We start from the raw sequence: 57671 nt of genomic DNA on the forward strand, positions 1-57671 counted from the left end.
CAGCAGCCCGGCCACCCGCGACCAGTCCAACGCCCGGAACGACGGCCACTCGGTGAGCAGCACCAACCCGTCCGCGCCTTTCGCCGCCTGGTAGGGGTCGTCGGTGACCGCCACCGCGCCACCGGGGATCTCCCGGGTCACCGCGACCGCCGGGTCGTGGGCGACGAGCTCGGCACCCCGCCGGGCCAGCAGTTCCGCGATCGCCAGCGCGGGCGAGTCCCGCAGGTCGTCCGTTCCGGCCTTGAAGGTGAGGCCCAACAGCCCGAGCCGGAGCCCGTCGAGGGACCCACCGCAGGCGGCCTCGACCCTGTCCACCACCCGCTCCCGCTGCCGCTCGTTGGTGCGGACGGCCTCGGCGAGGAGGGGGAAGTCGAAACCCACCGACTCCGAGACCCGCAGCAGCGCCATCGTGTCCTTCGGCAGGCAGGACCCGCCCCACCCCGGCCCCGGCCGCAGGTAGGACTGGCCGATCCGCTGGTCGTAGCCCATGCCGGTGAGGATGTCGGCGATGTTCCCGCCGAGGCGTTCGGACAGCTCGGCGATGGAGTTGACGTAGGACAGCTTCGTGGCGAGGAAGCAGTTCGCCGCGTACTTGACCAGTTCGGCGCTGGTGGCGTCGGTGAGCACGGCCGGCGCCCCGAGCCGCGCGTAGAGGGCGAGGACCCGTTCGGCCGCGCGGCGGCTGTCGGAACCGACGACGATCCGGTCGGGTGAGAGGAAGTCCGCCACCGCGCTGCCCTCGCGGAGGAACTCGGGGTTGCTGACGACGTGGACGTCGTCGCGGCCCAGGATCTCCGCCATCCCACGCGCCGTCCCCACCGGGACGGTGGACTTGTTCACCAGGACGCAGCCCGGGGCCAGCAGTGCTCCGGTCTCCGCCAGGACCGCCGACACCGCCGTGAGGTCGGCCGTCCCGTCCGGCCCCATCGGGGTGGGCAGGCAGAGGATGACCACCTCGGCGTCGCGGACCGCCCCGGCCGCCCCGACCTCGAAGGCGAGCAGCCCGGAGGCCTGGCCCTGCCGGATCAGCTCGGGCAGCCCCGGTTCGAGGATGTCGACCTCGCCCCGGCGGAGGCGGTCGACCTTGGCGGAGTCGATGTCGGCGCACCGCACGCGATGTCCCAGCGAGGCCAGGCACGCTCCGGTGGTGAGTCCGACGTAGCCGCTCCCGATGACGGCGACGGTGTAGCGGTACACGGGGCTTCTCCTTGCCTCGGAACTGCCTGCTGGAGGGCCCGGCGGCGGGTGGCGCGGACACCGGCCCAGCCCGTGGGCGCCGCGCGGTCCGCGAGCACGGCGGCGGCCGCGAGCACGGCGGCGGCGGGCAGCGGGAGGCGCGGGACGGTACGCGCGGTCACCGCCCGCGGAGGCTCGCTGGCGTAGGTGAGCGGGGTGAGCGCGCACACCGCCTGCCCGACGGGGAGGTCACCGGACGGCGGCGGGGGGACCTGGGGCGGACCGGTGGAGGTCATCGGCACCACGGCCACCGCGAACGCGACGTCGTGACCTCACCGGCGGTGCGCAGCACCCGGGTGGTGCCCACGCCGACGCTCGTGGTGCCACCCGATCCGAGCAGGCCGAGGACCTCGTCACGACGTACGCAGGTGGAGGGCCCCTCCCCGGCGGGACGTCGCGCACCCGGGTGACAGGTGAGCGGTCCGCGAACCTGGACCGGGAGGTCCGGCGCTGGGGGAAGCGCGCGCATCGGGTTCCCTCCCTCGGCCGTGAACTCCGCGAGGACCGAACGGCGGGCGCCGGTCACGTCGTGGGCCATGGTCACCGCGCCCGACCACGCCGGAAAATGGCGGGCGGCTACCGGACACCCACTCGCGGGTAAACGCGGAGGACGGCGGACGAACACCCTGCCGTGGGAGGGACGACGGCTGCCCTGGTCCCGGAACTCGACGTGATCCAGCACGATCATCAGCAGCGGTGTCAGCCGGCCCACCAACTCCCGCCCCCCTTCCGTGAGCTGGTGCCGGCGTGGCACGGGCGCCCCGGGCGCGGGGCTGGCGGGGACCACGCCCCGCAGCAGCAGGTGACGGCACTGGAGTTGCGCGCGCACCGTCTCCCACGCCGGGTGCGACAGCCCCACCTGGTGGCGGACCGCGCTGGCCGTGGTGGGACCGTCGGCGACGACTTCGAGCACGGCCGCGCCCGACACGGTCAGGTCGTGCACCCGGCAGGCGGTGGCGGTGAGCACCGCGACCGGGGCCGACGGGTCGAGGTGTCCCGCGCGTAGCGCGTGGGTGAGCCGGGTGGCGGGGGCGTGGGGGTTCACCACGGTCCCGCCTCCTCGTGGCGGGGCAGCCAGCAGGCCAGGCGGAGCTCCAGGCCGGGGGTGAGCAGGCTGAGCGGTTCGGTGTCGGCCGCCGGTGCCCGGATCCCGCAGGCGGTCCACACGTCCACGTCGGTGCGGTCCCGGGTGAGGTGGGCGGCGGTGTGGCCGGGGAAGACGAGGGCGGCGAGGGCGGCGAACAGGTCGGGTTCCATGATCTGGGCGCAGTGCCCTCGGGGTCGGTAGGGGATCTCGGGTGGGCGGTCGTCGGCGCCCACGACGACCGGGTCCCGCGGAGGGTGGACTCGGGGCGGCTGCGGGCCAGGGAGAGTCGCCGGCTGCGGCAGGCCTCCTGACGGGAGGCGCGCACGTCCTCCGGCGACGGATCAGCCAGCCGGCGGGTAGGGCAGGGTGGTGCTGCTGTTCTCGTCCACCCGCAGCGGCCGGCCCAGCAACGGGAACGCCCGCTGCGGGCAGGCGGGGCGTTCGCACACCCGACATCCCATACCGATCGGCGTGACCCGGGCCTCCTCCCCCAGCGCCAACCCGTCGGAGTAGACGAGTCGCCGGGCGTGCGGGAGTTCGCAGCCCAGGCCCACGACGAAGGTCTTCCCCGGGTCGCCGTGGCCGCCGGTGGTCCTGGACACCGTGCGGGCGATCCAGAAGTACTTCTTGCCGTCGGGCAGTTCGGCGATCTGCGTGAGCACCCGACCGGGGGAGCCGAAGGCCTCGTAGATGACCCACAACGGGCAGGAACCCCCGACGCGGGAGAAGTGGAACCCGGTCGCCGACTGCCGTTTGGAGATGTTGCCCGCCCGGTCGACCCGCACGAACGAGAACGGCACGCCACGCGCGTTGCGCCGTTGGAGGGTCGACAGCCGGTGGCACACCGTCTCAAAGCCGACCCCGAAGTGGTCGCAGATCCTGGCGATGTCGTACCGGTACCGTTCCGCGACCCCGAGGAAGGTGCGGTAGGGCAGCACCAGGGCGCCGGCGAAGTAGTTGGCCAGTCCGATCCGGGCCAGGCGGCGGGCGGTGCCGCTGCCGAAGGCCCAGGACGCGACGAGCCGGTCGATGACCTCCCCCACCTCCAGGAGCGCCAGTTGGGAGGCGAGCCGGAAAGCGGCCTGACCCGGCCGCAGCGTCGGCGCGAGGTGCAGGACCCGCCGGTCGGGCTCGTAGCGGTGCTGGTCCGATCCGGGTTCGATACCCCGCGTGGTCACCTCGACCCCGTGGCGGTCGGCGAGGGCGGCGACGAGGGCGGGGCGCACCTCCCCTGGCCGCAGGCGGAGCTCCACCGCCAGGCGTTCGGCGGGTTCGTCGAGCTCGGCGACGTAGTTCTGGCGTTGGTAGAAGTAGTCGCGGATCTCCTCGTGCGGCATGGGGCCGGCGACCCGCTCCGGATCGCGGCCGCCCGTGATCGCCGCGAGGTTCTCGGTGGCCTCCCGGTAGCGGCGGTGCAGGCCGACGAGCGCGCGGGCGACCCCGGGGAGGTTGGCGGTGAGCTCGTCGAGTTCGCCGGCGGAGAGGGTGTCGGCCACCGCCGCGTCGGCGAAGACCTCCCGGACGTCGGCGACCAGGCGCACCGTGTCCTGGGGGGCGAAGAACTCGGCGTCCAGCCCGAACGTCTCGGTCAGCCGGAGCAGGACCGGGACGGTCAGCGGTCGGGTGTCGTGTTCCAGCTGGCTGACGTAGCTCGGCGAGACGTCGAGCGACCTGGCCAGGGCGACCTGGCTGAGGCCCCGGTCCCGCCGCAGTTGCCGGAGCCGGGCTCCCGCGTAGATCTTCTCCACCCGAGGACGTTAACAAGCTTCACAGATCAGGGCGAAGTTTTCACAACACTTGGCAGCCAGGAGAGGTAGCAGCGGCCGGTTCGCGGTGCCACGATTTCGGTGAGGGCGTCACAAGCTTCACAGGAAGGGACGGGAACCAGCCGAGGAGCGGGCCCCCACCGGAAGCCCCGGCCGGGGAACTCGTCCTCCTCGGAGGCGTTCCGCCACCGGCCGGCGAGGTGGTGGCCGCGCCGAACCGCCCGGCGCCCGCCGCCCACTCGAGGGACCTCAGGGAGAGTGATGATCGACCACGTGGTGCGCACCTACCCGTCAGCCGAGCCCCTGCCCAGGGAGGAACAGCTGGCCTGGAAGCTGGCGGCCGTGGCCACCGACCCGGTGGCCGTCGAGCCCGAGGTCACCGAGATGGTGATCAACCGGGTCATCGACAACGCGGCGGTGGCCGCGGCGTCCCTGGCGCGTCGCCCCGTGCTCGCGGCCCGGGACCAGGCCACCCGGCACCCCGCCTCGCCGGGGGCGGTGGTGTTCGGCACGGCCGGCCGGTACTCGCCGGAGTGGGTGGCCTGGGCGAACGGGGTGGCGGTCCGGGAGCTGGACTTCCACGACACGTTCCTCGCCGCCGACTACTCCCACCCGGGGGACAACATCCCGCCCGTGCTCGCGGTCGCCCAGCACACCGGGGCCACCGGGGCGGACCTCGTCCGGGGGATCGCCGCCGGCTACGAACTCCAGGTCAACCTGGTGCGCGGCATCTGCCTGCACGAGCACAAGATCGACCACATCGCCCACCTGGGCCCCTCCGCCGCCGGCGGGATCGGCGCCCTGCTCGGCCTGGACACCGCCACCGCGCACCAGGCCATCGGGCAGGCCCTGCACACGACCACGACCACCCGGCAGTCCCGCAAGGGGGAGATCTCCTCGTGGAAGGCCTACGCGCCCGCCTTCGCCGGCAAGGTCGCCGTGGAGGCGGTGGACCGGGCGATGCGCGGTGAGGGCGCGCCCAGCCCGGTCTACGAGGGTGAGGACGGGGTCATCGCCTGGCTGCTCGGCGGTCCCGAGGCCCGGTACACGGTCCCGCTGCCCGCCCCCGGCGAACCGAAGCGGGCCATCCTCGCCACCTACACCAAGGAGCACTCCGCCGAGTACCAGAGCCAGGCGTTGATCGACCTCGCCCGCCGGCTGGGTCCGAGGATCGGCGACACCGACAAGGTGGTCCGGGTGCTGATCCGCACCAGCCACCACACCCACCACGTCATCGGTTCCGGCTCCGGAGACCCGCAGAAGTACGACCCGAACGCCAGCCGGGAAACCCTCGACCACTCGATCCCCTACATCTTCGCCGTCGCCCTGCAGGACGGCAGCTGGCACCACCAGCGCTCCTACGAACGCTCCCGCGCCACCCGCCCGGACACCGTCGAGTTGTGGCGTCGGGTGAGCACCGTGGAGGACCCGGAGTGGACCCGGCGCTACCACGCGCCGGAACCCGCGTTCGGGGGTCGGGTCGAGGTCGAACTCGCCGACGGCACGGTGCTCGCCGACGAGATCGCGGTGGCCGACGCGCACCCGGCGGGCGCCCGCCCCTTCGCCAGGGAGCAGTACGTGGCGAAGTTCCGGGAGCTCGCCGACGGGGTGGTGCCCTCGGAGGACCAGGACCGCTTCCTCGACGCGGTCACCCGGTTGCCGGAGCTCGACGCGGCGGAGGTGGCGGCCCTCGCGCTCCCCTCGCTCTCCGACCCGGCGCCCGCGACGAAGGGGATCTTCTGATGCTGTACTCGACGACCTCGGCGGCCGAGAAGCGGTCGGCGTTCCGCGCCGACCTGGCGTCGGGGCGGCTGCTCCGGTACCCCGGCGCCTTCAACCCGTTGTCCGCGCGGCTGATCCAGCGGGCCGGTTTCGAGGGGGTGTACGTCTCGGGCGCGGTCCTGGCCGCCGACCTCGGGTTGCCCGACATCGGTCTGACGACGCTGACGGAGGTCGCCGGCCGGTCCCAGCAGATCGCGCGGATGACGGACCTGCCCGCGCTGGTGGACGCCGACACCGGGTTCGGGGAGCCGATGAACGTGGCCCGCACGGTGCAGGCGTTGGAGGACGCCGGGGTGGCCGGGTTGCACCTGGAGGACCAGGTCAACCCGAAACGCTGCGGGCACCTCGACGGCAAGGAGGTCGTGGACCGGGACACCGCGGTGCGGCGGATCTCGGCGGCGGTGACCGCCCGGCGCGATCCGAACTTCGTCATCGCCGCGCGGACCGACGCGCGGGGGGTGCTCGGGATGACCGAGGCCGTGGAACGGGCCCGGGCCTACCAGGACGCCGGGGCGGACCTGATCTTCCCGGAGGCGATGGCCGGCGCATCCGAGTTCGAGCGCATCCGCTCGGCCGTGGACGTCCCGATCCTGGCGAACATGACCGAGTTCGGCAAGAGCGAGCTGCTGAGCACCAGCACCCTGGAATCGCTCGGGGTGAACCTGGTCATCTACCCGGTGACGCTGCTGCGGCTGGCGATGCGCGCGGCGGAGGACGGCCTGACGACCATCGCCGACCAGGGCGGTCAGGCGGAACTGCTCGACCGGATGCAGCACCGCCGGGAGCTGTACGACCTCGTGGACTACGCGGGGTACGGGACCTTCGACTCCTCCGTGCACGACTTCCGCGTCTGAGCCCTCGTCGCGGCTGCCCGCCGGGCGCCGCGCCCCAGCCGAAGGGGGACACCGATGTCCACTCCCACCGTCCACCGGGGACTCGCCGGCGTCGTGGCCGACACGACGGGCATCTCCTCGGTGAACCCCGACACCAACTCGCTCACCTACCGCGGCTACGCCGTGCAGGACCTCGCCGAGCACTGTCGGTTCGAGGAGGTCGCCCACCTGCTCTGGCACGGCGAGCTGCCCACCGCCGAGCAGCTCGCGGCGCAGGACGCGGAGGAACGCGGGCTGCGCGCGCTGCCGCCGGACCTCGTCGGGCTCCTGCTCGCGCTGCCCCCGACCGCCCATCCGATGGACTCGTTGCGGACCGCCGTGAGCGTGCTCGGCGCGAACGACCCCGGGGAGGACGACAACTCCCCGGCGGCCAACCACGCCAAGTCCCTCCGGTTGTTCGCCGCGCTCCCCGCCGCCGTCGCGCTCACCCAGCGGCGGCGCCGGGGCCTGCTGCCGCTGGAGCCGAGGGCTGACCTGGGCTACGCGGAGAACTTCCTGTACATGACCTTCGGGGAGGTGCCGGAACCGGCGATCGTCCGTGCCTTCGAGATCTCCCTCGTGCTCTACGCCGAGCACAGCTTCAACGCCTCCACCTTCACCTCGCGGGTGGTCACCTCCACGCTCTCCGACCTCTACAGCGCGGTGACCGCGGCGGTGGGGGCGCTCAAGGGCCCGTTGCACGGCGGGGCGAACGAGGCGGTGATGGCGACCCTCGCCGAGATCGGGAGCGCCGACCGGGTGGAGGGCTGGTTGTCGCGGGCGTTGGCGGAGAAGCGGCGGATCATGGGGTTCGGCCACCGCGTCTACAAGCACGGCGACTCCCGGGTGCCGACGATGCGGGCGGCGCTGGGCGAGGTCGTCGAGGCGCGGGGTGGGGAGGACCTGCTGGCGATGTACGAGGCACTGGCCTCGGCGATGCTGCGGGAGAAGGGGTTGCACCCCAACCTCGACTACCCGGCGGGGCCGGCCTACCACCTGATGGGGTTCGACACCCCGACGTTCACGCCGATCTTCGTGGCCGCCCGGATCACCGGGTGGACGGCGCACATCGCCGAGCAGTTGGCCCGCAACAGCCTGATCCGCCCGACGAGCCTCTACACCGGGCCGGCCGAGCGGCGGGTGGGCCGAGGTGCGCCGCCCGCGCCGAGGGCGGCCGAGGAGGACGGCTCCCCCGCCCGTCGCGTTCGCTGAGCCGGCCCGCCGCACCCGCCCGGGTCCCCCGGGTGCGGCGACGTCGGGGCGGCACCTCCGCCGGGTAGTCGCCGCCGACCGCGACCCGCCCCGGTCCTGGCCCCGCCGGGACCGGGGCCTTCCGCTGCCCGGGGAGTCCGGGCCCGCCGGCGACGGGTCCGAAGCACCGTTCCCGGGTCCGCGCCACCGGGACCGCCACGGGCCGGACCGGCGCAGGGCCTTCGACCGCGTGCTGGGCCGCCCGCGCGGCGCGGTTGTCGTCGGTGTCCTCCCCCATCGCTGGTGGCGCGGCTCCTGATGCGGGTCACGCCGTCGCCGGCCGGCCCTCCCCCACCGAATTCCTCCTCAAGGTGGCGGCCCTTCAGGGGAACCACCGGGCTATGTCACCCGGGTTTCCCCATTCTTTCCCACTGTCGAGTGATTGTTGACGCGTTACCTCGTCGCTATCTTGTCGGGTGCCCGCCGGGACGGTGGCGCGCACCATCCACGATTTCCGTTCTCCGCCGCCCACCCCGCCGTCACACGACAGAAACGGCCGCATTGCCTGTTCCTCCCCGCGCTCCGGACCAACGAACCGGGGGACGGTTCTCGCTCTTCGGGACCCCCCGTCTCCCCTGGTCAGCCGCGTGGTGATCGGCCACCGGCCGGCATGCGCGAGCGCGGGTCCCGTTCTCACACCGCACCCGGGTGGCGCGCGGCGAGATTTCCTCCACCACGAAGAACCGTGATGCGTCCGGACGGGTGACACGCACACGGCCGAGCAGTACCTCAGTTCCGAATTCCCCACGGAAAGGGAAACAGTGCCCGATTCAACGACCAGTACCGAGTCCACGGAAACGACGGTCCCCGCACCCAGGAACGTTCCCCTCGCGCGCCCGGTTCCCCCCGGTGACGTCCTCGGCGGCAACGAGGTGTGGCGCCACGTCCAGCGCGGTCTGGTCTACCCGTCCCCGCACGCCCTCTTCGCGACGTTCTGGCGAGCTCCGGAGGGCACCAAGATCACCCTGGCGCTGCTGCGGCGGGTCATGTCCTCGCTCCGGGACATCATCCACTCCCGCTTCGGTGACGCCAACACCACCGCCGTGGTCGGCGTGGGGTTCGGCCTGTGGAACGAGATCTGCGCCGCGGAGGGCATGGAACCCCCGACCGGGATGCGCTTCGACCTGCCCGCGAAACGGAAGGACGGGTCGCCCACGTCCACGGTGTTCGAGCGGTCCGGCGGGACCCTCGTCGACTCCGACGCCGACCTGTGGTTCCACCTCAAGTCCGACGAGGAGGGGCACTGCGACGGGGTCTACCAGGAGTTGGAGCGTCTCCTCGACGAGGAGGGGTGCGTCGCCCGGCACCGGGAGCAGCAGCGGGCCGACACCAAGGCGACGGGTGAGAAGAAGCTGGGCGGCAAGGTCCTGGGCTGCCGGTTCTCCGAGAACCTCAACAACCCGACCGATCCGGTGACCCTGGAGACCCACACGATCGTCGGCAACGAGGACCCGGCCTACGCCGGGTCCTCGTTCGTACTGGCCCAGCGGTTCGCGTTCAACTGGGAACACATCCTCAACATGGGCCCCGACCAGATCGAGGACCTCGTCGGGCGCACCGCGGAGGACATCATCGTCCCCACCAGGGACGAACGCAGCCACATCAAGTGCGCCCGGGCGCAGGACGCCCAGGGCGACACGATGCGGATACTCCGGCTCGGGCTCCCCTACGGGCGCAGCGACGCCACCACCAACAACGACCTCCGGTTCAAGGGCGCCAGCCTCCGCGACGAGCAGGGCGTCTACTTCGCCGGCTACGCGCGGCGCGCCGGCATCCTGGAGACCATCATGGACCGGCAGGTGGGCTCGCACGAGGGTCACATGGCGGACCGGTTGCTCTCCACCGTCCACTCCAACCTCGGCGGCGTCTACTTCGTGCCCAGCGCCACCGTGCTGGGGCTGGACCTGCCCGACCTGGACGACCTCGACGAGGTCGGGTGGGACGACTTCCCCGGCATGGACTGGAGTCGACTCGACCGGCACTTCACCGAGCGGTCCACCAACGGCCTGATGTTCTACAACCACCGCGACTGGCTCTACCAGATGAGCACCGCCGCCGGTGAGGACCGCGACCACTACCTGCCCCCCACCAAGCGGGTGCTCCGGCTGGTCGCGGCGGCGTTCTCCCGCTGGCAGGACAACTGGTACTTCGACCGCGTCCAGCAGGAACCCGAGCACCTGTCGTACTACCTCACCCGCGAACTCGGCGCGGAGGCGGCCGAGGAGATCATGGCGCGGCCGGTGATGGAACGCATGGGGTGGACGGTGCGCCTCGGCCTCGGCAGCGTCTTCGCCAGCGAGGAGTACGGGTTCCGGGGGCGGCGGCGCGACGCCGAGGGCAACTGGGTCAACGGCGCCGACACCTACCACATCGAACCGCTCGAACTGATCGTCGGCGGCATGCCCACCCTCGGGTTGGGCCAGGGCAAGTACGTCATCGACTACACCCGGGACGACGAGAAGCTCGCCAACTTCTTCCAGAACCTCGGCCCGGCCTCGGGGGTGGGCCACGTGGTCCCCGGCTACGAGAAGCTGCTGAGGCGGGGCCTCGGCGGGCTCGCCGAGGACGTCGCCGCCCTGCGGGACGCCGCCGAGGACGAGGACACCCGGCTGTTCTACACCGCCGTGCACCTGGCCCTGGAGGGGGTCCGCGCCCACTGCCTGGCCTTCGCGGAGCTCGCGGCGGCCACGGCGGACGCCCTGCCGGCCACGCGGGAGGTCGAGCGCGCCAACCTCGCCGAGGTCGAGTCACGGATGCGGCGGTTGTCCACCGACGTCCCGGAGACGCTGCTGGAGGCGGCCCAGCTGATCTTCACCATGCACTCCTGCCTGCACCTCATCGGGGAGCCGACGGCGATCGGGCGGCTGGACCAGCTGTTGCAGCCCTTCTACGAGTCCGACATCGCCTCGGGCGTGCTCAGCCCCGCCAACGAGGACGAGCAGGCCCAGGAGATCCTCGACTGCCTGTGGGTCAAGCTGGGCGGGAACGTGCTGTGGAACCGCATGTTCGTCGACGACCACCAGCCCGACGGGAACATGGCGATGGGCGGGATGGCCGGCAACTACCCCCAGGGCGCGGCCAACAACCAGTGGGTGCAGCAGATCACCGTGGGTGGCACGGTGGCCAACGACTCCCCGGGCAGCGGTGACCCGGCCTACAACCGCATGACCATGCTGTGCCTGCGCGCCGCCCGCCGGCTGCCGCTGAACGCGCCCTGCCTGTCCCTGCGGGTGCGCCGGGACATGCCGGCGGAGTACGCGGAGGAGGCGGCCAAGGCCCTGCTCAGCGGTGGCGCGCACCCGATCCTGATCAACGACGAGAAGGTCATCCCCGGTCTGGTCCGCAGCGGCGAGGAGATCGGCGACGGGCCGGACACCGGCGAGTACACCCCGGTGCGGGAGAGGGCCGGCGACTCCTGGAGCAGCGAGGTGCCCCTCGAGGTCGCCCGCGACTACGCCTGCGACGGGTGCTACGAACCCCAGTTCGTCGGCAAGAACTGGTTCACCCTCGGCGGGCTCAACACCCTCCAGCTGCTGGAGGCCACCCTCAACCGGGGCAAGTCGTGGTTGACCGCCGGACCGATGTGGTTCCGGGGGCAGCGGGTCTCGTTCACCTCGCCGAAGCCGAACGACATCGGCTCCTTCGAGGAGGTGCTGGACATCTTCTTCAGGCACCTGTCCTGGTCGTACGCCAAGCAGGTGGACGGCCAGCTCGGCGTCTACGGGAAGATGAGCGCGGTCTGCCCGTCCCCGCTGCTGTCGGTCTTCGTCGACGACTGCCTGGAGAAGGGCATGGACTACTACGCCGGCGGGGCCCGCTACAACGTGATCGGGCCGTGCTTCACGGCGTTGCCGAACACGATCAACTCGTTGTGGGCGGTGCGGAAGCTGGTCTTCGACGAGACGACCGCCGTGACCTCGCTGCCCGAGCTCGTCGAGGCGCTGATGTGCGACTGGGGCGAGTCGATGGTCGAACCCTTCGTGAGCACGCTGGCCGGGGAGGGCCGCATCGCCGCGCGGGCGGAGCGGTTCCGCGACCTGCGGGCCGCCGCGCTGGCCCTGCCCCGGTACGGCCGGGGGGACCAGGAGGTCGACGCCTTCGGCGACGAGTTCCTCCAGCGGGTGTCCGCCACCGTGATGAGCACCCTCACCGACCCGGCCCAGCCGACCGCGCGGACGCTGGTCGAGCTGGCGGAGCGGTACGGGAGCCCGGAGCACCCGTTCGGGATCCAGCTCCAGCCGGGGGTGGGGACCTTCGAGAACTACCTGGAGTTCGGTGCGATGTGCGGTGCCTCCGCCGAGGGGCGGCGGGCCGGCGAACCGTTGGCCACCGACCTGAGCCCGACCCCCAGTCCCGCCGACCGGCCGGTGGACCACCAGGAGGCCGACTTCCTGACCACGCTGCGCGGGATGACCGGGGCGGGCAGCGAGTCGTTCTGGGACATCGCCCCGACCGACTACAACATCCGGGAGGACTTCGGGCTGGACGCGCTGACCCGCGTCATCCGCGAGTTCGCCTCGGGTGAGGGGTCCAACCTGCTGACGGTGACGTGCGCCAACCCGGAGACCTTCGAGGGCGCGTGCCGCGACCCCGAGAAGTACGACGTGGTGCGCGTGCGGATGGGCGGCTGGTCGGAGTTCTTCATCTCGATGTTCCCGGCCCACCAGCGCACCCACCAGCGCCGTCCGATCAGCGTGATGACGGAGGGCTGAGGAAGGGACAGCGGGCCGCCGACTGCGGCACCGGATCGAGCGTGCCGGCTGGCTCCACCACTCCGGTGGTGGGCTGGCCGGTCGCCGGCCGGTCGCCGGCTGTGCGGCGGTCAGCCGCGACCGGTGATGCCCGGCGTCCCGTCGCCCCACCGGGCGGGGCGACCGCGAGGAACGGGGCGGTCGCGGGTTCGCGGCCGCCCGGACGATCGCTGGCTGGTGGGCGAGCCCCGCGCGCCGGTGCCCCGGCCACCTCGCCCTGGTCGTTGCAGGGCGGGCTGGGCCGCGAACGCCGGCGGGCCTGGTGCCGGCCTGGGTCTCCCCTGGCCGTCGCCCGGGGTCCGGCGGCGGGATTGGCTGGCGTGGAGTGCGTCGCGCCGGGTGGGATGTCGTCCACTCCGGCCCGGCGAGGACGGGCGCGGTGCGAGGGTGGAACCGCGGCGGACTCGGTCCCTGACTCGGGACGCCGGCACCTCCGTCGCGGCCACCCGCCGCCCGTGGACCAGGTTCGCTCGACCGCGCTCGGGGTGCTCCCGCGTCACCACCAGCTCGGCGGCGCCCCTCACCGAGCCATCGCGGGATGGGGCGCCGCTGGCGAGTGGGGACGCGGTCGTGGGCCGGGCCGACATGAGGCGCGGGCCTCCCCGGGCCGCTCCTCCCGGGGAAGGCACCGGGTCGCGTGCGGCGGAGGCGGTGCGGCCTCCGCCGCCGGAGCGGCCTTTCACGGACCGGGAGTTCCCGCCCCCGGGGCGCGGTTCACGCCTGGCGGGCCTTGTTGCGGGGATCCCGCTTGTTGATCACGTACACCTTGCCCCGGCGCCGCACGACCTGGGCCCCGGGCTTCTTCTTCAGCGATCGCAGTGACCTGCGGACCTTCATGAGCTTCTCCTTCGTGTCGACGGCCCTCGTGGCGGTGCCCCGGCACCGGGACCCGGTGGGGCGGAGCCCTCGTCCGCCCTGCGGGGCGGAGGGAGGCGTCCCCGTGCGGTGCCCCCGGGTGGTGCCCCTGGGCGGGGCACCACCGTCGTGGATGGGAGGGCATCCCCGGACACCGTACACGACAACGATTTTCATTTTCATCCATGCTCATCATTCCCGGCCGACGACAGCCAGGGTCGGGCGCGAGACGGGGCGAACACCCGGCGCCGGACCGCCGGAGGAGGCCGGGAACCCTGGCCCACTGGAGCCACACCCGCCTTCGGGATGAAATGATTATCATTCTCGACATGACCGCGCATCGACTTCCGGTGGACCGCCCCTCCTTCGACACGGCGACGGCCCACTTCGACGAACTCGGACGTCACCTGTGGGAACCGATCGGGGCGGCCACGGTGGCCGCCCTGGCGCTCCGCCCCGGGGAACGGGTCCTGGACGCCTGCTGCGGGACCGGGGCCTCGGCACTACCCAGCGCCCGACTGGTGGGACCGGACGGCACCGTGGACGCCGTCGACATCTCGGATCCGATGATCGACCGCCTGCGGCGGCATGCCTCCGACCTGCCCCAGCTCCGCGCCTCCTCGGCCGACGTCACCACCTGGGAGCCCTCGGGGTACGACGTCGTCCAGGCCGTGCTCGGCATCTTCTTCTTCCCCGACATGGCTGCCGGCACCGATCACCTCGTCAGCCGGGCACGGGTCGGGGGCCGCGTGGGGTTGACCGTCTGGCGGCGCGGGGCGATGGAGGCCGCGGGCGCGCGCCTGGGCAGGGCCGTGTCCGAGGTGCTCGGGACCCCGCCCTCCGGGCCGCCCCCGTCCCCGCCGCCGGCCCGGGACATCCGGACGGTCGAGGGCTTCACGGACTGGCTGCGGGACCGGGGCCTGCACGACGTCGTGGTGCGGGTCCACGAACACCGGCTGCCCATGACGCCCGACATCGCCTGGCTCGTGGTACTCGGCTCCGGCTTCCGCGCGGCCCTCGACCCCCTCGACGAGGAGGGGATCGAGGCAGTCCGCGGCCGCTACCTGGAGCTCCTCGCCGAGGACGACGTGACCGAGCTGGACGCGACAACCCTGGTGGGCACCGGGAGTCGGCGCTGAGGCCGGATGCCGGTCGCCACCCGAGGAAGTCGGTGGACTCGGCCGGGTGCGAAAACCATTTCCAGGAATCACCATTCCCGCACCGAGAGTCATGAGCCGGAAACGGGATGCGACATCCTATTCGCCCGCGCCCGCCGCGAAGCCGGTTTCGGGGCTGTCGCCGCGCGGCTCGCGCGGAACTCCCCTTCCCCACCGCGACCGACAATGTTCCCGCCGCATTTCCCGGGAGAGGCCGACACCACCGGCGCCGGGAGCGTCCGCCCGCTCCATCCCGGCGCCGGGGGCGGCGGGGGCGGACCTGAGCCGACCGCCGCCCCCGAGGTAGCTCAGCCGCCCGCCGTGGTTCCGCCGGACACGTGCCGCCTCGTCCAGGAGAGCGCGACGGCGGCACCGGCGAGCGTGACCAGGACGGAGCTGGCGATCATGACCGGGTACCCGGTGACTCCCGCCAGCCCCAGCCCGACGGAGCTGAGGACGATCCGGCACATCCCGATCATGGACATCGGGATCGTGTAGTCGGTCGCGGCCGAACTCTTCCTGGCCAGCTCCATCGAGATGGTCGACACCCACGTCATCTTGGCCCCGTAGGCGACGGCCATGACCACCAACGCCCCGGCCGTCAGCCCGTACCCGCCGCCGCCGAACGCCAGGGGCAGCAGGCAGGCCGTCGCGACCGCCCCCACCACCCCGGTCACCACGACGGGAGCGGAACGGCCGAACCGGGTGATCAGGGCGCCCGCCACCAGGGCGACGGCGGCCTGCGCCGCGACCGCCAGCGTGTACTGGACCAGCGCGATCTCGTCGAGCGACCAGTCGACCGCCAGCAGCATCGCGGACTGCGGAGCGGACGCGAGCCAGTCACCGAGCAGGAAGACGGGGATCACCAGCAGCGTCCAGACGGCGGTCCGCCGCTGGCGGAAGAAGCTGAGCAGCGCCCGCCAGGGCTCCGACCGGTTGGCGGGCCGCACGACCGGCTCGACGAGCCGCGCCAGCACGGCGAGGGGGATGAGGAAGACCGCCGCCAGGGCCAGCAGGGTCGTCGTCCAACCCGCGTGGGAGTAGAGGAACAGGGCGCCGCCGGAGCCGATGAGGATGGACAGGCTCGCCGCCGCGACCTGGATGCCGTTGGCGACGCCGTAGTCGCTCGGCGGCAGCAGGCGGACCGCCATGCCGTTGATCGCGGTGTCGTGGAAGGCCGAGATGACCAGGAGCAGCGTCATCAGCACCAGGGTGGGCCCCAGGTTGTCCACGGGATCGAGTCCGGCGAGGACGACGAGTAAGAGGACGAGCACGACCTGCGTCGACAGCAGCCACGTGCGGTAGTGGCCGAACCGGACCGAGCCGAACCGGTCGATCACCGGACCGATGAGGAAGCGGCTGAAGTAGACGACACCGAGCAGGTTGATCAGCGCCACCGTGCCCAGGGAGACCCCCCGGCCGAGCAGGATCGTGCCGAGCGCTCCGAAGAAGAACGAGTAGCCGATGTCGGCGACCAGGAACAGCGCGGTGATGACGCCGAGCCGGTGCGCTCGACCCAGCTGGCCGGGTTCCGATCGACCGGCCCGCCCGGGTGGGCCGGTCGTGGTCTCCGGTACGACACCGTGTTCAGTGCCCCGCATCGTCTCTCCCTACAATTGGCATGACTGACCGGCAGTCACGGTGAATACAACAGTTCGCGCAAACAGCGCTGTGTGCGGCACGGGATCGCGTTGTATACGCTGTTCCGGACCGAAAGGGGATGAGGTGGCACGCACGAAACCGGGCGAGCAGCGTCGCAGTGAATTGCTCGACGCCGCCGAATCACGCGTGCTTCAGGACGGCATCGACTCCCTCACGGTCGATGACATCACCGTTGGTGCCGGCGTCGCGAAGGGGACCTTCTACCTCCATTTCACGAACAAGGACGATCTTCTCGGTGCCCTGCGGGACCGGTACGTCCAGCGGTTCGTGAGCAACCAGCGGCAGGCTGCCGAGCCCAGCGGGGGTGTCGACAAGATCGAACGGTGGATCCTCAGCGGGATCGACGAGTACCGGCGTGACGTCCGGCTGCACGACCTGCTGTTCCACCACCCGTCCCGGCCAGAGGGCCCCGAGGACAACCCGGCGGTGGACGCGCTGCGCGACCTGCTGGTCGAGATCGGGGCGACGATCCCCGACCCCACGGCGACCGCGGTGATCCTCTACCACGCGATGCACGGGACGGCCGACCACATCCTGCACACACCGGCGGACGAGGACCGCATGCTCGCCGAGGTGACCCGGCTCTGCCGGATCCTGCTCGCGCCCGCGACGTGAGCACCCGGGCCCCGGGGGCCTGACCCGCCCGCCCCGGCCGGGCCTCGGGGTGTCCACGGGGGCTCGCGCGCGCCCCCACCCGTCGTCGGGCACCCGGCACCACGCCGTCTCGCAACGCCCTCACCGCCTCGCTCCGGAAGTCACCTCCCGGCTCCCGTGGTTCGCCCGTTGGTGTGCACGGCCTCCGCCGGGGTACCCAACGCCCGGTCCGGCGGACGACCCTGGTTCAACCTTTCCGATTAGGTTAGCCTAGCCTTGAGTGGTGACTGACTGCCAGTCATTCCGTCGCCCCGGGGCCGGTCCCGGCGCCACACAGGCAGCCGACCAGGCACGCCGACCGCGCCCTGACCACGCGGCGACGCGACATGACCTCCACGACGAGGAAGGCTCATGACAACGACGGACACGACCACGGCGGAGCGCACCGCCCCACTCGACAACCCCCCACGCGGCCCCGCCGAGGAGGACAACCCCACCCTGGTCCGGGTCGGCGCGGCGGCTCGCCTCCTCCGGCCGGTCCGTCGCCACTTCATCACCTGCGGGGTGCTGTCCGCGCTCGCCGCCGCGGCGGGATTCCTCCCCTACCTGGCCATCGCCGAGATCGCCCGTGCGGTGCTCACCGCACCCAGCGCTGCTGCCGCCGCCCCCACGGTCTGGACCTGGGTCGCGATCGGTGGCCTGGGGGCGATGCTGCGCCTGGTGCTGCTGGGCTTCTCCTCCCACGTGGGCCACTACGCGGACGCCGAGATGCTCAGGGACATCCGGGTCCGGCTGGTGCGGCGGCTGGGGGTGATCCCCCTCGGCTGGTTCCGCTCGGCCGGCTCCGGCCAGGTGAAGAAGACCATGACCGACGACCTGGAGGAGATGCACCAGCTGATCGCGCACGCCCTCGGTGAGATCACCGCCGGGGCGACGGCGATCCTCGTCGGGTTCGGGTACCTGCTGTTCGTGGACTGGCGGATGGCGCTGATCACGCTGGCCGTCCCGGCGATGATGCTGCTCGCCTACCGCGTCTCGATGCGTTCGATGCCCGCCCACATGGCTCGGCTGCTCGCGGCCGAGGGGCGGATCAGCGCGGCCAGCGTCGAGTACGCCGACGGGATCAGCGTCGTGAAGGCCTTCGGCACCAACGGCCGACTGCTCGACCGGTTCGGCGCCGCCGTGCGGGAGCACACCGCGGCGATGCGCACCTGGGTCTCCGAGGTCCGGTACAGCTCGGCGTTGTGCCAGCTCTTCAACTCCGAGGTCACGGTCCTCGCGGTCGTCTTCGCGGCGGGGCTCGGTTTCGTCACGGCCGGGGAGCTCACCTTCGTCGACATCCTGCCGTTCCTGGTGGTGGGCGTGGGTCTGCCGACCTCCCTCACCCCGTTGATCCAGGGCAACCAGGGTCTGCGCAAGGCACGGATGGCGGCGGGGCGCATCGACGCCCTGCTCAACCGGGAGGCCCTGCCGGAGCCCGCCGAGCCCAGGACCCCGACCGGGCACGACATCGAGCTCGACCGGGTCACCTTCTCCTACGACGGGGCCACCAACGCGGTGGAGGACGTCAGCGTGCGCTGCCAGCCGGGCACCGTGACCGCGCTGGTCGGGCCGTCCGGCGCGGGCAAGACCACGCTGGCCAGCCTGCTCCCCCGGTTCTACGACGTGACCGGCGGAGCGATCCGCATCGGCGGGGTCGACGTCCGGGACATGTCCTCCGAGACCCTGCTGTCCTCGATGACGCTGGTCTTCCAGGACGTGGCGCTGCTGCGGGACACGGTGACGGAGAACATCAGGATCGGTCGTCCGGGCGCCTCCGACGAGCAGGTGCGCGAGGCGGCGCGGGCGGCCCAGATCCACGACGTGATCGAACGCCTCCCGCAGGGCTACGACACCGTGCTCGACGCGGTGGGTGGCGGGCTGTCCGGAGGTGAACGGCAGCGGCTGACCATCGCGCGCGCGATCCTGGCCGCCGCTCCGGTGGTGGTGTTGGACGAGGCCACCGCCGCCCTCGACCCGGACGGGGAGGCCGCCGTCCAGGACGCGCTGGCCACCCTGATCGCCGGTAAGACGGTGATCGTGATCGCCCACCGGCTGCACACCATCGCCAGCGCCGACCAGATCCTGGTCCTGGAGGGTGGTCGGGTCGCCGAGGTCGGGTCGCACCCCGTCCTCCTCGCCCGCAACGGCCTGTACGCGCGGATGTGGCGGGCCCAGCAGAACGGAGACACGGCATGATCCGCCACCTGTACCGCCTGTACCCGCATCCCGGGGTGCTGGTGCGGATGGGACTGCTGCACCTGGTCCTGGCGATCCTCCAGGGCGTGCTGCTCGGCATGTTGGTGCCGATCCTGCGGGCGCTGCTGCGTCCGGAACCGGATCTCGCCGCCGCCACGCCGTGGCTGGTCGCCGGGGCGGTGGGCGCCGCCGTGTACGGGGTGTTGAAGATGATCGCCACCCCGGTGGGCTTCGCCGCGAGCATGAGCCTGGCAGCCCAGCTGCGGCACCGCCTGATGCGGCACGCCGCGACCCTGCCGCTGGGCTGGTTCACCGGGGGGAACAAGGCGAAGCTGTCCCGCACGGTGACCACGTCGGCCGGCAACGTGGCCCAGCTGGCCTCCACGTTCGGACCACCGGCGATCACCGGCACCGTCGTGCCGGCGACGGTCGTGGTGGTGACCTTCTTCGTCGACTGGCGGTTGGCGCTGCTGTTCCTGGCGATCCTGCCGGTGGCCTTCCTCGCCCTGCGGCGCGCCGGGCGGATCACCGCCGAGGCGGACCGCGAGCTCGACGAGGCGGCCACGGAGATCGCGGGCCGGGCGATCGAGATGGGGCAGGCCCAGCCGGTGCTGCGGGCGGCCGGTCACGGCACCACCGGCACCGCCCGGATGCGGCACGCGCTGGACGAACACCGCACGCGGTACCGCAAGGGCCTGCGTCGTTCGCTGGTCCCCGACCTGACCTACACCGCCGTGGTGATGGTGGGGTTCGTCGCGGTGATGGTGCTGGGTGCGCAGTTCCTGCTCAGCGGCACCCTCCAGGTCGCCGACGCGGTCGCGTTGCTGGTGCTGGCGGTGCGGTTCCTGGAGCCGCTCGGCACCCTGACGGAGCTGCTGGGCACCCTGCACGCGATGGACAACTCCGTGACCCGGGTCGAGAACATCCTGTACACCCCGGCGTTGAAGCACCACCCGAAGCCGGTGCGCGAGTTGAAGGACGCGACGATCGAGTTCTCCGACGTCACCTACTCCTACGGAGGGACGCCGGCGTTGTCCGGGGTGTCCTTCCGGTGCCGGCCCGGCACGACCACCGCGCTGGTCGGGCCGTCCGGGTCGGGCAAGACCACGGTCACCCGGCTGATCGCCCGGTTCTTCGACGTCGACTCCGGCAGCGTGCGGGTCGGCGGCGTGGACGTCCGGGAACTCGACCACCAGGTGCTGCTCAGCGACGTGGCCATCGTGTTCCAGGACGTGTACCTGTTCGACACGACGATCGAGGAGAACCTGCGGATCGCCCAGCCGGACGCGACCCACGAGGAGCTGATGGCGGCGGCGCGGGCGGCCCGGCTCAACGAGGTCGTGGCCCGGTTGCCGCAGGGTTGGCAGACGAAGGTCGGGGAGGGGGGCGCCCAGCTGTCGGGAGGCGAGCGGCAGCGGGTGTCCATCGCCCGCGCGTTCCTCAAGAAGGCGCGGGTGGTGCTGCTCGACGAGGCCGGGTCGGCGCTGGACCCGGAGAACGAGGGCGCGATCAGCGAGGCGATCGCGAACCTGTCGCAGGACCCGAACCGGACGGTGATCGTGATCGCGCACCGGCCGGCGACGCTGGCCACCGCCGACCACGTGATCGCGCTGGACGGCGGCCGGGTCTCCGAGGCGGGGACCCCCAGCGAGCTGCGGGCGACCGGGGGCACCTTCGCCCGGTTGTACAACCAGTACGAGCACGCGCGGAGCTGGCACATCGGGGCGGCACCGGCCCCCTGATCCGCCACCGCCGACGTCCCGGCCGGGGAGGTCAGCCCGGCCGGGACGGGTCCGTCCCGTGCCCGCGCGATGCGCACCGGGTGGTACGCGGCGGATCTCCCCTCGGGTGTCCGGCGGATCGGTGCGCTCCGGCTCGCCCGGTGTGCCGGCTGGCGCGCGCCTGCGGGATGGGGCGGCTGGTGTTCGGGAAGGGCGACGCGTGAGCGCCATCCCCTTTCTCGGGCACTCCCGGGCCCGTGTGCGGGAAAGCGCGTCGCCGGGGCGAGTCGGTGGGCCAACAGGAAATGGCGGTCCTCGCCCCCGGCGGCGGGGTTCGACGGGCACCCATTCCGGATTTCGCGCGGATCTCACCCGAACTCTCGCGGAATACTCGATCCCGGGTCGTCACCGTGGGCGGGATGCGACGCGGAGGGCTCGCCTTTTCGGGTGCCGCCGCCCCCACTGTCGGCGGGCCGTGTCATGTTCGGGCCGGGGTCGGGTCAAGGGACCGCGCCCTCCTCCAAGGGGGGCGTGTCGGGGGATCACCGGGCACACCCGTGCCGGGCGAGGTGCCCACGGCCGGGCTGGCGACGTCCGGCGCCCGCAGGGCTTGGAGCGGGGGTAATCCCAGGTCAACGAATGACGATGGGGGGTGACCGGGATGGCTCCACTCGGACCGAGCGGATGCGGCCGTTCCGACCAGTGGTCGGGCCCGCTCGGGGGACGGCCGGCCGTCGAGGGGCCGGGCAGCCGATGGTGGTCTCCTCGCGCTGCCGATCGCTCCGCTGGCTGGCGGCACCGGTTCTACACCGAAGAGACGAGGTGTACACCTCCCGCACGTCTTGACAATTCGTTCCCATGATAAGTGAATAAGTAATCATGGATGAGGCTTACACTTACGAGCGCGGCGCCGACGTGATCTGGCCGGAGATTGACCACCTGATCCCGAAGTCCGTTTTCGCGGAACTGTCGGAGGAGGCGGAGGAAAACGACAGGAACGGACGGTTGTCGGATCGCAGTGTGGACATCCTGCGGTCCGCCGGGTATTTCGGCCTGCCGATTCCGACCGAGTTCGGTGGGAGTGGGGCCTCGTTGGCGGAGTGCTGTGCCGTGCAGCGGGCGGTGGGCGCGGCCGATCCGGCGCTGGCGGTCGGCGCGAACATGCACCTGTTCTCGCTGGGTTTCATGGTGGAGCACTGGCGTCGACACCAGGACGAGTCGGCCCAACTGCTCCGGGACGTGGCCCGGGACAACCTGGTGATCGGTTCGGCGTTCGCCGAACCGGGGCTGGGCGGCGCGCTCACCCGGTCCAACTGCCCGGCCCGCAGGGTGGGTGACAGCTGGATCGCCAACGGCGTGAAGGTGCCCTGCTCGCTGGCCGAGCGGAGCGACGTCCTGTGCCTCCAGGTGGTCGACGAGGCAGGCGGGCCGGAGAGCCTGGTCGTGGCGCTGTTGCCCACCAACAGCCCGGGGGTGTCGATCGACCGGACCTGGGACACCCTGGGGATGCGGGCGTCCGAGTCGGACGCGGTCCGGCTGACCGAGTGCGAGATCACCTCGGACATGGTGATCCACCGCAGCGAGCCGGGGTCGATGGGTGACGAGGTGTTCGCCGCGGGGCTCGGCTGGTTCTGCACCACGGCGACCGCGCTGTACCTGGGTGCGGTGTCCGCGTCGATCGACCAGGCCCGGGCCGCCCTGGCCAAGTCGCCGATCAGCCACCTGAGCGCGTCGAGGTCGGCGTTGCCGTCGTTCCAGGCCGCGCTCGGTGACATCTACGCGGAGGTGTTGCCGTTGGAGGCGGCCTGCGTGGGCCTGGCCCGCCAGCTGGACGAGGACAGGGTGGACCCTCGTACCCTGGCGCCGGCCCTGATGGCGCTCAAGCACCAGTCGGTGGAGATCGCCATCCGCGCGGTCGAGATGGCCTCCGAGCTGGTGGGGGTGGCCTCCTACTCGTCGAGCGGGACGGCGTCGCGCCTCATCCGGGACGTGCACGCGGTGCGCTTCCACCCACCGACGCGGTTCGTCACCCGGCAGGCGCTCGGGAGGTGGGCGCTGAACCTGCCGTGGAGCTTCGAACTGGCCGAGCGTCCGACCGACTAGTGGACCAGGCGGGTTTCCCCCGCCCCGTACGGGGCGGACGGTGATCGGGTCGCCGGCCGAGCCCGTGCCCCGGTGGCCGGGCCCGGGCACGCTCGCCCCGGCGGTGTGGTGGTCGAGCCGGTGCCGTGCGCCGGTGTGGCCCTCGCGCCAGGAACCCGCTCCCCCGGTCGTCCCCCCTCCGCCGTCCCGCTCGGGTGGGAGGCCGGCGCGTGGTGCGGCAGCACCCACCCGCCGGCGGTCACCCAGGCTGCCCTCGTCCCGTCCCTCCTACCGCACGGTCCTGCTCCCCCTGGCCCGGCCCGAGAACGCGGCGCGGGTCAGCGGGGAGCCGGAGGGCCGGCCGGCCGGTACGACCTCCGGAGCGCCCCGGTGTTCCCGGCGTTCGCGGCGGCTCGGATCCGGCCGTTGACGCGTTCCGGCTTTGCTCACCCCAACCGCTGAGAGAGGACACCATGTCGGAAATGACCGCCGCGGAGGTAGCGGCTCGTCGCAAGGTGATGCAGTGGCTGTTCGGCACGATGGCGACGCAGGTCGTGGGCGTGTCCGCCAGGTTGAACCTGGCCGAGGCCATCGGTGACGAGGAGGCACACGTCGACGACCTGGCCAAGGCCTACGACATCCCGGCGGAGCGGTTGAACAGGCTGCTGCGCGCGCTGGCCGCCCTGGGGCTCTGCGAGGAGCGGAGCCCGGGGAGTTTCGCGCTCAACGACGCCGGCTCCCTGCTGCGCCGGGACACGCCCCGGTCGCTGCACTACCTGGTGCTGCTGCTCACCGAGCCGGTCATGCAGGAGGCGTGGCTGAACCTGGGAACGAGCGTGCGAACCGGTCGGACGGCGTTCGAGGACCTCTTCGACGAGCCGGTGTTCCAGTACATGGCCAACAAGCCGGAGTTGTCGCAGTTGTTCAACGCGGCGATGAGCCAGCGCACCAGGTCCGACGGGGTGGCGGGGTCGCTGCCCGAGCACTACGACTTCGCCCGGTTCACCTCGCTGACCGACATCGGTGGCGGGGACGGCACCCTGCTCGCCGCGGTGCTCGCCGAGTTCCCCACGTTGAAGGGTGTCCTGTTCGACACCCCGCAGGGGGTGGCCGAGGCCAAGGCCACCCTCGACGGCGCCGGGTTGAGTGACCGCTGTGGCGTGGTGGGCGGTGACTTCTTCGACTCGGTCCCCTCGGGCTCCGACCTGTACATGATCAAGAGCGTGCTGCACAACTGGGATGACGAGCGGTGCGTCGAGATCCTCCGGCGTGTCAGGGCCGGCATCCCGCCGGAGGGCCGGTTGTTGATCATCGAGCCGGTTCTCCCCGAGGTCGTCAGCTCGGACACGGCCCGGATCGAGGCGGCCGAGGACCCGTACATGAGTGATCTGAACATGATGGTCCTCATCGGCGGCCGGGAACGGACCCGCACGGACTTCGAGAAGTTGTGCGGCGACTCCGGTTTCGCCGTCGAACGCGTCATCGACCTGCCGGCCGACGTGGACTTCAGCCTGGTGGAGGCCCGCCCGGTCTGACCGGTTCGCGACCCACCGCCGAGTACCGAGCACGCGGGGAGGTCGCACCGACACTCGGGCGGGGTTCACCGCCGTCCGGGGGCGGCACCGCGCACGGCGCCGCCCCCGGACGGGGTGGTCACGACAGCACCAGTCGGTCCCCGTCCTGGTCGCGCAGGGCGGTGAACAGCGAACGCAACGCCGTCTCCGTGCGGTCGATCTCCTCGTCGGTGATGTACAGGGAAGGCGAGAAGCGGAGGAAGCCGCTGCGCGGGCCGGCCGGCAACACCCGGATGTGGTGCTCGCGGAGCAGGAAGCCGGCGAGGACGTAGCCGAGGAACCCGTGGGCCGCCTTCTCCCGGATCGCCTGGGAGGTGGCGTTCGACTGGTCCCGCAGTTCCAGGGCCAGCATGAGCCCGGTCCCCCAGACCGCGCTGACCACGTCGGAGTGGTCGGCGCGCACCGACTCCAGCATGGCCTCCAACCGCTGCCCGCGCTCCCGCACCCGCTGGTAGACGCGCCCGCCGTCGGCTTCGACCATCTCCAGCACCTTGAGCGCGATGGAGGCGGAGAGACCGTCCTTGGCGAAGGTCGAGCTGTGGATGACCTCCATCGCCGGCAGGAAGCGGTCCTGGCGGATCAGGGCCACCGAGTTCTTGACGATCCCGCCCCCGATGGCCTTGGCCAGCGTGTAGTAGTCGCCTCGGATGCCCAGGAGCGCGCTGCCGAAGAACGCCCCGGTGCGACCGATGCCGGTCTGCACCTCGTCGACGACCAGCGGGCAGCCGAGGGTGTCGCGGAGCCGGTGGAGTTCCTCGGCCAGTTCCGGTGTCACCGTCTTCATCCCGGATCCCCCGCGCACGGGTTCGACGAAGATGGCGGCGACGACGGGGAAGTCCCGTTCGACGACCCGGACGGTGTCCTTGTCGAGGGACAGGGTGAGCACGCTCCGACGCTCGTCCTCGACGATCTTGCCGATGAGCTCCGGCTCGTCGGCGGGCAGGAAACGCGCCGGTGACGACAACGCGGTGAACGGGGTCCGCCAGGGTTCGTTCTGGGTGAGCTGGATGCTGCCGACGAGTTTGCCGTGGAAGGAGCCGTCCAGGGTGAGGAACAGCGGCCGTTCGGCGCGGCGTTCGTCGTTGTGGCGGTGGATCTCGGCGATGACGCCGTCGACGTCGCCCGCCCCGCCACCGACGAGGGGGAGGGAGGCGGTGTCCAGGGTGGCCGTTCCGGTGGTGAGGGCTTCCCTGGCGGTGTCGAGTTCGGCGTCGATCTCGGCGAACAGCGCGGTGATCCGCTCCTGCCGTTCGAGCTCCGCGTGCTTCATGCAGATCTCGTTGGCCTCGGCTCCGCTGTTGGCGAAGATGGCGTTGTAGCGGTCGTCACGGCCGGTCTCGCGCCGCATGATGTCGTTGAGGATGCGGCTGATCTGGTTGGCGCGGGGCTGTCGGGAGAGCTGGGCGTGGACGACGGTGCCGGCGTCCAGGGCGGCCTTGGCGTGGGCGATGATCTCGGGGTGGTTGTGCCCGAAGATGAGGGATCCGAAACCGCAGGCGTGGTCGAGGACCGGGACCTCCCTGCCCTCGTCGTCGAGGTAGTAGACCGTGTTCCCCTCGGCGCGGACGTACTCGACTCCGAGTCCCATGCTCGTCAGCCAGCCGTTCAGTACGGCGTCCGCGTAGACGGGCTCACCGGATGGATGGGTCATCACCAACCTCTTTCCTGTGCGGGGAACGTCCGTGCCGCCGACCGGTACCGGGAACGGCCGGCGCTGGGGTTCTCGGCATCGCGTCGCCCACCATGCCGGAACCGGCGGTGCGACGCGTGGGGGGACTGGTCACGTGACCATTCCCCGCCGTGCCGACCTCTTCATTAGAGTCGTTCTCCGCCACGGGTACAACGGGTCTACATCGCATGGCATAGAACGCGACTCCTACCACCGCCATATTGTTCCGCCATAATTTTCCCTGGAATAGTGGTACGGTGCGAAAATCAGCGGAAATCGCGGGCGCCGGCTTCGCGGGACTGACGGTCGCCACCGAACTCGCCCGTCTCGGGTGGCGGGTCCAGGTCCACGAATCCGCCGATCGGCCGCGCACCTTCGGCGCGGGGATCTTCCTCTGGGACAACGGCCTGCACGTCCTGCGGGAGCTCGGGGTCGTCGACCGGGTGCTGGCGGGCTGCCACGAGGCCGTGCTGTGGGAGGAGCGGACGGCCACCGGCGAGCGGATCGGCGTGCGCCCCCTGGCCGCGCGGGGCGGGCTGCGCCTGGTGACCCTGCCCCGCCACCGTCTCATGACGTCGCTGCTCTCGGCCGCGGGCGAGGCGGGAGTGCGGGTGCGGACGAGGTCCAGGGCGGTGGGCGCGGACCCCGACGGCGCGTTGCTGACCGCCGGTGGGCACCGGTGGGAGGCGGACCTGGTGGTGAGCGCCGAGGGCATCCGCTCCGCGCTGCGGGTCAGTCTGGGCGTGCCGACCGAGCACGTGGTGTTCTCCGCGGGAGCGTGCCGGTTGTTGGTGCCCTGGGGCCGGGTTCCGGGTGGTGGGGACATGTGGCGCCAGTACGTCAACTTCAGCGACTCCCGGTCCCGGCGGCGCGTGTTGTACGTGCCGTGCGGGAACGAGGTCGTGTACCTGCTGCTCGGGGCGGAGGAGACCGATCCGGCGTTGCGCCGACCGCTCGACCCGGGGCCGTGGTGCGCGACCTTCCCCCCGCTGCGGTCGCTGTTGTCCGAGCTGCCGCCGAGGCCTCGGTTCGACCGGTACGAGGCGCTGCGGCTCACCGCCTGGTCGGTGGGCCGGGTGGGTCTGGTCGGGGACGCGGCGCATGCCATGCCACCCACGCTGGGGCAGGGCGCGGGCACGGCGCTGTCGAACTCGCTGGCCCTGGCGCGTTCGGTGGACGGGTCGGGGGATGTCCAGGCGGGGTTGCGCTCGTGGGAGGCGGCGCAGCGGCCGATGGTGGACCTGACCCTGGAGGAGTCGGTGCGGGGTGTGTCGTACATGTACCCGGGGCCGGGGTCCCCTGGGCTGGACGGGTGGCCGGGGAGCGCGTTCGACATCGCCGCCCACCGGGTGCCACCGCGTCGCGGCGGGTGAACCGGCGGTGGTGGGGGGCGCTGGTCGCCCGGATCGCGCCGTCGCCGCGTGGCGAGCCGGGGATGGCCCGGCGTTTCGGGTGGCGCGATGGGTGGCCCGTGCCCCTCCCCCCTCGTCGTCCGGCGGTAGGGGACGGCGGTCGAGTTCCGTGGTGTCCCGCTCCGTCGGCGCGGTGGTCCGTCATCCCCGGGGGCCCGCGCCGCTCCCGCCCCGCCGGAGGTTCGGGGTCGGCACCGCCGGGCCAACCCCGACCGCGCCGCGGCCGACGGTCGACGGGGCGGCCGCTCGGTCGGCGGCGGGCAACCCGGTGGTCGCTGGCCACCCGGCGGGGTGCGGATGCGGGGTGGCCCTCCCCGCCGCTACCGGTCCTCGGCGGCGAGGGCGCGCAACCGCTTCTTGTCCACCTTGCCGATGCCCAGGTAGGGCAGCGCGTCGACGAACTCCAGGCGCTCCGGGAGCTTGTAGCGGGCCAGGCCGCGGTGGACGAGGTACCGGCGGACGTCGACGAGCGTGGGCGGGGTCCCGTCGGCCACCACGAAGAGGCACACCTCCTCCCCGTAGCGGGGGTGGGGGCCGGCGACGGCCGCCGCCGCCGCGATCGAGGGGTGCTCGGCCGCCATCAGTTCGAGTTCGACCGCCGAGATCTTCTCGCCGCCCCGGTTGATGACGTCCCGGTTGCGCCCCTCGACGATCAGGGAGCCGGAGGGGTGCACCCGGACCAGGTCCCCCGTCCGGTAGAAGCCGTCGGCGGTGAAGGTGCTCGCGTTGGACTCCTCGTCGCCGTAGTACCCGGCGACGGTGTAGGGGCCCCGGGTCAGCAGCGCGCCGAGTTCCCCCGGTGGCACCGGGTCGCCGGCGTCGTCGACGACCCGGATCTCGTCGGCCGGGGATGCCGGCCGGCCCTGGGTGTCGAACACGACCTCGTCGGTGTCGTCGAGGGCCGTGTAGCAGAGCAGTCCCTCACTCATGCCGTAGCACTGCTGGACCTGGCACCCGAGCACGGCGGGCACCTCCTCCACCTGGCCTCGGCGTGGGCGGGCGCCGCCCACCTGGAGGACACGCAGGCTCGACAGGTCGTGGGTGGTGGCGCGGCCCGCGTCGACCCACCGTTCGACCAGGGCGGGGACGAGGGTGGTGTGGGTGACCCGTTCCCGTTCGACGAGGGCGAAGGCCTGTTCCGGTTCGGTGCTGGCTCCCAGGACGACGCGTCCCCCGGCGGCGAGGGTGCCCAGCACCCCCGGGCAGCCCAGGACGAACCCGTGGGTGGCTGGCATGACGGCCAGGTACACCGACTCGGGTCCGACACCGGCCAGGGCGGGGGTGTGGCGCAGCTGGTAGCCGTAGGCCTCCTGGAGCCGGGGGATGACCTTGGGGGGTCCGGTGGTGCCGCTGGAGAGCAGGCACAACGCGGCCCGGTCGAGGTCGGGCGCGGGCTCGGCGGTGTCCTGGACCGCCGGTCCCCCGGCGCCGTCCTCGGCGGGGGCGCACAGCGCGGCCAGGTCGACGCAGGAGGGGTCGGGCTCTCCGCCGAGCAACACGGTGCCCAGGCAGGCGTGTTCCTCCCGCAGCCGCTGGGCCATGGCGAGGTGGTCGAACCGCGCGTGCCGGCGGGGGACCGCGATGGCCACCGGGCGGGCCGTGCGGACGACGTGGTCGAGTTCGTAGTGCCGGAGGGCGATCGGCGTCATGATCGGGGTGGCGCCGATGCGGGACAGCGCGAGCGCCAGCACGACGAGTTCGGGCTCGTTGGGCAGTTGCACGACGACCATGTCGCCCGCGCGCACCCCGAGCGCGGTCAGCCGTGCCGCGGTCGCGCTCACCGCCGAGCGGAGCTCGCCGCGGGTCAGCCGGCGTTCGCCGGCGACGAGGGCGACCTGGTCGGCTTCGGCGGGGGCGTCGTCGAGCACGATCTGGTCGACGCGGCGGGGGATCCAGTAGCCGGCCGACCGGTACTCGGCCGCCCGCGCCGGTGAGATGCGCACCAGCCCGTCCTCGCCGGTTCGGGAAGCGTCCCCGCCGGGGGCCGCGGTGTCGGTGGCCGGGGCCCCACCGCCGTTGACCGCGGGGGCGGCGTGCTCGTCCCCGGCCGCGGGGGTGGCGCCGGCGGCCTCGATGCGCGCGCTGAGCTCACCCAGGGTGTAGTCGTGTGCGTCCCACAGGTCGACCACGATGCCGTAGTCACGGCCGAGCCGGGCCTCCAGTTCCACGGTCTCGGTGGAATCGAGCGCGAGGTGAGCGCGCAACCGCAGGTCGGGCGCGATCTCCTGCTCCTCGACACCGAGTTCGGTCAGAATCCTTCGCAGTTCTTCCACGACGTCGCCCTCACCGCGCAGCAGGAATTGTCCGACACCTGATCAAGGTATTGCCGACGGCGCTCCGGAGAAATCCGACTCTGGTCGTAGAACCTTCAGTACCGAACGGCCAGTAGCCATACCAGGCACGGGCCCGGAGGATCGAAATCGCGGGCCCAGGTGAATTGACCGACCGCGTGTGCGGAACGCGGCGACGGCGGTTCCCGGAACTACGGAGAAGTGACGGCGGTATGCCAGCAGACCGGTACATGGTTCCCTATCCTTCGCGCGGCACGGTGCTCGGCGACACGGAGCTCGGTGCCGTGAGCGAGGCGCTGCGGTCAGACCAGACTCTGTCCGCGGGTGGTTATCGCGAGGCCTTCGAGCGGCGGTTCGCCGATCTGGTGGGCAGTCGGCACGCGGTGTCGGTCACCAGCGGCACGGTGGCGGTGCAACTCGGCATCGCGCTGCTCGGCCTGCGCCCCGGGGACGAGGTGATCGCGACCCCCCAGACGTACAAGGCCACGGTGCAACCCCTGTTGGACGCGCCGGTGACGGTGCGGTTCTGCGACGTGGACCCGCACACCCTCAACGCCGACCCCCGGAGCGTCGAGGCGTTGATCACCGACCGGACCCGGGCGATCCTGCTGGTGCACTACGGCGGGCTGGTCGCGGACATGAACGAGATCATGCGCATCGCCCGCGCGCACGACCTCCTGGTGCTGGAGGACTGCGCGCACGCGCTGGGCAGCGTCTACCACGGGCGGCGGCCCGGGACGCTCGCCGACATCGGGTGCTTCAGCTTCCACTCCAGCAAGAACATCACCACCCTCGGCGAGGGCGGCATGGTGACGGTCAACCGGGACGACTGGGCGGAGCGGCTGGACCTGATGCGCTCCAACGAGTCCGACAGCGTGTACGCCGACGCCCCCAGGCTCATCGGCGACCGCAAGCGGGCCTCGGCGTGGATGTTGCACCCCGGCAACGCCTTCACCCATGACTGCGTGGAGATCCGGCACCCGGGGACGAACGCGACGTTGTGCGAACCGGGCGCGGCCATGGGCCTGGCCCAGTTGGACCGGCTGGACCGGCTGATCTCCCGGAGGCGGGCGATCGCGGCGAAGATCAACGCCGTGCTGGAACGCTACTCGTTCGCACGCCCCGTCCAGGAGCCACCCGGTGTGGTGAGCGCCTACCACCTCTACACGTTCCTGCTGGAGACCGAGGACGGCCAGGCGCGCGACGCCGTGGTCGACAGCCTCGACCAGCGGGGGGTCGAGATGCGGCTGCGGTACTTCCCGCTGCACCTGCTGCCCGAGTGGCGAGCCAGGGGGCACGAGCTGGGTGAGTGCCCGGTCGTCGAACGCCTGTGGTTCGAACGGCAGATCAACCTGCCCTGCCAGCCGAGTCTCTCCGACGCGCAGGTCTCCCACCTGCTGGAGGTGCTGGACCGGACGTTGGCCGAGGCGGAGAACGGCATCCGCGCGTTGGCGCGGACTTGACGCCCACCGGGCAGGAAGGCGCTGAGCAGTGAGTGAGCAGACCGAGTACGACGTCGTCGTGATCGGGGGTGGCCCCGTGGGGCTGTCCTGCGGCTGGCAGGCCGCGGCACGGGGCAGCCGCACCCTGGTACTGGACCGCGTCGGGTTCTTCAACGAACGGTTGGGGACCAGCGGGGCGGAGCGGCACTGGCGGCTCCAGTACACCCAGGAGGACCTGTTCCAGCTGACGCTGGCCGCGCTGCCGCAGTGGCGCCGGTTGGAGGACCTCGCCGAGCGGACGCTGATCCACGAGATCGGCAGCCTGTGGTTCGGCGATGTCGAGGTCGAGACCAACGAGGGTCAGATCGCGGGCACCGCCCGCATGATGGACAAGCTCGGCGTGGGCTACGACTGGCTGACCGCCCGCGAGATCGAGAGCCGGTTCGGGTTCACCAACCTGCCGGACCACTTCGCGGGCTTCCTCCAGCCCCAGGGCGGCACGATCGACGTGCGGGGCACCATCGCGGCGCTCTACGGCCTGGCGCAGGAGGAGGGCTGCGACCTGCGTGGCGGGGAGCGGGTGCTGGAACTCGTCCCGGACGCCGACGGGGTGAGCCTGCGCACCGACCGGGGCCGCTACCGCGCGTCGAAGGTGGTGTTGGCCAACGGGGCCCACGCCAACGACCTCCTCGCGCCGCTGGGCGCGTCGATCGACATCCGGCTGTACGAGATGGCGCTGGTGACGATGCGGCGCCGCTCGGAGGACGTGGACTTCCCGTTCTGGTTCGTCTTCCAGGAACCCACTCCCGAGGACACGAACCTGTTCTACGGGTTCGGCCGGAACCCGTGGTCGCCCAGCGAACTGGTCCGGCTGGGACCGGTGTTCGAGGTCGACGCGCTGGAGCACGCCGACCTGGCCACCAACACGCCCAACCCCCGGCACATCAGCCGCATCGGTGAGTTCATCGGCCGGCACCTGCCGGCGCTCGACCCGGAACCGGTGCGCACCGGCACCTGCCTGGCGGTGCTGCCCGGCGACCCGCGTCGCCAGTTCTTCCTCGGCACCGCGCAGGGCCTGGTCGACCACGGCGAGCACCTGGTGCTCTACAGCGCCGGCTGGGGCTTCAAGTTCGTGCCCCTGCTGGGCCAGATCTGCGTCGACCTCGCGTTGGACGGCCGGACCGCGCACGACATCTCCCGTCTCAGCCCCACAGCCCCCCAGGAGGAGTCCCAGTGACCGGTCATGACACCGTCGAGTCGTCCGCGGGGAGCGTCGCCGTCGTCGGCATGGCGGGCCGGTTCCCCGGAGCGCCGGACCTCGACGCCTTCTGGCGCAACCTGCGCGGGGGTGTGGAGTCGGTCGCCCCGCTCAGCGACGAGGAGCTGTTGGCCGAGGGCGTGCCCCGCGAGGTGTTCTCCCGCCCCGAGTACGTCCGGGCCGCCTCGGTGTTGGACGGGGTGGACCTGTTCGACGCGTCGTTCTTCAACGTCAACGCGCGGGAGGCGGCGCTGCTCGACCCCCAGCAGCGGTTGTTCCTGGAGACGGTGTGGCACGCGTTGGAGAACGCCGGCCGTGGCCCCGGGACCGACAGCGACGTCGGGGTGTTCGGCGGGGCGGGCATGTCGGCGTACCTGATGTCGAACCTGCTGGGTGGCAGCAGGATCGTGATGAGCCCGACGGTCTTCGAGCTCCAGATCCACAACGACAAGGACTACCTGGCCAGCCGGACGGCGTACCTGCTCGGGCTGAACGGGCCGGCCGTGTCGGTGCAGACCGCCTGTTCCAGCTCGCTGGTGGCGGTGCACCAGGCGGTGCGGGCCCTGGTGAGCGGGGACTGCGGTACCGCGGTGGCCGGTGGTGTCTGCGTCCGGGTGCCGCACAAGGTCGGCTACCTCTACGAGGAGGGGTTGATCTACTCGCCCGACGGGCACTGCCGTCCCTTCGACGCCGACGCCAGGGGCACCGTGTTCGGCAACGGTGTCGGCGCGGTGGTGCTGCGCCGGTTGGAGGACGCGCTCGCCGACGGTGACGACGTGCTGGCCGTGATCCGGGCGACGGCGGTCAACAACGACGGCAACGACAAGGTCGGCTACACGGCGCCGTCGGTGGCCGGGCAGCAGCGGTTGATCGCCAGTGCCCTGGCCGCCAGCCAGGTGGAGGCGCACACGATCACCGCGATGGAGGCGCACGGCACCGGCACCCAGGTGGGCGACCCCATCGAGATCAGCGCGTTGAGCCGGGCGTTCGGCGAGCACACCACCAAGACCGGGTTCTGCGCGTTGGGGTCGGTGAAGGCGAACATCGGCCACCTGGAGTCGGCGGCGGGTGTCGCGAGCCTGATCAAGGCGGTGCTCCAGCTGCGGCACCGGGAACTGGTCGGGGACCCGCACTTCCGCAGCCCCAACCCCCGGATCGACTTCGGGCAGACCCCGTTCTTCGTGAACACCGAGCTGAGCGAGTGGCGCAACGGCACGCACCCCCGTCGGATCGGGGTCAGTTCCTTCGGCATCGGCGGCACCAACGCGCACGCCATCCTGGAGGAGGCGCCGGCGCGCCGTCCCTCACCGGAGCCGGTGCGGCGCCCGCAGGTCGTGCTGCTGTCCGCGAAGTCGCCGCAGGCCCTGGACCAGGCCACCGCCGACCTCGCCGACCACCTCGACGCCGAGCGGGACACCGCCGACGCGGCCCGGCTCGCCGACGTGGCCTCCACGACCCGCCTGGGTCGGGGCTCCCTGCGGTTCCGGCGGGCGCTGGTGGCCGACGAGGTGGGCACCGCCGTGGACCTGCTGCGCGGGTCGGACCCGTCGCGGGTGGCCAGCGCGGTGGCCCGCCCGGCCGCGCCCAAGGTGGTCTTCCTCTTCCCCGGGCAGGGGACCCAGCACCCGGGGATGGGTCGTGGCCTGTACGAGGCGGAGCCGGTGTTCCGGGCCGCCGTGGACGAGTGCGCCGAGATCCTGCTGCCGTTGTTGGACCTCGACGTGCGCACCGCGCTCTATGAGGCGGAGGAGGGTGACGAGGCGGCGGCCACGGCCGTGGAGCAGACGGGCCTGGCCCAGCCGGCGTTGTTCGTCACCGAGTACGCCCTGGCCCGGCAGTTGCTGAGCTGGGGTGTCACGCCGGACGCGATGGTGGGGCACAGCCTCGGCGAGTTCGTCGCGGCCTGCCTGGCCGGGGTGATGGACCTCGGCGACGCGCTGCGGCTGGTCGCCTCGCGTGGACGGTTGATGCAGGACCTGCCCGGTGGGGACATGCTCTCCGTCGGGCTGCCCGAGGAGGAGCTGCGGGAGCTGCTGCCGGCCGAGCTGTCGGTCGCCGCCGTCAACGGACCGGCGCTGTGCGTGGTGTCCGGGCCCAGCGAGGCGGTCGCGGAGTTCCGGGAGTCCCTGGAGGGCCGGGAGGTCAGCACCCGGCTGCTGCGGACCTCGCACGCCTTCCACTCGGCGATGGTCGACCCGGTGGTGCCGACCTTCACCGACCAGGTGCGGGAGGTGTCGCTGCGGGCGCCGGAGCTGCCGATCCGGTCCACGGTGACCGGTGGGTGGCTGGAGGCCGAGGGCGCCACCGACCACGGCTACTGGGGCACGCACATGCGGGAGCCGGTGCGTTTCGGCCAGGCGGTGCGGGAGGCGGTGGCCGACCTCGGGCAGTGCGTCCTCGTCGAGGTCGGACCGGGCAACACGCTGGGCACCCTGGCCCGGCAGGCTGTCGACTCGGCGGCGACGGTGTCCGTCGTCAGCGGGATGCGCCGCGCCGACCAGGACGGGCCGGACGTGGAGGTGTTGCTGTCGGCGCTGGCCGGGCTGTGGCTCGCCGGGGTCGAGGTGGACTGGACGCGGTCGGAGCCTGGGCGGGCGCGGGTCGCGCTGCCCGGCTACCCGTTCCAGCGGCAGCGCTACTGGGTGGAACCGCGGGGCGGGGGCGCGAGCGGGGAGCTGGTCATCGACACCCCCACCGGGGGTGAGGACGCCGAGGGCGAGGCCACCGCCGGTGGTCGGCCGGCGCACCTGCTCACCACCTACGTGGCACCCCGGGACGACGCCGAGCGGACCCTGGTGGAGCTGTGGGAGGAGTTCTTCGGTTTCTCCCCGATCGGCGTGCACGACAACTTCTTCGAACTCGGCGGGCACTCGCTGTTGGCCACGCAGATCCTCAACCGGCTGGGGTCGCGGCTGGGCCACTCGGTGGCCCCGAGCCAGCTGCTGTCCCGGCCGAGCGTGGCCGGGCTCGCCGAGCTGCTGGCCGAGCAGGAGGACAGCGACGCGCCGGCGCTGAAGCTCCCGGTGCTGGTGCCCGACCCCGAGCGCCGGCACCAGCCGTTCCCGCTGAACGAGATGCAGCAGGCGCAGTGGATCGGCCGGCTCGGCAGCTTCGACATGGGCGGGGTGGCGCCGCACCTGTACCTGGAGTTCGACAGCGACACCCTCGACGCGGCGCGGTTGCAACGGGCCTGGCAGCAGGTGGTGCGCCGCCACGAGATGCTGCGCATCGTCGTGTTGGCCGACGGCCGGCAGCGCATCCTCGACAACGTTCCCGACTACGAGTTCGAGGAACTGGACCTGCGGGGCGTGGACCCGGAGGAGGCGCGCGCGCTGCTGGCCGAGGTGTCCGACCGGATGTCCACCGAGGTCCGGCCCGCCGACACCTGGCCGTTGTGGGAGGTGCGGGTGTCGAGGCTGGGTGACGGGCGGCTGCGCACCCACATCAGCTTCGACCTGTTGTGCGCCGACGTGGCCAGCTTCTTCTACCAGATCCTGCCGTCGTGGCGGGAGTTCCACGAGAACCCGGAGCTGCCCTCGGAGCCCCCGGAGCTGTCCTTCCGGGACTACGTGTTGGCGGAGGAGGCCCTGCACGACTCGCCGCTGTACGAGCGGTCCCTGGAGTACTGGCGGGAACGGGTGGCGCAGTTGCCGCCCGCGCCGGAGCTGCCCACCGTGGTCGCGCCCGGCGAGCTGGTCACGCCGGAGTTCGTGCGCCGGCACGGCAGCCTGGACCCCCGGGTGTGGGCGGGCATCAAGGAACGCGCCGGTGAGCACGGCGTCACCCCCTCCAGCGTGCTGTTGGCCGCCTACGCGGCCGCGGTGGGCCGGTGGAGCAAGAGCCAGCACTTCACGTTGAACTTCACCGCGGTCAACCGGCTGCCGTTCCACCCGGACGTCGACACCACGGTCGGGGAGTTCGCCTCCTTCGAGCTGCTGGAGGTGGACGTCCGCGAGCTGGACACCTTCGCCGAACTGGTGACGCAGGTGCAGCGGCGCAGCTGGGAGGACTTCGAACACCGCTACGTCAGCGGGGTGCGCATCCTGCGGGAGCTGAACCGGCTGCGGCGGGACACCACCGGTGGGCTGATGCCGATCGTGTTCACCAGCGCGCTGTCCACCGAGACCGACCCGGCGTCGGTGCCCTCCCCGTTGGACTGGCTGGGCGAGCAGGCCGGCTTCATCTCCCAGACCCCGCAGGTCACCATCGACCACTTCGTGTTGGAGTTGGGTGGTCGCCTGGAGCTGGCCTGGCACGCCGTCGACGAGCTGTTCCCCGACGGGATGATGGCCGAGATGTTCGAGGCCTACCAGGAACTGCTGGTGAGCCTCGCGACCCGGGAGGGGTGGGACCGGCCGCCGCTGGTCGCGCTGCCCGAGGAGCAGCTGCGGGCCAGGGTCCAGGCCAACGACACCTCCGGGCCCGTCCCCGAGGGGCTGCTCGCCGACCGGGTGTTGGCCGCCGGCCGCGACCCGGTGACCGCCGGGCGGCCCGCGGTGGTGGCCGGCGACCGGGTGCTCACCCACGCCGAGCTCGCCGCCCGCGCCGGGGACCTCGCCGGACGGCTCGTCGAGGCGGGCCACGGCAGGGGCAGCGTGGTGGGCGTCGGCCTGAGCAAGGGGTGGCGGCAGGTCGTCGCCGCGGTCGGTGCCTCCGCCGCCGGGTGCACCTACGTGCCGGTCGACCCGGAGCTCCCGGAGTCGCGGCGGCGCTGGCTCGTCGAACACGCGGGCGTCCAGTGCCTGCTGGTGGACGGCGCGGGCGGCATCGAGTGGCCCGAGGGCGTCCCGACGCTGGTGGTCCCCGACGGGTCCACCGCCCCGCCCGCCGAGGCCGCCGACTGGCGGTGCCTCGGAGACCCGGGCGACATCGCCTACGTCATCTACACCTCGGGATCGACGGGCACGCCGAAGGGGGTGGCCGTCACCCACACCGCGGCGTTGAACACGCTGGTGGACGTCCAGGAACGGTTCGGGCTGACCGAAACCGACGCGGTGTTGGGCCTGTCCTCGCTGAGCTTCGACCTGTCCGTCTTCGACGTCTTCGGGATCCTCGGCGCGGGGGCGGCCCTGGTGCTGCCGGAACCGGAGGCGCGGCGGGACCCGGCGCGGTGGGTGGACCTGCTCCGCGAACACCACGTGACGGTGTGGAACTCGGTGCCAGCGCTGTTCGAGATGCTGGTGACCTACCTGGAGAACGGGCGGGAGGAGGACACCGGGGTCGCGCTGCGACTGGCGATGCTCAGCGGCGACTGGATCCCGGTGAGCCTGCCGGACCGGGCCCGGGCCCAGGCACGGGACCTGCGGGTGGTCAGCCTCGGTGGTGCCACGGAGGCGGCGATCTGGTCGATCCACTTCCCCGTCGAGGAGGTTCCTCGGGAGTGGACCTCGATCCCCTACGGCTACCCGCTGCGCAACCAGTCCTTCCACGTGCTCAACGACCGGATGGAACCGGCTCCGGTGTGGACGGCCGGGCACCTGCACATCGGCGGCGTGGGCCTGGCGTCCTGCTACTGGAACGACGAGCAGCGCACCGCCGAGTCGTTCGTCACCCACCCCACCACCGGTGAACGGCTCTACCGCACCGGTGACCTGGGCCGGTACCTGCCGGGCGGGGTGATCGAGTTCCTGGGCCGGGAGGACTTCCAGGTCAAGATCGGCGGGTTCCGGGTGGAGCTCGGCGAGGTGGAACACGCGATCGAACGGCACCCGAAGGTCGCCAACGCGGTGGCGGCGGCACTGGGCTCCCGCACGCAGCAGCGGCTGGTGGCCTACGTGGTGCCGGCCGAACCCGCGGAGGACCTCATCGAGTCGGTTCGGGAACACCTGGCGGGGACGGTCCCCAACTACCTGGTGCCGGCCGACATCGTGGTCCTCGACGAACTCCCGCTCAGCGCCAACGGCAAGGTCGACCGGGCGGCGCTTCCCGCGCCGGACCGCGTCGGGCACGCCGGCGGCGGCGACGGGATCGTCGACGAACGGCTCGCCGACACCCTGGAGCGGCTGCTCGCCCTGGCCGCGGAGAGCCTGTCGGTGGAGGCGGCCGGCGCCGAGGACAACTTCTTCTCCCTCGGCGGCGACTCGATCATGGGTATCCAGTTCGTCAGCCGTGCCGCCGCGGAGGGACTCCAGGTCGGCCCGCAGGACCTCTTCGAGAGCGACACCTTCCTCGACCTGGCCCGCAGGGTCACCGCCACCTCCGAGCAGGAGGCCGACGGGACGGTCGCGCCGTTCACCCCGCACCAGGCGGCCCTGGTCGCCGAGGGGGCCGTGGACTGGATCACGGTCGAGGCGGCCGCCTCCGACCTCGACCCGGCGTTGGCCGAACGCGCGCTGCGGGAGATCGCCGACCGGCACCCCGCGCTGCGACTGCGGTCGGGGACCCGGGACGACGGGACGCCAGGGCAGTACGACGGCGGATCCCCGGGGGACGGCCTGTTCTCCGAGATCGACCTCAGCGGTCTGGCCGAGGACGCCCGGGACGACGCGCTCGCCGAGATCGTCGCGGAGATGTCGGAGGAGGTGGGCCTGGCGGAACGGGAACCGGTGAAGTTGGCCGTGGTCCGCGCCGGCGCCGACGACGTGCGGCTGCTGTGGTTGGCGGCCGGTGCCGCCCTGGACGACACGTCGTGGCGGCTGCTGTTGGCCGAGTTCGGCCGGGCCTACCAGCAACTGGCCGAGCGGGGTTCCATCGACTGGACCGGGATGCCGGAGAGCGTCCTGGGCTGGGTCGCCACCCAGGAGGGCGCGGCACCGCCCCCCTCGGTGGAGACGGTGGCCTTCACCGGGGAACTGCGCACCGTGCTGGACGCGGACGTGACCACCGCGTTCGCCGAGGCCACGTTCGGCGCCTACCACCTGGAGCTGGGTGAGGCGGTCGCCGCGGCGCTGACCGTGGCCGCTCGGGCCTGGCCTGGGCGGGAACCGGCGGTGACGGTGGAACGGTCGCTGCGGACCGCGACGACCGACGAGGCGCTGGGCCGGTTCACCGAGATGACCACGCTGGACGTGGCGGCCGAGGCCGTCGCCGACACCCTGACCGGGGTGAAGCGGGCCTACCGGGACGTGGTCCGGCCGGCGCCGGCCCACCCGCGCGTGCACCTGCGGGACGTGCGGTCCGGTGACTGGCGTCCCACCGCCGGGCCACTGTCCCCGGCCGGGTTGTCCTCACCCGTGTCCACCGCGACCACTCCCGAAGTGCTCGCCGAGGTCGGCGCCGCGGTCGTCGGAGGGGAGCTGGTGCTGCGGTGGCGGCACACCACCGACGCGGCCGAGGCCACCGCGCTCGCCGAGGCGTTCACCGAGGCGGTCGAGACCATCACCGAGCACTGCCGGCAGGCGGGTTCCGGTAGCTACGAGCCGTCGGACTTCCCCCTGGCCGGTGTCGACCCCGACGAGCTCAGCGCCCTGCTGTCCACCCTTGAGAAGTAAGGCCGGTCCATGAGCCAGTTGAAAAAGGGCATCGAGGATGTCTACGAACTCACCCCGATCCAGCAGGGCCTGCTGTTCGAACAGCTCGCCAACGGAGACGCCGGCGTCTACATCGAGCAGCTGCTGCTGACCTTCGACGGAACGCTGCACCCCGAGGAGTTCCAACGGGCGTGGCAGATGGTCGTCGACCGCCACCCGATCCTGCGGACCTCCTTCCACTGGCGGCCGGAGGGCCTGCCGCTCCAGGTGGTGCACCAGCACGCCGAGCTGCCACTGGAGGTCCTGGACTGGCGGCACATCCCGGTCGCCGAGCAGAAGGAGAGGATCACCGAGTGGCTGGACCGGGAACGCGTCGAGGGTTTCGACGTGACCCAGGCCCCGGTCATGCGACTCAGCGTCATCCACAGCGAACCCGAGACGTGGATCTTCGCCTGGCGGCTGTCGCACCTGCTGATGGACGGCTGGTCGTTCGGGTTGGCGGTCAGCGACTTCATCGACTGCTACCGGGCCCAGTGCCTGGGGTACGAGCCGGAGCGCCGGCCGATGCGGCCCTACCGCGACTACGTGGCCTGGTGGAGCCAGCGGGACCCGGAGGGCAGCCTGCCGTTCTGGCGTTCGGAGCTGGCGGGGTTCACCCCGCCGGAGCAGCTGCGGATGGGCGGCACTCCCCCGGCTCCCGGGGAACCCAGCCACGGGTTCGTGGAACTGAGCATGGCCGAGCTGGAGGCCGGGCTCCGCGACCTCGGCAGGACGAACCAGCTGACGCTGAACACCCTCGTCCAGGGGGCCTGGCTGGTGGTGTTGTCGCACCACTACGGCACCACCGACGTGGCCTGCGGTTTCACCATGGCGCACCGGCCGGCGGAGCTGCGGGGCAGTGAGAACATCCTCGGGCCGTTGATCTCCACGATGCCGGTGCGGGAACGACTCGAACCGACCCGGGCCGCGCTGTCCTGGCTGCGGGACTTCCAGATCCACATCACGGCGGTGCGGGAGAACACCAGCAGCCCCCTGTTCGAGGTGCAGCGGGTGCTGAACCTGCCGTTGGACGTGCCGCTGCTGGAGAGCAGCGTGTCCTACGAGAACATGCCCATGCCCGACTTCGCGCTCGCCGAGACCGGGATGAAGCTCACCGAGATGCGTTACGACGGGCGGCCGCACTACCCGATCACGATGGTGATCATGCCGGGTGAGGGCATGCCGCTGCGGGTGATCTACGACCGGAGCCGGTTCTCGCCCGAGGCGGCGCACCGGTTCTGCGACCACCTGCGCACCGTCCTCACCCGGCTCGTGGAGTCCCCCGAGCTGACGGTGGGCGAACTGCTGCCGGCCGAGGCCGTCGGGCCGCTGCCCGGTGCGACCGGGGACACGCCCGCCCCGCTGGACGAACGGCCCCTGCACGCCACGTTCTCCGACCTGGCCGCCGCCAACCCCGACGCCGAGGCCGTGGTCTTCGGGGACCGCCGCCTCACCTACGGTCAGCTGGCCGCGCACAGCGACGCCATCGCCGAGGAACTCGTCGAACGCGGGGTGGCGCCCGGGGACCGGGTGGGTCTGTGCCTGGAACGCTCCGACGCCCTGGTCGCCGCGATGATCGGCGTGTTCAAGGCAGGAGCGGCCTACGTCCCCCTCGATCCCGAGTACCCGGCGGAGCGGCTGCTGTCGATGATCGACGACGCCGGCATCACCGCGCTGGTCCGGGGGCCGGACCTCGCCGAGCGGACCGAGGGCTTCACCGGGCCGGTGCTCACGGTGGCCGAGGAGCTGCCCTCGTCCCCCACCGGCCGACCGCTGCCCGAGGTGGGTGCCGACGCGCCCGCCTACGTGCTGTACACCTCGGGCTCCACCGGTCTCCCGAAGGCCGTCGTGGTGACCCACCGCAACGCGCAGAGCCTGCTCGCCGCCGGGCGGGAGCTGTTCGGGTTCGGCGCGGGCGACACGTGGACGTTCAGCCACTCCTTCTCCTTCGACTACTCGGTGTGGGAGATCTGGGGGGCGTTGGGCAACGGCGGCCGGCTGGTCGTCGTCCCGTCCTGGACGGTCCGCTCCCCCGACGAGTTCCACGCCCTCCTCCGGTCGGAGGCGGTCACGGTGTGCAGCCAGACGCCGATCCTGTTCGAGCACTTCGCCGCCGCGGACGAGGCGGCGACGCCGGCGGACGGCGAGCCCGCGCTGGCGCTCCGGCACATCTTCATCGGCGGCGACCGGTTGCACGCGGCGACGGTGCGGCCGTGGTTGGCCCGGCACGGCGACGACGCGCCCCAGCTGCACAACCTCTACGGGGTGACGGAAGCGGCGGTCGTGTCGACCTGCCACCGCCTGACCTCGGAGAACGTCAGCACCGACGCGCCGCTGCCCATCGGTCGCGCCCTGCCCAACCAGCGGGCGTACCTGCTGGACGACCGGGGCCGCCCGGTACCGCCCGGGTCGCGGGGTGAGCTGTGCCTGGCCGGTCCGGCCGTCGCCGCCGGCTACCACGCGCGGGAGGAGTTGACCGCCCGCCGGTTCGGCGTCGAGCCGGTGGCCCCCGCTGAGCGGATGTACCGGACCGGGGACCAGGCCAGGGCGCTGCCGGACGGCACCCTGGAGTACCTGGGCCGGGACGACTCGCAGGTCAAGATCCGGGGCTACCGGGTCGAACTGGGCGAGATCGAGGCGGTGCTCCGCTCGCACCCGTCGGTGGCCTCCTCGGTCGCCGTCGCCCGCGCGGACGCGGGCGGGGAGCGGATCCTGTGCTACGGCGTGCCGGGCGACGGCGACCGCGCACCGGAGTCCGAGGTGCGGGACTTCGCGGCCCGACGGTTGCCGGCGCACATGGTGCCCACCGCGTTCGGTTGGTTGGACGCGTTGCCCACCACGGTGGGCGGCAAGATCGACGTGCGCGCGCTGCCCGAGCTGGAGACCACCGCCGGTGGGGACCGCGGCGAGGCCCCGCGCACCGACCTGGAACGGGAGCTGGCGGAGGTCCTCTCCGGTCTGGTGTCGCTGCCGGCGGTGGGACGGCGGGAGGAGTTCGCCGACCTCGGCCTGCACTCGGCGCACATGATGCGGCTGATGACGACGCTGCGTTCTCGGTGGAACGTGTCCGTCCCGCTGCGGGAGCTGTACGTGTCCAACACCCTGGAGGACCTGGCCAGGCTCGTGGAGAGGGAGCGGGCGTGAGCGCACCGACGGTGACCACGGGCAACGGGGCTGCCCCGCCGCCCCTCACCCGGCTCTCCCCGGAGGACGAGGCGTGGCGGGCCCATGTGCGGGCGTTCGCCGAGGAGCACATCGCCCCCTTGTCCGACCGGATGGACCGGGACGCCACCCTCGACCCGGGGCTGCGGGAGAAGCTGTTCTCCGCCGGTCTGATGGCGGTGGAGGCCCCGGCCCGCTACGGGGGCCGAGGTGGCTCGCTGTTCCAGGTCGTGCTGACGATCGAGGAGGTCGCCCGGGTCGACCCCGGCGTGGCGGTGGGTGTCGACGTGCACAACGCCCTGGTCGTGGCGACCCTGCTCCGGCAGGGCACCGGGGACCAGAAGCGGCGCCGGTTGCCGCTGCTGGCCACCCGCCAGGTGGGGGCGTTCGCGTTGTCCGAGGAGAACGCCGGGTCCGACGCCTTCGCGGGCACGACCACGGCGGTGCCCACCTCCGACGGCGGGTACCGCATCAACGGCCGGAAGCGGTGGACGAGCAACGCCGGCCAGGCCGACGTGTTCCTGGTGTTCGCCAGGACCGAGGGGCACGGTTCCTCGGCGTTCCTGGTGGACCGGACGGCTGAGGGGCTGAGCATCGACCCCCGCACCGAGCAGATGGGGGTGCGGGCGGCTGCCACCGCGGACGTGGTGCTCACCGATGTGCGCGTCCGCCGCCAGGACTGCGTGGGCGGGCCGGGCGGCGGCGAGGGGGTGGCGATCGGCGCGCTCGACATCGGCCGGATCGGCATCGCCGCGCAGATGGTGGGACTGGCCCAGGGCGCCCTGGACGAGGCGGTGGCCTACAGCAGGACCCGGGAGCAGTTCGGGCAGCCGATCGGCTCCTACCAGGGGGTGCGGTTCACCCTGGCCGACATCGCCACCGAGGTCGCGGCCGCGCGAGCCCTGCTCTACGACGTGACCAGGACGGTGGCGGCGGGGACGGACATCGCGGAACGCCTCCGGCTGACCGCGATGGCCAAGTACTTCGCCTCCCAGGTGGCCGAACGGGCCGCCTCCCGGGCCTTGGAGGTGCTCGGCGGCAACGGCTTCACCCGGGAGTACCCGCTGGAGCGGTTCTACCGGGACGTCAAGGCGGGCAAGATCTACGAGGGGACCTCGAACATGCTGCTCCGGAGCATCGCGGGGTCGCTGTGACGACCCGGTTGTACTGCCTGGCCCACGCCGGCGGAGACGCGCGGATGTTCAGGTCGTGGTCGGCGGCGCTGGCCCCGGAGGTGGAGGTGCGCCCGGTGCAGTTGCCCGGGCGCGGTGACCGGCTGCGGGATCCGCTGGTCGACGACCTGTCGACCGTGTTGGACGACGTGCTGTCCTCAGTGGACACCGACGTGCCCTACGCGCTGTTCGGGCACAGCCTGGGCGCGATCCTCGCGTTCGAGGCCGCGGGCAGGCTGCGGGACGCCGGGCTGCCCGGCCCCCGGTGCCTGTTCGTCTCCGGGCACCGCGCCCCGCACCTGCCGTTGCGGGAGGCGGTGATCCACCACCTGCCCGACGACCAGTTCATCGAACGGCTGCGTGAGCTCAACGGCACGCCGCCGGTGGTGTTGGAGAGCCCGGCGTTCCTCCGGGTCCTCCTGCCGGTGCTGCGGGCCGACTTCACCATCTCGGAGACCTACCGCTACCGGGACCGCCCGGCCTTGGACTGCCCGGTCGTCGCGCTGGGCGGGAAGGAGGACCCCGACGTCGATGGCACGGAGCTGGCGGAGTGGCGGCGCCACACCCGAGGGCCGTGTCGCAGGACGATGTTCCCCGGTGGGCACTTCTTCCTGTCCTCGGAACGGGATGCGGTGCTGGCGGTGGTGGCGGCCGAGTTGGGCTCGGTGACCTCGCCGCAGCGGTCGTCCCCCTGAAGCGGGGACGGCGACGGAGGCCGACGGCGACCCCGGTCCGGGGTCCGCCGGTCTCCCCCTGGACGCGCCGACGCCCCGGCGCGAAACACCGACGTCCGTCGGCGGTTCCCGGGCTGTGACCGCCGACGGACGTCCGGTGAGCGGTGGACGGGCGATCCGCCGGTCCACCCGGGCGGGTGGAGCGCCGGAGGTGGGGCGCCCGGCGGAGGGCAGCGGGAACGACCGGCCCGCGCCGAGCGGGACCGGTCCGGGGATCGGGAACGACAGGAGACGTGGGTGCGGGCGGAGGCGGACGACGACGTTGTCGTCCGGTCGGTACCGAGACTGGCCCCCGACGTGCTCCAGGTGACCGGGTGACCGGAGGTGGGACGACCGGCGCACCGCGGGGTGGGGCGGTGCCGGGTTGTCCGGGAGGGAGGTCCTCCCGCCACGGACAACCGGTCCTCAAGGAGGGTGAGGTACTCGGCCCAGCCGCCCAGCCCGCCGCCGTCAGAGCGAGCAGGACCGCGTGCAGGACCGCACCGGTCCGTTGCTGGTGCTCTCGGGCACCAGCCCGTGGTGCATCGCGATCACCACGGCTTCGGTTCTGTCGGCAGCGCCGAGCTTGTGGTAGATCATGTGGAGGTGCGCCTTGACCGTCTGCTCGGTGATGTGCAGGGACCGTCCGATGCGGCGGTTGGAGGAACCCTGCATGAGCAGGTCGAGGACCTGCTGTTGACGTCGGGTGAGTTGGAGTTTGCGCCCGTTCGGCGCCTCCGACGGCGTCTCCCCCGCGTCCCGGTCCGTGGTGGGGGAGGGACGAGGTCGCTCCGGCTGGGCCGCCCCCTCGGGGAGGTCCCGTCCCGCTCCCTCCGGTTCGCGGTAGTCGCGGGGCGTCGGCAGGCTGCTGCGTGCCCGACGGGCGAAGTCCCCGAGTTCCTGTAATCGGGCGAGCACTTCGTGGATCACCGCGAGGGCGGTCTGGACACCGTCCTCGTCTCGTCGTTCGAGCGCTGGTTCTCGTCGCTCGGACGCTGGCATGACATTCGTACGGTCGATCACCGGGTGAGCCGCCCTCCTGTGTGGTTGGGACACTTGACGAGCGTTCCGGCCTTCCAGACGTGGGTCACGGTGTCTGGTCGGGCCAGGACGGAGATGTCCTGGAGCGGGTCGGAGGCCAACGCGATCACGTCGGCGTCGTATCCCTTCGCCAGCTGCCCGGACAGTGGTGCCTGTGGACCGAGCGTGGCGGGGGCGTCGGCCGTGCCGGCGGCGATCGCCTGGAGCGGGCTCAGGCCCGCGGCCACCAGGTAACCGAACTCCTCACCGTTGTGCCCCCAGCCGAACGGTGTCTCGGGCATGCTGGTGCCCAGGTCGGTTCCCATGGCGATGCGGACTCCGGCACCGTGCGCGAGGGCCATCGCGGCCCGGTGCCGTTCCTGGAGTTCGTGCAGCTTCCTGCGGGCGGCGGGCGACACCTGGTCGGCTCTGGAGAGGATCGCCTCGTAGATGGTTCGGGTGGGCACCAGGATCGCCCCGCACTCCCGCATCGCGGCGGCGACCTCCTCGTCGACGTCGGTGCCGTGTTCGATGGTGCGGCAACCAGCCCGCAACGCGGCCATGATCCCGGCCTTGCCGTGGCAGTGCGCCGCGACGACCCGATCGGACCTGGCTGCCTCCTCGACGATCGCCCGGAGCTCGGCGTCGCTGAACTGCTGGTGGGCGGGGTGGTCGAGTTCGCTGAGGACTCCCCCCGACGCGCAGACCTTGATGACCCTGGCGCCGAGCCTCAGTTGGAGCCGGGTGGCGCGCAGGCAGTCGTCGACCCCGTCCGCGACCTGGAGCATCCCGTTCCGCCGTTGCGGGTCCACGACCCAGGCGTGGGGCAGGCCGTGGGCGTCGGAGTGCCCACCGGTGGGGCTGATCACACTGCCGGCGGGGTAGACGGTCGGACCGGGAACGGTGCCCTCGTCGATGACCCTGGCGAGGTAGACCCCGTACCCGCCGACCTCCCGCACGCTGGTGAACCCGGCGTCGAGGGCGAGCTGGGCGTCGCGGACCGATCGCGCGACGGCGACCTCGGCCTGGTTCAGCATCAGTTGTTCGGTGCCGACCGGTCCTCGAAGCCCCGTGAAATGGGTGTGGCAGTCCCAGAGCCCGGGCATGACGACGTCGACCTCGTGGATCTCGTCGTCGGGATTCGGAGGTGGCGCGGCCGCAGCGGAGCCGGAATAGCCAATCCGGTCACCCTCGAACAGCACAACGCCGTTCGGAACAGGTTCGCCTCGCCCTGGAATCAGTAGACCCGCGTGGATGCGGTACACGACAAATCCTTCATCTCAGGCCCCCCGTTGACCATCACTTAACACGATGATATGGTTCCTGATTAAACTGGGACACCCCCAGATCCTCGATCGAATATAACCCAACCGTGACCGTGCGGCAAGGGTCAATGACTGTCGGTCAGTCACCCTGTCCGGTTCCCGGCGGAAATACACTGGTCACATACCTGAATTTCACAACGCCCCACCCCCACCCGGAGTGGACCGCGAACCAGTTCGGGGCGGGCATTCACAGTCTGTCACAGCATCCCGCGTCGCGGGGTTCGCCACCGCTCCACGGGCCGACGGACGGGAAACGACACGATCACGACGATATTGCGCGGGTATCTCACGGAAGCGGAGCGACGAACGGAGGCCACCCACCGGAGGCCACCCGCCGACTCCAGGCCCGCCCCCGTGACCCGCGCCCGTCCCCTGGTGGCCCCGCACCCCGCGCCCGCCGAGCACAGCCCCAGCCGCGCCGTCACCCCGGCGGAACCCGACCGCCACCCCACCTCCGATGCGGCACCCGTTCGCGCTGGTCAGGGCCGGTCGTAGTGGGCCGGTGACCTGGCGTCGAGGCCACGACCAGGGGCACGAGAACCCGGGCCGCACGCCGATCCGAGTTCACGGCGGCCGCGCGGCCCGCCCGCCGGTCAGGAACCGCCGCCCGTGCGGGCGCACCACCCCGAACCCCGGCGCCAGATCCCGAACCACCCGCCAAGCGGAACCGGGGAACGCCGCTGACACCGGTCCGTTCCACTCCCGTCGGAAATGGAGCGGACCGACCGCGACACCGAGCGAACCGGACGTTCCGGGACGGAACACCGCCCCCGGCCGGGACGCACCGTCGCCACCGACCCGGCCAACACCTTTTCCCGCCAGCGGAAATAGAGCGGTGTCCGAGTCCGACCCGACCCGGTGGCTCCCGTTTCCCGAGTTCCCGAAAGAACCTCCCGTCGTCCTGACGAGTTCCCGGCCACCGTTCCACACGGTCAGCCGCGCGCCACCCCGGGCCCAACGATCACTGGGCCAGGTGACCCAGTACGCGCGCCACCCGATGGAAGCGGGAATTCCCCTTGCCAGGCGCGCCCCGGACGGCCACCCGAAACGACCGCACCCGTCACCCGTACGGCGGTTCCGCGCCGAATTCCCCGCCAGAACTCCCCCACGCGTACTACACCGTTCTGCGCCTCGCGGATTCCAGACAGGGCATCGCCGTTTCGGTAAAGTCTCCGGTGCCGCCGCCGGGACATCCGACTTTTCCCGCAGCTGGTTCCTCTTCTCCTGATCAGCACGAGCCGGCAAGGAGACGTACGTTGACGACACCTGCCCCATCACCGCTGGACACTCCGTGGCAGACACCGCCGGACGCGCAGGACCTGGTGCGGGAGGCGGTCGAGTGGCACTTCAACCCGAAAACCGGGTCCCGGTTCTGGCTCGAGCGGGCCAGGACACTGGACTTCAACCCGCTGACCGACGTCCACACGGTCGAGGACCTGACGCTGTTCCCGAACGTCGTCGACGAGCTGCGGCACATCCCCGTGGAGGACATGGTCCCCCAGGGTTACGCCTCGATCGCGGGAATCACCGCGCGCCCCCTCGTGGGTGAGAGCGGGGGCACCACCGGACGTCCCAAGCGGATCTACAGCCTCCCCGACGTCCTGAACTCCTCCTGGCGCTGGTACTGGTCGCGGTTGCGGGAACACGACATGCCCACCGGCCGGAACTGGCTCGGCGTGGTCCCGATGGGGCCGCACATGATCGGCACCCTGACACAGGACGCGGCGGCCGAGTTCGGCGGTATCTACTTCCCCCTCGACCTGGACCCCCGCTGGGCCAAGCGCTGCGTGGCGTCGGGGTCGGCCGAGGCGGTGAAGGGGTACGTGAACCACCTGGTGGACCAGGTCGAGTGGATCCTCACCACCCAGGACATCGGGCTGATCGCCGCGACCCCACCCCTGCTGCAGGCCATCTGCACCAGGGAACACCTGGTCGACATCATCAACGAGCGGGTCCACACCATCACCTGGAGCGGCGCGTCGATGGACGCCGACACCGCGGAGCTGATGGCCACCGAGGTGTTCCCCGAGGTCAACATCATCGGGATCTACGGCAGCGCGATGATCTTCTGCGGCATCCCGCAGCGGCCAGGCGGCGGACGCACCGACCCGGCGATCTTCGACCCGCCCTCGCCGTTCTCGATGTTCGGCCTCATCGACCCGGAGACCGGCGGCAGCGTGCCCTACGGGGAACGGGGCCAACTGGTCTCCCACCACATGACCAGGAACCTGTTCCTGCCGAACAACCTGGAACGGGACACCGCCATCCGCCACGAGCACGGCCTGGGCTACGCCGGCGACGCCCTCTCCGAGGTGCGGCCCGTCGAGGAGTTCGGTTCGGCGAAGGTGATCGAGGGGGTCTACTGACAGTGCCCACCGCATCCCCTGCCCTGATGGAACTGGCCGCGCTCGGGCCACGCGGCCCCTACGTGTCCCGCAACCGCGAGCTGGTCGCCGACGTGCGCGGCGGTCCACTCGCCGAACTCAGCCTGGTCCCCGCGCTGTTCGTCCAACGCGCGATGCGGACGCTGTCGAAGGCGGAGAGCCCGGGTGAGTCCGACCGCGAGGCGGCGCTCACCCAGGCCGGTCCGCTGTTCAGCACGGGGGTCGTGGGCGGGGTGAGCGCCGAGGAGTACCACCGGGCGGTCGCCGCCGCCTCGGGAATGCCGATCACCTTCGTGCGCACCGCGTCCCAGGGGGTGGGCGACTACGCGGCGGCCGCGTTCGACGCCGCGCGGATGGCCCGCCCCGTCGGCGCGGTGAGCGGATGGCGGGCCCCGGCGGCCCGATCCGGGGCGGCGGTGTGGGTGCGACGGGGTGACGTGCTCGCCGTGCACGCCCCGGCCAACACGCCCGCCGTGCACAGCGCGTGGCTCGACGCCCTGGCGTTGGGCTACCGGGTGGCGGTACGACCGTCCCGCCGGGAGCCGTTCACGCCGCACCGACTGGTGACCGCGCTGCGGGAGAGCGGGTTCGGACCGGACCAGCTCCTGTTGTTGCCGACCGACCACGCCGCCGCGGACGGCATCATCGCCGAGGCGGACGTCGCCCTCGCCTTCGGCGGGGACGCCGTGGTCGGCAAGTACGGCGCCGGCCCCATGGTGCTCCCCCAGGGCCCCGGGCGGTCGAAGATCCTGCTGACCAGCGGCGCCGACGTCGACCGCCACCTGGACACCGTCGTCGAGTCGGTCGCCGACCAGGCGGGCACCGGGTGCGTCAACGCGACGGCGGTGTTCGTCGAAGGAGACCCGGCGCCGGTGGCCGAGGCGATCGCCGCCCGGTTGGCCGACGCGCCCGCCCTGCCCCCCGAGGACGAGCGGGCGGTGCTCCCGGTGCGCGCGGAGTCCGATGCCAGGGACATCGACGAGTTCCTGCGTTCCCGCCGGGGCGACGCGCGTTCCCTGCTGGGGGACACGGTGGTGGCCCCGCTCGGGGACGGCTCCGCCGCGCTGCGTCCCGCCGTGTTCCTGGTGGACCGGGCGGACGCGCCGCAGGCCAGGATCGAACTCGGTTTCCCCTGCGTGTGGGTGGCGCCGTGGACGAGGCAGGACGGGATCGCCCCGCTCCGGGACACGCTGGTGCTGACCGTGCTCGGGGACGACGAGGCGCTGGTGGACCGGTTGGTGGCGGAGCCCAGCATCCGCAACGTGCACGTGGGCGACCACCCGACCACCTGGAGTCGACCGGGGGTTCCCCACGACGGCTACCTCGGGGAGTTCCTGATGCGGGCCAAGACGGTCATCCGGGACGATCCCGGGCGGTAGGGACGTCGCGGGGCCGGCGTCACCGTCGCCGCCCGGCCCCCGCGACGCCGGCCGCCTCCGCCGGTGGTGGGCTCGGACGCGGCCGCCACCGAACTCGTCCGCGTCCCGCCCAGGCCGGCGCGGGCGTTCGTGCGCTGGAACCCGTCGACTGGAAGGTGCCCGATCGTGTCAACCCGAGCGGCTGTGACCGTGAAACCGGACGATCACCGCTACGACCTGCTCGCCCGGGCCGACAACTACCGGTTCGTCGCCCAACCCGAGTACTTCCGGTTGCCCTACTCCACGGCCCAGGTCGTCGAAGCGGTGTCGGAGGCGGTCGCGGCGGGCAAGCGCCTCACCGTGCGCTCCGGTGGGCACTGCGGGGAGGCGTTCGTCGCCTCCCCCGACGTCGACGTCATCGTGGACCTGTCCTCGATGTCCCACGTGGGCTACGACGAGGAACGTGGTGCCTTCGAGGTGGAGGCCGGTGCCACGGTCGGCCAGATCTACCGGGTGCTGTACAAGAACTACGGGGTGACGTTCCCCGGCGGTTTCTGCATGGGGGTCGGGGCGGGCGGCCACATCTCCGGTGGGGGCTACGGGCCGCTCTCGCGCCTGCTGGGCCTGACCGTGGACTACCTGCACGCGGTGGAGGTGGTGGTCGTCGACGCCGAGGGCGTGGTGTCCACCGTGGTGGCGACCCGGGAGGAGGACGACCCGAACCGGGACCTGTGGTGGGCCCACACCGGCGGCGGGGGCGGGAACTTCGGGGTGATCACGCGCTACTGGCTGCGGTCGCCGGATGCGGTGGGCGACGCCCCCGAGGAGGCGCTGCCCCGCCCCCCTGCCTCGTTCCACGTCGCGCGGGTGAGCTGGTCGTGGGCCGAGCTGACGGAGGCCGACTACGTCCGGCTGGTGAGCAACTTCCTGGACTGGCAGCTGCGGAACTGCACGGTCGACTCCCCCAACATCGGGCTCTACGCCCTGCTGGAGTGCTTCCACCGGTCGGCCGGGCACCTGGCGATGCACGCCCAGATCCCGGTGGACGTCCCCGACGCCGAGGAGCGGATGTCGTGGTTCCTCGCCGAGCTGAACGAGGGGGTCGCGGTGGCCCCGTCGGTGACCCGCCGGCGGTTGCCGTGGTTGGCGACCAGCCAGCTGTTGGCGATCCCCGACGTCGGGCCGGGTGCGATCGGGGTGCGGCGGAAGGTCAAGTCCGCCGACCTGCGCGGCGCGCACACCCGTGAGCAGCTCGCGGCCGCGTACCGCCACCTGTCCAGGGCCGACTACCACTGCCCCAGCGCCGCGATGGAGTACATCGCCTACGGCGGGCGGGTGAACACCGTCGACCCGGCGGCGACGGCGGTTCCCCGCGGGGCGTCGTTGAAGACCTTCTACATGGTGGCGTGGACCGATCCGGCTGAGGACGAGGAGCACCTGCGCTGGATCCGGGAGATCTACCGGGACATCCACTCCGCCACAGGTGGTGTTCCCACCCCCGACGAGGTCAACACGGGCGCCTACATCAACTACCCCGACATCGACCTGGCCGACCCCGAGTGGAACACCTCCGGTGTCCCCTGGCACACGATCTACTACGGGGACAACTACCCGAGGCTCCAGGAGATCAAGTCGAGGTGGGACCCGCGCAACGTGTTCCGGCACGCCTTCTCGATCCGTCCTCGGTGAACCTCGACGAACGCGGAGCGCCGCACCCCGGGTGGGTCGGGGCGCGCGCTCGCCCCGGGGGCGCCGCGCGGAAGGGCGTCACACCGCTGGGGCGTCGTGGGCCCCGGGCGCGCGATGGTCGTCGCCGGTCCGGGGGAGGCGACGCCGCGAAGGGCAGGTGCGTCGCGCGCGGCAGGCGCTGGGCCTCACCCGGGGCTCGGGCCGTGGCACCTCCGGGTGGGTCGAGCCGCTGAGCGTCGGTTTCCGGGCGGGAGGGGCGTCGGCAGGGGTCTCGGGCACCTCGACGGGCCCCGTGGTGTTCGGCCGTGGAGCGGGCCGCTGCTCCGGTGATCGTCCCCGGTGGGGCACGGTGCCCGGTCCGGCGGAGCCGCCCCCGCCCGGGCTCGGCGGGGGCGCTCGTCGACGGGCCCGCCCCCGGGGCAAGCCACCACGTGCGGCCCGGCGCGTCCCAGGGGTCGTCCGGGGTGGGAGGCCCGAGATGGGTTCCCCGTCTCGTCCGTCGTCAGGCTGGCAGGCTCGGCAACGCCGAGCGGGGGTCGGTTCCGGAGAGCGCCAGGCTGGTGGCGAAACCGGCGATCTCCTCCAGCTGCCTGGCCCGGTCGAGCCGTCCCAGCGCGGCGGGCACCCCACCCAGGTCACGCACGAGGGAGGCGACGCGCTCCACCGCGACCGGGTCGTCGCCGCACATCGCGACCGCTGGCGCCGCGCCGCCGTCGCGCGCCACTGGCCACCGCGAGGCCGGGAACAGGTGGAACGCCTTGACCAACCGCGCCCCCGGGGCAAGTGCCGCCAGCCGGCCGGCTCCCGACTCGCCCGGCTCGACGAGCAGGGCCCCGGTGGTGAAGTCGACCGGGTTGGTCGGGTCGATCACCGTCGTTCCCGCCAGTGTTCCGGTCGGCCCGCCCACCTCGCGCACCACGTCGGCCGCACCGGCCCAGGGCACCGCGAGCAGCACGACTTCCTGCCCGGTGACCGCCTCGCGCTGACTGGCCGCCCGTGCCGTCCCGCCGAGGCCGTGGGCGAGCCGCCGAGGCCGTGGGCGAGCCGCCGAGCCCTGTCCCTCGACCTCCCTCCGACCACGACCTCGTGCCCGGCCCGCACCCAACCCGCGCCCAGCGCCGACGCCATCGTGCCGGTGCCCAGGATCCCGATCCTCATCGCTCCACTCCGATCTCCGCCGTGTCCTCGGTAGTACGGGATGGACGGTAGGGATCGCGACGCGCACCGATCGGTAGGAGACCAGGGGCGAGAATGGTCCGATGACACGCGCGGACCAGTCGCACTGCGTCGAGCTGAAGGCCGACTGCCGGGTTCGGGCCGCCACCGACCTGTTCACCCACCGCTGGGACCCGGTGGTGCTGGTCGCGCTGGGTGAGGGCGCCCAGCGGCGGCGGGACCTGCGGTGGGCGATCGGCGGGCTGAGCGACAAGGTGCTGACCGAGTCGCTGCGCAGGCTCGTCCGCCAGGGACTGGTCGGACGCCGTTCCCTCCCGGCGGCGCCGCCACACGTCGAGTACCGGTTGACCGCGCTCGGGGAAAGCCTGGTGCGCGGTCCGCTGAGGGCGCTGGCGCGGTGGATCGACGAGCACGGGGACGAACTCCTCGCCGCCGAGGAGCACGCCGACCGCGTCGACCTCCCCTGAGCCTTCGGGCAGGACCGCGTGAGGCACCGTGGTCGGTGACGAGCTCGGTCGAACGCACGCCCGCCCGGCGGTGGGTGGTCCGGGGTCGAGCGGCGGTCCTGGAATTCCGCCGTTCCCACCGTGAAAGGGAAACCACACCAGCCCCACGCCGAACTCGATTTCCGGTCGAGAGCAGTGGGGCCGCACGGAACGGGCCCACGGTTCCTCCACACCATTGTCGGCACCCCGCACCCCGTTTGTCCCGCTCACCGGCGGTACCGGAAATATTCCGGCGGAACCGGCACCTCCGGAATGGGGGACCACCGCTCGCCCTCGGGGCGAGCGCCACCGGGACCGGGGAGCGCCTACCCGGCTAGCCTCGGTGGGACCGGACGGCCTACACCCGCTCCGACCAGGTCATCAATGGGCGATCCGCCGTTCCCGTCCCCTTGCGGGGACGGGCCGCACGCGGGTGTTCGGGTGTCACCGTCAACAGCCGTCCGCGCCAGGGGAACACCAGGGCACACCGACATTCCTCGTTCGTCGACGTCGGATTTCCGTGCCCGGTTCACGACGAGGACGGGTTGAACGATGACCGGACCAACATCCTCCCCCACGGGGAGCAGCGAAAAGCGCGCGACGGAAACGGATCCCGCCCGGCTCCGGGAACGTTATCGCGTCGAGCGCGACCGCCGACTGCGCGCCGCCGGCAGAACGTACGTCTCACCGACAGGTCCCCTCGCGCACCACGCCGCCGACCCGCACGCCGATCCGGCGTTCCACCGGCCGCCGCTGCGGGACGAGGTCGACACCCTGATCGTGGGCGGTGGGTTCGGCGGTCTGCTCCTCGCCGCCCGCCTCCGGGAACGCGGTGCGCGGCGCATCCGGATCGTCGACCGCGCCGCCGACTTCGGGGGGACCTGGTACTGGAACCGGTACCCGGGAGCGCAGTGCGACGTCGAGTCCTACGTCTACCTCCCGTTGTTGGAGGAGACCGGCCGGTTGCCCAGCGAGAAGTACTGCGGTGGCGAGGAGATCCTCGAGCACGCCCGGGCGATCGGTCGGCGGTTCGACCTGTACCGCGACGCCTGCTTCCAGACGGAGGTCACGGAGCTGCGCTGGGACGAGGAGGAACGGCGGTGGACGGTGCTGACCGACCGGGACGACGTGGTTCGGGCCCGGTACGTGGCGGTGGCGACCGGACCGTTCCGCGAGCTCCGGCTCCCCTCGATCCCGGGCCTGTCCACGTTCCGGGGTCGGGTGTTCCACACCGCCCGGTGGGACTACGCCTACACCGCGGCGGGCCGTCCACGGCGATGACCCGGCTGGCTGACAAGCGGGTCGCGGTGGTGGGAACGGGTGCCACCGGCATCCAGTGCATCCCCCCGTTGGGGCGGGACGCCGGTCACCTGTACGTGTTCCAGCGGACGCCGGCGGCGGTCGACAGCCGGGGGAACCGTCCCACCTCCCCGGAGTGGGCGGGCGCGCTGGCCCTCGGTTGGCAGCGTCGCCGGCAGGAGAACTTCACCGCCGTGGTGTGCGGCGTGGACCAGGACGAGGACCTGGTGGCCGATGGGTGGACGGAGCTGTTCCGGTCGTTGCGGGTGCCCCTCCCCGGGTTGGCCCCACGGCTCGGAACCCGAGGGGGACGCGGCGGAGCGCATGGAACTGGAGGACTTCCGGCGGATGAACCACCTCCGGTCCCGGGTGGAACGCTGTGTCCGCGACCCGGAGACGGCCGAGGCCCTGAAACCCTGGTACCGGCAGTTCTGCAAGCGACCCGGTTTCAGCGATGACTACCTGGCCACCTTCAACCGTCCGACGGTCACCCTGGTGGACACCCGGGGGCGGGGCGTGGAACGGGCGACGGAGCACGGCCTCGTCAGCGGCGGCGTCGAGTACGCCGTGGACTGCGTCGTGCTGGCGACCGGGTTCAGCGAGGGCACGCCCTACGAACCGGGTTTCGGCGGTTGGATCCGAGGTCGGCACGGCGTGCGGTTGTCCGAGCACTGGCGGAACGGTGTCCGCACCCTGCACGGCCTCTACAGCCACGGCTTCCCGAACTGCTTCCTCCTCGGCCCCTCCCAGAACGGCATGTCGATCAACTTCTCGCACAGCCTGGACGAGCAGGCCCGGCACCTGGCCGCCGTGATCGACGCCGCCGAGCGGAGCGGGGCGTGGTACGTCGAACCCACGGCGGAGGCGGAGGTGGCCTGGGTGGAGGAGGTGCGCCGTTCCGGTTCGATGGACCAGGAGTACCTGCTGGCCTGCACCCCGGTTCCTACAACGGGGAGGGCCGGCCCGTCGACCGCCCCGACACCTACGGCGGGCACGCCGTCCAGTTCCACGGGGTGATGCGGCGGTGGCGGTTCACGGGCGGGATGACCGACGTGCTCCGGGCCCCGGTCCGCGCGGTACCCGTGCCTCGCCACGACTGACGGTGCCGACGGGAGAGGCGAGGCCCTCCCCGCCTCCTGGTGGCGACCCGACCGGTGCGCCCGCCGGCACCGGCGGGGAGGCGGTGGCCACCGCGCGGCGGTAGGCGGTGGGGCTGCACCCGCGGAGCCTGGTGAACGCGACGCTGAGCGCGAAGGCGTCCGCGTAGCCGACCCGGCGGGCGATGGTCGCCACCGTCGACTCCGTCTCCCGCAGCAGGTCCGCCGCCAGGCACACCCGCCACTCCGCGAGGTACCTCATCGGTGGTTCTCCCACGCCGGCGGTGAACCGGCGGGCGAACGCGGCCCGGGAGAGGCCGCAGGCGTGGGCGAGCGTGGCGACCGTCCATGGGGCGGCCGGGTTCTCGTGCAGCAGCCGCAGCGCGCGGCCGACCACGGGGTCGGCGGCCGCCCGGTACCAGTGCGGGGCCTGGTCGGGGTGGGAGTCGAACCAGGCGCGGAGCGTCGAGACGAGCAGCAGGTCCAGGAGGCGGTCGAGCACCACCTGGTGCCCGGGCAGGGTAGTGACGATCTCCTCGGAGACCAGGTCGAGCACCGGGCAGTGGCGGTCCTCGTCGCGGGTGACGAGGACGGGGGGCAGCGCGCGCAGCAGTCGGTCGCTGACCCCGGTGCGCCCGTCGTA

At 72.2% G+C, this 57671-nt stretch carries 35 protein-coding genes and 1 pseudogene (2 of these 36 only partly in view); 23 read left to right on the forward strand and 13 right to left on the reverse strand.

Annotated features, from left to right (window positions below; translation table 11 throughout):
* From C1701_RS00800 to C1701_RS00820, 4 genes are all read right to left on the reverse strand, one after another.
* On the reverse strand, window positions 1-1197 hold the 5' portion of the coding sequence (locus C1701_RS00800; RefSeq protein ID WP_103055324.1) for a UDP-glucose dehydrogenase family protein. Its footprint begins 135 nt before the window's first position; 1197 of the gene's 1332 nt are visible here — the first part of the coding sequence; its start codon is at window positions 1195-1197; its stop codon lies beyond the left edge, outside the window.
* Between the two features lie 271 nt (window positions 1198-1468).
* A complete protein-coding gene (locus C1701_RS00810; RefSeq protein WP_103055325.1) occupies window positions 1469-2284 on the reverse strand; it encodes a hypothetical protein in 816 nt (271 codons plus the stop codon).
* Complete coding sequence (locus tag C1701_RS00815) at window positions 2278-2556, reverse strand: hypothetical protein (RefSeq protein WP_103055326.1); 279 nt, start codon at window positions 2554-2556, stop codon at window positions 2278-2280. Before C1701_RS00815 ends, C1701_RS00810 begins: the two co-directional genes overlap by 7 nt.
* 108 nt (window positions 2557-2664) lie before the next feature.
* Window positions 2665-4071 carry a short-chain fatty acyl-CoA regulator family protein gene (locus tag C1701_RS00820; RefSeq protein ID WP_026420383.1) on the reverse strand — a complete coding sequence of 469 codons (1407 nt, stop codon included), beginning with the start codon at window positions 4069-4071 and terminating at the stop codon, window positions 2665-2667.
* A 279-nt stretch (window positions 4072-4350) separates the two neighbouring features.
* Here C1701_RS00820 and C1701_RS00825 point away from each other — a divergent pair, with 279 nt between their 5' ends.
* The 4 genes from C1701_RS00825 to C1701_RS00840 all read left to right on the forward strand — a co-directional run bounded on the left by C1701_RS00825 (window position 4351) and on the right by C1701_RS00840 (window position 12706).
* The gene (locus C1701_RS00825) at window positions 4351-5832 is read left to right on the forward strand and encodes an MmgE/PrpD family protein (protein ID WP_103055327.1); all 1482 of its coding nucleotides are present in this window, start codon (window positions 4351-4353) and stop codon (window positions 5830-5832) included.
* Window positions 5832-6725, forward strand: a complete 894-nt coding sequence (gene prpB / locus C1701_RS00830) for a methylisocitrate lyase (protein WP_026420385.1) — start codon at window positions 5832-5834, stop codon at window positions 6723-6725. Before C1701_RS00825 ends, prpB begins: the two co-directional genes overlap by 1 nt.
* Before the next feature lie 54 nt (window positions 6726-6779).
* A complete protein-coding gene (locus C1701_RS00835) occupies window positions 6780-7955 on the forward strand; it encodes a bifunctional 2-methylcitrate synthase/citrate synthase (RefSeq protein WP_103055328.1) in 1176 nt (391 codons plus the stop codon).
* 800 nt (window positions 7956-8755) lie between these two features.
* Window positions 8756-12706, forward strand: a complete 3951-nt coding sequence (locus C1701_RS00840) for a Dyp-type peroxidase (RefSeq protein WP_337662048.1) — start codon at window positions 8756-8758, stop codon at window positions 12704-12706.
* Window positions 12707-13459: 753 nt separating this feature from the next.
* Here C1701_RS00840 and ykgO read toward each other — a convergent pair.
* Window positions 13460-13582: a type B 50S ribosomal protein L36 gene (gene ykgO / locus C1701_RS00845; RefSeq protein WP_016698990.1), complete on the reverse strand. Its 123-nt coding sequence runs from the start codon at window positions 13580-13582 to the stop codon at window positions 13460-13462.
* Window positions 13583-13929: 347 nt separating this feature from the next.
* On the opposite strand from ykgO, the gene C1701_RS00850 reads away from it, so the two are divergent.
* Window positions 13930-14739 (forward strand): class I SAM-dependent methyltransferase, encoded by an 810-nt coding sequence (locus tag C1701_RS00850; RefSeq protein ID WP_030107181.1) that lies wholly within the window; start codon window positions 13930-13932, stop codon window positions 14737-14739.
* Between the two features lie 326 nt (window positions 14740-15065).
* On the opposite strand, the gene C1701_RS00855 is transcribed toward C1701_RS00850, so the two are convergent.
* Window positions 15066-16358 carry an MFS transporter gene (locus tag C1701_RS00855; RefSeq protein ID WP_103055330.1) on the reverse strand — a complete coding sequence of 431 codons (1293 nt, stop codon included), beginning with the start codon at window positions 16356-16358 and terminating at the stop codon, window positions 15066-15068.
* 124 nt (window positions 16359-16482) lie between these two features.
* On the opposite strand from C1701_RS00855, the gene C1701_RS00860 reads away from it, so the two are divergent.
* The 5 genes from C1701_RS00860 (at window position 16483) to C1701_RS00880 (ending at window position 24589) form a co-directional block, all read left to right on the forward strand.
* The gene (locus C1701_RS00860) at window positions 16483-17034 is read left to right on the forward strand and encodes a TetR/AcrR family transcriptional regulator (RefSeq protein WP_162147338.1); all 552 of its coding nucleotides are present in this window, start codon (window positions 16483-16485) and stop codon (window positions 17032-17034) included.
* A 390-nt stretch (window positions 17035-17424) separates the two neighbouring features.
* Window positions 17425-19251 carry an ABC transporter ATP-binding protein gene (locus C1701_RS00865; RefSeq protein ID WP_030107177.1) on the forward strand — a complete coding sequence of 609 codons (1827 nt, stop codon included), beginning with the start codon at window positions 17425-17427 and terminating at the stop codon, window positions 19249-19251.
* Window positions 19248-20993, forward strand: coding sequence for an ABC transporter ATP-binding protein (locus C1701_RS00870; protein WP_026420389.1), 1746 nt, complete (start codon window positions 19248-19250; stop codon window positions 20991-20993). The genes C1701_RS00865 and C1701_RS00870 overlap by 4 nt, the downstream gene beginning before the upstream one ends.
* Window positions 20994-21851: 858 nt before the next feature.
* Window positions 21852-23075, forward strand: coding sequence for an acyl-CoA dehydrogenase family protein (locus C1701_RS00875; protein WP_051314328.1), 1224 nt, complete (start codon window positions 21852-21854; stop codon window positions 23073-23075).
* Between the two features lie 461 nt (window positions 23076-23536).
* Window positions 23537-24589, forward strand: coding sequence for a methyltransferase (locus C1701_RS00880; RefSeq protein WP_245588943.1), 1053 nt, complete (start codon window positions 23537-23539; stop codon window positions 24587-24589).
* Between the two features lie 118 nt (window positions 24590-24707).
* Here C1701_RS00880 and C1701_RS00885 read toward each other — a convergent pair whose 3' ends face one another.
* A complete protein-coding gene (locus C1701_RS00885) occupies window positions 24708-26279 on the reverse strand; it encodes an aspartate aminotransferase family protein (protein ID WP_030107174.1) in 1572 nt (523 codons plus the stop codon).
* Window positions 26280-26554: 275 nt separating this feature from the next.
* Here C1701_RS00885 and C1701_RS00890 point away from each other — a divergent pair, with 275 nt between their 5' ends.
* On the forward strand, window positions 26555-27670 hold the full coding sequence (locus tag C1701_RS00890) for an FAD-dependent oxidoreductase (protein WP_337662049.1): 1116 nt from the start codon (window positions 26555-26557) through the stop codon (window positions 27668-27670).
* 359 nt (window positions 27671-28029) lie between these two features.
* Here C1701_RS00890 and C1701_RS00895 read toward each other — a convergent pair whose 3' ends face one another.
* The gene (locus C1701_RS00895; protein WP_103055331.1) at window positions 28030-29982 is read right to left on the reverse strand and encodes an AMP-binding protein; all 1953 of its coding nucleotides are present in this window, start codon (window positions 29980-29982) and stop codon (window positions 28030-28032) included.
* A 230-nt stretch (window positions 29983-30212) separates the two neighbouring features.
* Between C1701_RS00895 and C1701_RS00900 the strand changes: the two genes are divergently transcribed.
* The 6 genes from C1701_RS00900 to C1701_RS00925 are packed head-to-tail and all read left to right on the forward strand — an operon-like array spanning window position 30213 to window position 45177.
* Entirely contained in the window at window positions 30213-31463 is a 1251-nt protein-coding gene (locus tag C1701_RS00900) for a DegT/DnrJ/EryC1/StrS aminotransferase family protein (RefSeq protein ID WP_030107170.1), read from the forward strand.
* Window positions 31464-31491: 28 nt separating this feature from the next.
* The gene (locus tag C1701_RS00905) at window positions 31492-32679 is read left to right on the forward strand and encodes an FAD-dependent oxidoreductase (protein ID WP_026420395.1); all 1188 of its coding nucleotides are present in this window, start codon (window positions 31492-31494) and stop codon (window positions 32677-32679) included.
* Window positions 32676-40130, forward strand: a complete 7455-nt coding sequence (locus C1701_RS00910) for a hybrid non-ribosomal peptide synthetase/type I polyketide synthase (RefSeq protein ID WP_103055332.1) — start codon at window positions 32676-32678, stop codon at window positions 40128-40130. The genes C1701_RS00905 and C1701_RS00910 overlap by 4 nt, the downstream gene beginning before the upstream one ends.
* Before the next feature lie 9 nt (window positions 40131-40139).
* On the forward strand, window positions 40140-43292 hold the full coding sequence (locus C1701_RS00915) for a non-ribosomal peptide synthetase (protein ID WP_103055333.1): 3153 nt from the start codon (window positions 40140-40142) through the stop codon (window positions 43290-43292).
* Window positions 43289-44464, forward strand: coding sequence for an acyl-CoA dehydrogenase family protein (locus C1701_RS00920; RefSeq protein ID WP_081715694.1), 1176 nt, complete (start codon window positions 43289-43291; stop codon window positions 44462-44464). Before C1701_RS00915 ends, C1701_RS00920 begins: the two co-directional genes overlap by 4 nt.
* Window positions 44461-45177 carry a thioesterase II family protein gene (locus C1701_RS00925; protein WP_103055334.1) on the forward strand — a complete coding sequence of 239 codons (717 nt, stop codon included), beginning with the start codon at window positions 44461-44463 and terminating at the stop codon, window positions 45175-45177. Before C1701_RS00920 ends, C1701_RS00925 begins: the two co-directional genes overlap by 4 nt.
* Window positions 45178-45666: 489 nt before the next feature.
* Here the strand turns inward: C1701_RS00925 and C1701_RS00930 are convergent, their stop codons facing one another.
* Together C1701_RS00930 and C1701_RS00935 are read right to left on the reverse strand one after the other, a co-directional pair.
* Entirely contained in the window at window positions 45667-46197 is a 531-nt protein-coding gene (locus C1701_RS00930) for a helix-turn-helix transcriptional regulator (protein ID WP_211237612.1), read from the reverse strand.
* A 17-nt stretch (window positions 46198-46214) separates the two neighbouring features.
* Window positions 46215-47417: a metal-dependent hydrolase family protein gene (locus C1701_RS00935; protein WP_248783974.1), complete on the reverse strand. Its 1203-nt coding sequence runs from the start codon at window positions 47415-47417 to the stop codon at window positions 46215-46217.
* Between the two features lie 1379 nt (window positions 47418-48796).
* Between C1701_RS00935 and C1701_RS00945 the strand changes: the two genes are divergently transcribed.
* The 3 genes from C1701_RS00945 to C1701_RS00955 all read left to right on the forward strand — a co-directional run bounded on the left by C1701_RS00945 (window position 48797) and on the right by C1701_RS00955 (window position 52971).
* Complete coding sequence (locus tag C1701_RS00945) at window positions 48797-49906, forward strand: phenazine antibiotic biosynthesis protein (RefSeq protein ID WP_337662050.1); 1110 nt, start codon at window positions 48797-48799, stop codon at window positions 49904-49906.
* A 26-nt stretch (window positions 49907-49932) separates the two neighbouring features.
* Window positions 49933-51303, forward strand: a complete 1371-nt coding sequence (locus C1701_RS00950; RefSeq protein WP_030228359.1) for an aldehyde dehydrogenase family protein — start codon at window positions 49933-49935, stop codon at window positions 51301-51303.
* A gap of 165 nt (window positions 51304-51468) precedes the next feature.
* Window positions 51469-52971: an FAD-binding oxidoreductase gene (locus tag C1701_RS00955; protein ID WP_245588946.1), complete on the forward strand. Its 1503-nt coding sequence runs from the start codon at window positions 51469-51471 to the stop codon at window positions 52969-52971.
* A 502-nt stretch (window positions 52972-53473) separates the two neighbouring features.
* Here the strand turns inward: C1701_RS00955 and C1701_RS28065 are convergent.
* Both C1701_RS28065 and C1701_RS28070 read right to left on the reverse strand, forming a co-directional pair.
* On the reverse strand, window positions 53474-53926 hold the full coding sequence (locus tag C1701_RS28065) for an NADPH-dependent F420 reductase (RefSeq protein WP_443098141.1): 453 nt from the start codon (window positions 53924-53926) through the stop codon (window positions 53474-53476).
* A complete protein-coding gene (locus C1701_RS28070; protein WP_308208835.1) occupies window positions 53839-54129 on the reverse strand; it encodes an NAD(P)-binding domain-containing protein in 291 nt (96 codons plus the stop codon). The genes C1701_RS28065 and C1701_RS28070 overlap by 88 nt, the downstream gene beginning before the upstream one ends.
* 101 nt (window positions 54130-54230) lie before the next feature.
* Here C1701_RS28070 and C1701_RS00965 point away from each other — a divergent pair, with 101 nt between their 5' ends.
* The 3 genes from C1701_RS00965 to C1701_RS27005 all read left to right on the forward strand — a co-directional run bounded on the left by C1701_RS00965 (window position 54231) and on the right by C1701_RS27005 (window position 56948).
* A complete protein-coding gene (locus C1701_RS00965; RefSeq protein ID WP_026420403.1) occupies window positions 54231-54614 on the forward strand; it encodes a winged helix-turn-helix transcriptional regulator in 384 nt (127 codons plus the stop codon).
* A gap of 570 nt (window positions 54615-55184) precedes the next feature.
* The gene (locus C1701_RS27000; protein ID WP_337662052.1) at window positions 55185-55913 is read left to right on the forward strand and encodes an NAD(P)-binding protein; all 729 of its coding nucleotides are present in this window, start codon (window positions 55185-55187) and stop codon (window positions 55911-55913) included.
* 342 nt (window positions 55914-56255) lie between these two features.
* Window positions 56256-56948, forward strand: a complete 693-nt coding sequence (locus C1701_RS27005; protein ID WP_337662053.1) for a hypothetical protein — start codon at window positions 56256-56258, stop codon at window positions 56946-56948.
* 168 nt (window positions 56949-57116) lie between these two features.
* Here C1701_RS27005 and C1701_RS00975 read toward each other — a convergent pair.
* A pseudogene (locus C1701_RS00975) lies at window positions 57117-57671 on the reverse strand (cupin domain-containing protein) (its annotated part continues 378 nt past the right edge of the window); the annotation flags it as partial.

This window comes from Actinoalloteichus sp. AHMU CJ021, from assembly GCF_002895405.1.
In the GTDB taxonomy this organism is placed as follows: Bacteria; Actinomycetota; Actinomycetes; order Mycobacteriales; family Pseudonocardiaceae; genus Actinoalloteichus_B; species Actinoalloteichus_B caeruleus.

Excerpts from the sequence above, each read along its gene's own strand:
- C1701_RS00870 (WP_026420389.1), top strand. The coding sequence starts at position 19,248 with ATGATCCGCCACCTGTACCGCCTGTACCCGCATCCCGGGGTGCTGGTG.
- C1701_RS00825 (WP_103055327.1), top strand. The coding sequence starts at position 4,351 with ATGATCGACCACGTGGTGCGCACCTACCCGTCAGCCGAGCCCCTGCCC.
- C1701_RS00850 (WP_030107181.1), top strand. The coding sequence starts at position 13,930 with ATGACCGCGCATCGACTTCCGGTGGACCGCCCCTCCTTCGACACGGCG.
- C1701_RS00885 (WP_030107174.1), bottom strand. The coding sequence starts at position 26,279 with ATGACCCATCCATCCGGTGAGCCCGTCTACGCGGACGCCGTACTGAAC.
- C1701_RS00930 (WP_211237612.1), bottom strand. The coding sequence starts at position 46,197 with ATGCCAGCGTCCGAGCGACGAGAACCAGCGCTCGAACGACGAGACGAG.
- C1701_RS28070 (WP_308208835.1), bottom strand. The coding sequence starts at position 54,129 with ATGAGGATCGGGATCCTGGGCACCGGCACGATGGCGTCGGCGCTGGGC.
- C1701_RS00855 (WP_103055330.1), bottom strand. The coding sequence starts at position 16,358 with ATGCGGGGCACTGAACACGGTGTCGTACCGGAGACCACGACCGGCCCA.
- prpB (WP_026420385.1), top strand. The coding sequence starts at position 5,832 with ATGCTGTACTCGACGACCTCGGCGGCCGAGAAGCGGTCGGCGTTCCGC.
- C1701_RS00915 (WP_103055333.1), top strand. The coding sequence starts at position 40,140 with ATGAGCCAGTTGAAAAAGGGCATCGAGGATGTCTACGAACTCACCCCG.
- C1701_RS27005 (WP_337662053.1), top strand. The coding sequence starts at position 56,256 with ATGGAACTGGAGGACTTCCGGCGGATGAACCACCTCCGGTCCCGGGTG.
- C1701_RS27000 (WP_337662052.1), top strand. The coding sequence starts at position 55,185 with ATGACCGGACCAACATCCTCCCCCACGGGGAGCAGCGAAAAGCGCGCG.
- C1701_RS00865 (WP_030107177.1), top strand. The coding sequence starts at position 17,425 with ATGACAACGACGGACACGACCACGGCGGAGCGCACCGCCCCACTCGAC.
- C1701_RS00965 (WP_026420403.1), top strand. The coding sequence starts at position 54,231 with ATGACACGCGCGGACCAGTCGCACTGCGTCGAGCTGAAGGCCGACTGC.
- C1701_RS00875 (WP_051314328.1), top strand. The coding sequence starts at position 21,852 with ATGGATGAGGCTTACACTTACGAGCGCGGCGCCGACGTGATCTGGCCG.
- ykgO (WP_016698990.1), bottom strand. The coding sequence starts at position 13,582 with ATGAAGGTCCGCAGGTCACTGCGATCGCTGAAGAAGAAGCCCGGGGCC.
- C1701_RS00950 (WP_030228359.1), top strand. The coding sequence starts at position 49,933 with ATGGAACTGGCCGCGCTCGGGCCACGCGGCCCCTACGTGTCCCGCAAC.
- C1701_RS00880 (WP_245588943.1), top strand. The coding sequence starts at position 23,537 with ATGACCGCCGCGGAGGTAGCGGCTCGTCGCAAGGTGATGCAGTGGCTG.
- C1701_RS00835 (WP_103055328.1), top strand. The coding sequence starts at position 6,780 with ATGTCCACTCCCACCGTCCACCGGGGACTCGCCGGCGTCGTGGCCGAC.
- C1701_RS00900 (WP_030107170.1), top strand. The coding sequence starts at position 30,213 with ATGCCAGCAGACCGGTACATGGTTCCCTATCCTTCGCGCGGCACGGTG.